Annotated in this window: 54 protein-coding genes and 2 tRNA genes (2 of these 56 running past the window's edge); 33 read left to right on the top strand and 23 right to left on the bottom strand. The window is 62.7% G+C overall.

Annotated features, from left to right (window positions below):
* Nucleotides 1–312 carry the end of a CheR family methyltransferase gene (locus tag ABWL39_RS04595; protein ID WP_367787533.1) on the top strand. Its footprint begins 525 nt before the window's first position, so 312 of the gene's 837 nt are visible here — the last part of the coding sequence; its start codon lies beyond the left edge, outside the window; the stop codon is at nucleotides 310–312.
* 1 nt (nucleotide 313) lies between these two features.
* Here ABWL39_RS04595 and ABWL39_RS04590 read toward each other — a convergent pair whose 3' ends face one another.
* Both ABWL39_RS04590 and aroA read right to left on the bottom strand, forming a co-directional pair.
* Nucleotides 314–1,198, bottom strand: a complete 885-nt coding sequence (locus tag ABWL39_RS04590; RefSeq protein ID WP_367787532.1) for a BadF/BadG/BcrA/BcrD ATPase family protein — start codon at nucleotides 1,196–1,198, stop codon at nucleotides 314–316.
* 41 nt (nucleotides 1,199–1,239) lie between these two features.
* A complete protein-coding gene (gene aroA / locus ABWL39_RS04585; protein WP_367787530.1) occupies nucleotides 1,240–2,526 on the bottom strand; it encodes a 3-phosphoshikimate 1-carboxyvinyltransferase in 1,287 nt (428 codons plus the stop codon).
* Nucleotides 2,527–2,639: 113 nt separating this feature from the next.
* Between aroA and cmk the strand changes: the two genes are divergently transcribed.
* The 15 genes from cmk (at nucleotide 2,640) to ABWL39_RS04510 (ending at nucleotide 15,348) form a co-directional block, all read left to right on the top strand.
* Complete coding sequence (cmk, locus tag ABWL39_RS04580) at nucleotides 2,640–3,314, top strand: (d)CMP kinase (protein WP_367787528.1); 675 nt, start codon at nucleotides 2,640–2,642, stop codon at nucleotides 3,312–3,314.
* 105 nt (nucleotides 3,315–3,419) lie between these two features.
* On the top strand, nucleotides 3,420–5,096 hold the full coding sequence (rpsA, locus tag ABWL39_RS04575; RefSeq protein ID WP_367787617.1) for a 30S ribosomal protein S1: 1,677 nt from the start codon (nucleotides 3,420–3,422) through the stop codon (nucleotides 5,094–5,096).
* 8 nt (nucleotides 5,097–5,104) lie between these two features.
* A complete protein-coding gene (locus ABWL39_RS04570) occupies nucleotides 5,105–5,392 on the top strand; it encodes an integration host factor subunit beta (RefSeq protein ID WP_367787525.1) in 288 nt (95 codons plus the stop codon).
* Nucleotides 5,393–5,541: 149 nt separating this feature from the next.
* The gene (locus ABWL39_RS04565) at nucleotides 5,542–5,829 is read left to right on the top strand and encodes a lipopolysaccharide assembly LapA domain-containing protein (protein ID WP_367787523.1); all 288 of its coding nucleotides are present in this window, start codon (nucleotides 5,542–5,544) and stop codon (nucleotides 5,827–5,829) included.
* Nucleotides 5,830–5,912: 83 nt separating this feature from the next.
* Nucleotides 5,913–7,079 carry a lipopolysaccharide assembly protein LapB gene (lapB, locus tag ABWL39_RS04560; protein ID WP_367787521.1) on the top strand — a complete coding sequence of 389 codons (1,167 nt, stop codon included), beginning with the start codon at nucleotides 5,913–5,915 and terminating at the stop codon, nucleotides 7,077–7,079.
* 19 nt (nucleotides 7,080–7,098) lie between these two features.
* Nucleotides 7,099–7,800: an orotidine-5'-phosphate decarboxylase gene (pyrF, locus tag ABWL39_RS04555; protein WP_367787519.1), complete on the top strand. Its 702-nt coding sequence runs from the start codon at nucleotides 7,099–7,101 to the stop codon at nucleotides 7,798–7,800.
* Between the two features lie 12 nt (nucleotides 7,801–7,812).
* Complete coding sequence (locus ABWL39_RS04550) at nucleotides 7,813–9,135, top strand: UDP-glucose/GDP-mannose dehydrogenase family protein (RefSeq protein ID WP_367787517.1); 1,323 nt, start codon at nucleotides 7,813–7,815, stop codon at nucleotides 9,133–9,135.
* A 45-nt stretch (nucleotides 9,136–9,180) separates the two neighbouring features.
* Nucleotides 9,181–10,125, top strand: coding sequence for a D-glycero-beta-D-manno-heptose-7-phosphate kinase (gene rfaE1 / locus ABWL39_RS04545; protein WP_367787515.1), 945 nt, complete (start codon nucleotides 9,181–9,183; stop codon nucleotides 10,123–10,125).
* Nucleotides 10,126–10,165: 40 nt separating this feature from the next.
* The gene (gene rfaD, locus ABWL39_RS04540; RefSeq protein ID WP_367787513.1) at nucleotides 10,166–11,161 is read left to right on the top strand and encodes an ADP-glyceromanno-heptose 6-epimerase; all 996 of its coding nucleotides are present in this window, start codon (nucleotides 10,166–10,168) and stop codon (nucleotides 11,159–11,161) included.
* A 10-nt stretch (nucleotides 11,162–11,171) separates the two neighbouring features.
* Nucleotides 11,172–11,633, top strand: coding sequence for a PaaI family thioesterase (locus tag ABWL39_RS04535; RefSeq protein ID WP_367787511.1), 462 nt, complete (start codon nucleotides 11,172–11,174; stop codon nucleotides 11,631–11,633).
* Between the two features lie 9 nt (nucleotides 11,634–11,642).
* Nucleotides 11,643–12,074 carry a PaaI family thioesterase gene (locus ABWL39_RS04530; RefSeq protein ID WP_367787509.1) on the top strand — a complete coding sequence of 144 codons (432 nt, stop codon included), beginning with the start codon at nucleotides 11,643–11,645 and terminating at the stop codon, nucleotides 12,072–12,074.
* A 26-nt stretch (nucleotides 12,075–12,100) separates the two neighbouring features.
* Entirely contained in the window at nucleotides 12,101–12,658 is a 558-nt protein-coding gene (locus ABWL39_RS04525) for a DUF2059 domain-containing protein (protein ID WP_367787507.1), read from the top strand.
* Between the two features lie 12 nt (nucleotides 12,659–12,670).
* Nucleotides 12,671–13,756 (top strand): 3-phosphoserine/phosphohydroxythreonine transaminase, encoded by a 1,086-nt coding sequence (gene serC, locus ABWL39_RS04520; RefSeq protein ID WP_367787505.1) that lies wholly within the window; start codon nucleotides 12,671–12,673, stop codon nucleotides 13,754–13,756.
* A gap of 262 nt (nucleotides 13,757–14,018) precedes the next feature.
* Entirely contained in the window at nucleotides 14,019–15,221 is a 1,203-nt protein-coding gene (locus ABWL39_RS04515) for an MFS transporter (RefSeq protein WP_367787503.1), read from the top strand.
* A gap of 1 nt (nucleotide 15,222) precedes the next feature.
* Nucleotides 15,223–15,348, top strand: coding sequence for a hypothetical protein (locus ABWL39_RS04510; protein WP_367787501.1), 126 nt, complete (start codon nucleotides 15,223–15,225; stop codon nucleotides 15,346–15,348).
* A gap of 55 nt (nucleotides 15,349–15,403) precedes the next feature.
* On the opposite strand, the gene cysG is transcribed toward ABWL39_RS04510, so the two are convergent.
* A complete protein-coding gene (gene cysG, locus ABWL39_RS04505; protein WP_367787499.1) occupies nucleotides 15,404–16,810 on the bottom strand; it encodes a siroheme synthase CysG in 1,407 nt (468 codons plus the stop codon).
* A gap of 277 nt (nucleotides 16,811–17,087) precedes the next feature.
* Here cysG and purL point away from each other — a divergent pair, with 277 nt between their 5' ends.
* Nucleotides 17,088–21,062, top strand: a complete 3,975-nt coding sequence (gene purL, locus ABWL39_RS04500) for a phosphoribosylformylglycinamidine synthase (protein ID WP_367787497.1) — start codon at nucleotides 17,088–17,090, stop codon at nucleotides 21,060–21,062.
* Nucleotides 21,063–21,125: 63 nt separating this feature from the next.
* On the opposite strand, the gene ABWL39_RS04495 is transcribed toward purL, so the two are convergent.
* Together ABWL39_RS04495 and ABWL39_RS04490 are read right to left on the bottom strand one after the other, a co-directional pair.
* Entirely contained in the window at nucleotides 21,126–21,329 is a 204-nt protein-coding gene (locus ABWL39_RS04495) for a 2-hydroxymuconate tautomerase family protein (RefSeq protein ID WP_367787495.1), read from the bottom strand.
* Nucleotides 21,330–21,381: 52 nt separating this feature from the next.
* A complete protein-coding gene (locus ABWL39_RS04490) occupies nucleotides 21,382–22,551 on the bottom strand; it encodes a YbfB/YjiJ family MFS transporter (RefSeq protein ID WP_367787494.1) in 1,170 nt (389 codons plus the stop codon).
* Between the two features lie 106 nt (nucleotides 22,552–22,657).
* Between ABWL39_RS04490 and ABWL39_RS04485 the strand changes: the two genes are divergently transcribed.
* The 4 genes from ABWL39_RS04485 (at nucleotide 22,658) to ABWL39_RS04470 (ending at nucleotide 28,391) form a co-directional block, all read left to right on the top strand.
* Entirely contained in the window at nucleotides 22,658–23,566 is a 909-nt protein-coding gene (locus tag ABWL39_RS04485) for a LysR substrate-binding domain-containing protein (protein WP_367787492.1), read from the top strand.
* Between the two features lie 163 nt (nucleotides 23,567–23,729).
* Nucleotides 23,730–24,239 (top strand): phasin family protein, encoded by a 510-nt coding sequence (locus ABWL39_RS04480; RefSeq protein WP_367787491.1) that lies wholly within the window; start codon nucleotides 23,730–23,732, stop codon nucleotides 24,237–24,239.
* 309 nt (nucleotides 24,240–24,548) lie between these two features.
* Nucleotides 24,549–26,186, top strand: a complete 1,638-nt coding sequence (locus ABWL39_RS04475; protein ID WP_367787489.1) for a methyl-accepting chemotaxis protein — start codon at nucleotides 24,549–24,551, stop codon at nucleotides 26,184–26,186.
* Nucleotides 26,187–26,549: 363 nt separating this feature from the next.
* Nucleotides 26,550–28,391, top strand: a complete 1,842-nt coding sequence (locus tag ABWL39_RS04470) for an alkaline phosphatase (RefSeq protein ID WP_367787488.1) — start codon at nucleotides 26,550–26,552, stop codon at nucleotides 28,389–28,391.
* 138 nt (nucleotides 28,392–28,529) lie between these two features.
* Here ABWL39_RS04470 and ABWL39_RS04465 read toward each other — a convergent pair.
* Together ABWL39_RS04465 and ABWL39_RS04460 are read right to left on the bottom strand one after the other, a co-directional pair.
* A tRNA-Asp gene (locus ABWL39_RS04465) sits at nucleotides 28,530–28,606 on the bottom strand.
* A 22-nt stretch (nucleotides 28,607–28,628) separates the two neighbouring features.
* Nucleotides 28,629–28,704: transfer RNA gene (locus ABWL39_RS04460), tRNA-Val, on the bottom strand.
* Nucleotides 28,705–28,977: 273 nt separating this feature from the next.
* Here ABWL39_RS04460 and ABWL39_RS04455 point away from each other — a divergent pair.
* From ABWL39_RS04455 to ABWL39_RS04435, 5 genes are all read left to right on the top strand, one after another.
* On the top strand, nucleotides 28,978–29,835 hold the full coding sequence (locus ABWL39_RS04455; protein ID WP_367787486.1) for a type II secretion system protein N: 858 nt from the start codon (nucleotides 28,978–28,980) through the stop codon (nucleotides 29,833–29,835).
* Nucleotides 29,836–29,850: 15 nt separating this feature from the next.
* Nucleotides 29,851–31,932, top strand: a complete 2,082-nt coding sequence (gene gspD, locus ABWL39_RS04450) for a type II secretion system secretin GspD (RefSeq protein ID WP_367787484.1) — start codon at nucleotides 29,851–29,853, stop codon at nucleotides 31,930–31,932.
* Between the two features lie 2 nt (nucleotides 31,933–31,934).
* A complete protein-coding gene (gene gspE / locus ABWL39_RS04445) occupies nucleotides 31,935–33,395 on the top strand; it encodes a type II secretion system ATPase GspE (RefSeq protein WP_367787482.1) in 1,461 nt (486 codons plus the stop codon).
* 189 nt (nucleotides 33,396–33,584) lie between these two features.
* Nucleotides 33,585–34,490, top strand: coding sequence for an acyltransferase (locus ABWL39_RS04440; RefSeq protein ID WP_367787480.1), 906 nt, complete (start codon nucleotides 33,585–33,587; stop codon nucleotides 34,488–34,490).
* A 347-nt stretch (nucleotides 34,491–34,837) separates the two neighbouring features.
* Nucleotides 34,838–35,584 (top strand): substrate-binding periplasmic protein, encoded by a 747-nt coding sequence (locus ABWL39_RS04435; protein WP_367787478.1) that lies wholly within the window; start codon nucleotides 34,838–34,840, stop codon nucleotides 35,582–35,584.
* Between the two features lie 6 nt (nucleotides 35,585–35,590).
* Here ABWL39_RS04435 and ABWL39_RS04430 read toward each other — a convergent pair whose 3' ends face one another.
* The gene (locus ABWL39_RS04430; protein ID WP_367787476.1) at nucleotides 35,591–35,857 is read right to left on the bottom strand and encodes a PhaM family polyhydroxyalkanoate granule multifunctional regulatory protein; all 267 of its coding nucleotides are present in this window, start codon (nucleotides 35,855–35,857) and stop codon (nucleotides 35,591–35,593) included.
* Nucleotides 35,858–35,931: 74 nt separating this feature from the next.
* Nucleotides 35,932–38,211, bottom strand: coding sequence for an NADP-dependent malic enzyme (locus ABWL39_RS04425; RefSeq protein WP_367787475.1), 2,280 nt, complete (start codon nucleotides 38,209–38,211; stop codon nucleotides 35,932–35,934).
* A gap of 184 nt (nucleotides 38,212–38,395) precedes the next feature.
* Between ABWL39_RS04425 and nudB the strand changes: the two genes are divergently transcribed.
* From nudB to ABWL39_RS04395, 6 genes are all read left to right on the top strand, one after another.
* Nucleotides 38,396–38,851 (top strand): dihydroneopterin triphosphate diphosphatase, encoded by a 456-nt coding sequence (gene nudB, locus ABWL39_RS04420; protein ID WP_367787614.1) that lies wholly within the window; start codon nucleotides 38,396–38,398, stop codon nucleotides 38,849–38,851.
* 56 nt (nucleotides 38,852–38,907) lie between these two features.
* Nucleotides 38,908–39,648 carry an endonuclease/exonuclease/phosphatase family protein gene (locus ABWL39_RS04415; protein WP_367787473.1) on the top strand — a complete coding sequence of 247 codons (741 nt, stop codon included), beginning with the start codon at nucleotides 38,908–38,910 and terminating at the stop codon, nucleotides 39,646–39,648.
* A gap of 9 nt (nucleotides 39,649–39,657) precedes the next feature.
* Nucleotides 39,658–40,833 carry a cardiolipin synthase ClsB gene (gene clsB / locus ABWL39_RS04410; RefSeq protein WP_367787471.1) on the top strand — a complete coding sequence of 392 codons (1,176 nt, stop codon included), beginning with the start codon at nucleotides 39,658–39,660 and terminating at the stop codon, nucleotides 40,831–40,833.
* Nucleotides 40,834–41,148: 315 nt separating this feature from the next.
* Nucleotides 41,149–43,218 carry an ATP-binding protein gene (locus tag ABWL39_RS04405; RefSeq protein ID WP_367787469.1) on the top strand — a complete coding sequence of 690 codons (2,070 nt, stop codon included), beginning with the start codon at nucleotides 41,149–41,151 and terminating at the stop codon, nucleotides 43,216–43,218.
* A gap of 216 nt (nucleotides 43,219–43,434) precedes the next feature.
* The gene (locus ABWL39_RS04400; protein ID WP_367787468.1) at nucleotides 43,435–44,808 is read left to right on the top strand and encodes a DEAD/DEAH box helicase; all 1,374 of its coding nucleotides are present in this window, start codon (nucleotides 43,435–43,437) and stop codon (nucleotides 44,806–44,808) included.
* On the top strand, nucleotides 44,801–45,232 hold the full coding sequence (locus tag ABWL39_RS04395; protein WP_367787466.1) for a YiiD C-terminal domain-containing protein: 432 nt from the start codon (nucleotides 44,801–44,803) through the stop codon (nucleotides 45,230–45,232). The genes ABWL39_RS04400 and ABWL39_RS04395 overlap by 8 nt, the downstream gene beginning before the upstream one ends.
* On the opposite strand, the gene ABWL39_RS04390 is transcribed toward ABWL39_RS04395, so the two are convergent.
* The 12 genes from ABWL39_RS04390 to iscR all read right to left on the bottom strand — a co-directional run bounded on the left by ABWL39_RS04390 (nucleotide 45,229) and on the right by iscR (nucleotide 53,463).
* Nucleotides 45,229–45,780, bottom strand: a complete 552-nt coding sequence (locus ABWL39_RS04390; RefSeq protein WP_367787464.1) for a hydrolase — start codon at nucleotides 45,778–45,780, stop codon at nucleotides 45,229–45,231. The two genes, ABWL39_RS04395 and ABWL39_RS04390, sit on opposite strands and share 4 nt — an antisense overlap.
* Nucleotides 45,781–45,827: 47 nt before the next feature.
* Complete coding sequence (locus tag ABWL39_RS04385; RefSeq protein ID WP_367787462.1) at nucleotides 45,828–46,967, bottom strand: HD-GYP domain-containing protein; 1,140 nt, start codon at nucleotides 46,965–46,967, stop codon at nucleotides 45,828–45,830.
* Nucleotides 46,968–47,100: 133 nt separating this feature from the next.
* The gene (gene iscX / locus ABWL39_RS04380; RefSeq protein WP_367787460.1) at nucleotides 47,101–47,295 is read right to left on the bottom strand and encodes a Fe-S cluster assembly protein IscX; all 195 of its coding nucleotides are present in this window, start codon (nucleotides 47,293–47,295) and stop codon (nucleotides 47,101–47,103) included.
* Between the two features lie 30 nt (nucleotides 47,296–47,325).
* A complete protein-coding gene (locus tag ABWL39_RS04375; RefSeq protein WP_367787458.1) occupies nucleotides 47,326–47,799 on the bottom strand; it encodes a YbaK/EbsC family protein in 474 nt (157 codons plus the stop codon).
* A gap of 7 nt (nucleotides 47,800–47,806) precedes the next feature.
* Nucleotides 47,807–48,145 (bottom strand): ISC system 2Fe-2S type ferredoxin, encoded by a 339-nt coding sequence (gene fdx, locus ABWL39_RS04370; RefSeq protein WP_367787455.1) that lies wholly within the window; start codon nucleotides 48,143–48,145, stop codon nucleotides 47,807–47,809.
* 24 nt (nucleotides 48,146–48,169) lie between these two features.
* Nucleotides 48,170–50,032 carry a Fe-S protein assembly chaperone HscA gene (gene hscA / locus ABWL39_RS04365; RefSeq protein WP_367787454.1) on the bottom strand — a complete coding sequence of 621 codons (1,863 nt, stop codon included), beginning with the start codon at nucleotides 50,030–50,032 and terminating at the stop codon, nucleotides 48,170–48,172.
* A gap of 16 nt (nucleotides 50,033–50,048) precedes the next feature.
* A complete protein-coding gene (locus tag ABWL39_RS04360) occupies nucleotides 50,049–50,303 on the bottom strand; it encodes a hypothetical protein (protein ID WP_367787452.1) in 255 nt (84 codons plus the stop codon).
* 8 nt (nucleotides 50,304–50,311) lie between these two features.
* The gene (hscB, locus tag ABWL39_RS04355) at nucleotides 50,312–50,842 is read right to left on the bottom strand and encodes a Fe-S protein assembly co-chaperone HscB (RefSeq protein WP_367787450.1); all 531 of its coding nucleotides are present in this window, start codon (nucleotides 50,840–50,842) and stop codon (nucleotides 50,312–50,314) included.
* Between the two features lie 94 nt (nucleotides 50,843–50,936).
* Entirely contained in the window at nucleotides 50,937–51,260 is a 324-nt protein-coding gene (gene iscA / locus ABWL39_RS04350; RefSeq protein WP_367787449.1) for an iron-sulfur cluster assembly protein IscA, read from the bottom strand.
* A gap of 19 nt (nucleotides 51,261–51,279) precedes the next feature.
* Entirely contained in the window at nucleotides 51,280–51,663 is a 384-nt protein-coding gene (gene iscU, locus ABWL39_RS04345; protein ID WP_367787448.1) for a Fe-S cluster assembly scaffold IscU, read from the bottom strand.
* A gap of 68 nt (nucleotides 51,664–51,731) precedes the next feature.
* Nucleotides 51,732–52,943 carry an IscS subfamily cysteine desulfurase gene (locus tag ABWL39_RS04340; protein WP_367787446.1) on the bottom strand — a complete coding sequence of 404 codons (1,212 nt, stop codon included), beginning with the start codon at nucleotides 52,941–52,943 and terminating at the stop codon, nucleotides 51,732–51,734.
* Nucleotides 52,944–52,977: 34 nt separating this feature from the next.
* Nucleotides 52,978–53,463: a Fe-S cluster assembly transcriptional regulator IscR gene (gene iscR / locus ABWL39_RS04335; RefSeq protein WP_367787445.1), complete on the bottom strand. Its 486-nt coding sequence runs from the start codon at nucleotides 53,461–53,463 to the stop codon at nucleotides 52,978–52,980.
* Between the two features lie 207 nt (nucleotides 53,464–53,670).
* On the opposite strand from iscR, the gene ABWL39_RS04330 reads away from it, so the two are divergent.
* Nucleotides 53,671–54,315 (top strand): HAD hydrolase-like protein, encoded by a 645-nt coding sequence (locus tag ABWL39_RS04330; protein ID WP_367787444.1) that lies wholly within the window; start codon nucleotides 53,671–53,673, stop codon nucleotides 54,313–54,315.
* Here ABWL39_RS04330 and ABWL39_RS04325 read toward each other — a convergent pair.
* Entirely contained in the window at nucleotides 54,293–55,432 is a 1,140-nt protein-coding gene (locus ABWL39_RS04325; RefSeq protein WP_367787442.1) for an acyltransferase family protein, read from the bottom strand. The genes ABWL39_RS04330 and ABWL39_RS04325 overlap by 23 nt on opposite strands.
* Nucleotides 55,425–56,090, bottom strand: partial view of a TIGR02466 family protein gene (locus ABWL39_RS04320; protein WP_367787440.1) — the 3' portion only. The gene runs 279 nt beyond the window's last position; the window shows 666 of its 945 coding nt (coding positions 280–945); its start codon lies off the right edge, out of view — the gene reads right to left on this strand; it ends in the stop codon at nucleotides 55,425–55,427. The genes ABWL39_RS04325 and ABWL39_RS04320 overlap by 8 nt, the downstream gene beginning before the upstream one ends.

Raw genomic sequence — 56,090 nt, 5'->3', positions numbered from 1 at the left:
CGCCAGCCCGACGGGCAGTTTGCGGTGAAGCAGGAGTTGAAGAACCTGATCACCTTCCGCCGGCTCAATCTGATCGACAACAACTGGGCGATTCGCGGCCCGTTCGACGCGATTTTCTGCCGCAACGTGATGATTTATTTCGACAAAGCCACGCAGTTGTCGATTCTCAAGAAGTTCGCACCGATGCTGAAGCAGGATGGCCTGCTGTTCGTCGGCCATTCGGAAAACTTCTATCACGCCGCCGACGTGTTCCGCCTGCGCGGCAAGACTGTCTACGAGCTGGCCAGTGCGGCCAGTGCCCGTATCGACTGAACTAGCTGGATTGGTTAGCGGCCTGCTTCGCCAGCAGCAGCGCGCCGTACACGGCGTCATGCCTGGGGGGCATGGTGCGCACCTTGAGCGCATCCGGCAGGTAGTCCGCCATGACTGTCGACAACCCGCCGCACAGGGCCAGCGGGAGCGCCTCGTCGGCATCCATGGCGCGCGCCATCGCGGCGATCTCCTGCCCGGCACGCTGCATCAGCGCCTGGGCCTGCACATCGTGCTGCGCATGGCGCACCACGACCGGGGCGAGCGTTGCGTATTCCGCTTGCCCGGCGCGCCCCAGCCAGTCGAGCAGGGCTGCGTCGCTGCCGCCACACTGCGCGATCAGTTCCCGGGTGAAGGCGGTCTGGCTGGCGCGCCCATCCAACGTCCGCTGCGCCAGCGCAATGGCATGCAGGCCAAGCCAGGCGCCGCTCGCCTCGTCGCCAGAGGGAAAGCCCCAGCCGCCGGTCTCGACGCGCCGGCCGTCGGTGAATTGTGCGAGCCCGATGCTGCCGGTGCCGACGATGACGATCGCGCCAGCCCCGCCGTCATGTGCGCCAAGCAGCGCGGTATAGGCGTCGGATGCCAGGCTCAGCGCCGCGAACGCCGGTGCGGCATCGTGAAAATGGCGTGCCCAGCTCGCGTTGTTGACGCCGGACAGCCCCGCGCCCACCGCGCAATGATGAAACGGAATGCCGCTGACCTTGAGCTGAGCGAATACCGCATCGAGCCCCGTGGCGATTTCCCGCCAGGCCTTGTCGACCCCCTGACCCAGGGCCGACGGGCCGCATTCGGCGTAGGCGAGCGGCCTGCCGCTAGGGTCGGCCAGCTGGATGCGCGTGCGCGTGCCGCCGCCGTCGATGCCGATCAGGTAGTGAATGGTGTTATGCATTTCGCGCGTCTGAACTGTCGGCTCGGCAAGGTATGCCGCCGTTATTTGCTGACCGCTTTCAACACGTCGAAATACTCCGGGAAGGTCTTGCCCACGCATTTCGGATCATTGATGCGCACCGGCACGCCGCCGAGCGCCACCAGCGAGAAGCACATCGCCATGCGGTGGTCGTCGTAGGTGTCGATTTCGGCGTTCGGCGTGAGATGAGCCGGCGGCGTGACGCGGATGTAGTCCTGGCCTTCCTCGACCGTCGCGCCGACCTTGCGCAGCTCGGTGGCCATGGCCGACAGGCGGTCGGTTTCCTTGACGCGCCAACTCGCGATATTGCGGATCGTGGTGGTGCCGTCGGCAAACAGCGCGGCGACGGCGATCGTCATCGCGGCATCGGGGATATGGTTCAGGTCGACATCAATGGCCTTGAGCTTGCCGCTGCCGCCCGCCTCGATCCAGTTGTCGCCCATGGTGATGCTGGCGCCCATCTGGCGCAGCGTGTCGGCAAACTTCACATCGCCCTGGATGCTGTCGGCGCCGACGCCTTCGACGCGCACCGGGCCGCGCCCGATGGCGCCGGCCGCCAGGAAATAGGATGCCGAGCTGGCATCGCCCTCGACATGGATCACGCCCGGCGACTGATAGCGCTGGCCGCCGGCGATGTGGAAGCGTTCCCAGCCCTCGCGCGTCACCGAGACACCAAAGCGTTGCATCAGGTTGAGCGTGATCTCGATATAGGGCTTGGAGATCAGCTCGCCCACGACACGCACGGTGGCCGCCTCGCCGGTCAGCGGCAGGGCCATCAGCAGGGCTGTCAGGAACTGGCTCGATACATTGCCCTTGACCGACACCTCGCTGCCCGACCACAAGGTGGCCGGGTGGATGGCCAGCGGCGGGAAGCCGTCGTTACCCAGATAGTCGACCGATGCGCCCAATTGGCGCAGCGCGTCGATCAGATCGCCGATCGGGCGCTCATGCATGCGCGGCACGCCCGACAGCGTGTAGTCGCCACCGGACAGCGCGAGCGCCGCCGTCAACGGGCGAAAGGCGGTGCCGGCGTTGCCGAGAAACAGTTCGGCCTGCTTGACCGGGAAGCGGCCGCCGACTCCCTCGACCACGAAATCACGCGTGCCGGGCTGCTGGCGCCAGTTGACGCCCAGCGCGGTGAGTGCTTCCAGCATGCGCTGCACGTCGTCCGAATCGAGCAGTCCCTTGACCTCGGTCGTACCCTCGGACAATGCGGCGAGCAGCAGCGTGCGGTTGGAAATGCTTTTCGAGCCGGGTAGGGCGACAGTGCCGCTGACAGCGGCGATGGGAGCGAGATCGAGGAATTCCATGCTGGATAGACGAGAAAGATTGGAACCAAACCCGGTATCATAATGGCTGGTGCTATCCGGCGATAGCAGGTTTAACTGCAATATCTGTGTTTTTGAGGTGAAGATTGCTCGATATGAGTCCCGTCATCGCGATCGACGGTCCTTCCGCTTCCGGTAAGGGAACGGTCGCACAACTGGTTGCCCAGGCCCTCGGCTGGCATTATCTCGACAGCGGCGCGATCTATCGCCTGGCCGCGCTGGCTGCCCAGAAGCTGGGTGTGGCGTTGGGCGACGAGCCACAGCTCGCCACGCTGGCGGCTGGGCTCGACATCCGCTTTGCCGGAGGTGACATTTTTCTCGATGGTGAATCGGTCGAGGCCCAGGTGCGCACCGAAGCCACGGGCAATGCCGCGTCCGCGATCGCCGCGCTGCCCGCGCTGCGCGCCGCGCTGCTGGAGCGGCAACGCGCCTTTCGCACGGCTCCGGGGCTGGTGGCCGATGGGCGCGACATGGCGTCGGTTGTCTTTCCCGATGCCGCAACAAAGATATTCCTGACCGCCAGCGCCGAAGAGCGCGCTTCCCGGCGCTATAAGCAGTTGATTGAAAAGGGCTTGCTGGCAAATCCGGATGATGCTATATTCCAAAGGATTTTGCAGGACATCCGTGGGCGTGACGCGCGAGATTCGGCGCGTTCGGTAGCACCCCTGCAACAGTGTGCGGACGCCGTATTGCTCGACACCACCTCCCTCAGCATCGAAGACGCTGTCGCTCGTGTTTTGGCAATTCATCGCAGTAAATCCGCCGTATAATCAAAATTTTAGGGTCGACCGGCCGGAGCGCCAATTCCGGCCGTTCGGTTTTTTAATCAACCGTGCCTCTGGCACACAAGGTCCCATTCAATGACTATTGCTTCCATGGAAAGTTTTGCCGCCCTCTTCGAAGAGAGCCTCCAGCGCCAGGAAATGCGCTCCGGTGAAGTCATCACCGCAGAGGTTGTCAACGTTGATCCGAACTTCGTTACCGTCAACGCCGGCCTCAAGTCCGAGTCGCTGATTTCGGTTGACGAGTTCCGCAACGACAACGGCGAAATCGAAGTGAAGATCGGTGACTTCGTCACCGTTGCCATCGATACGCTGGAAAACGGCTATGGCGAAACCAAGCTGTCCCGCGACAAGGCCAAGCGCCTGGCTGCCTGGATCGAGCTCGAAGATGCGCTGGAAAAGGGTACTGTCATCAGTGGCGTGATCAACGGCAAGGTCAAGGGTGGCCTCACCGTTATGGTCAACAGCATCCGCGCGTTCCTGCCGGGTTCGCTGGTCGATGTGCGTCCGGTCAAGGACACCACGCCGTACGAAGGCAAGCAAATCGAATTCAAGGTCATCAAGCTCGACCGCAAGCGCAACAACGTCGTTGTATCGCGCCGTGCCGTACTTGAAGCCAGCCTGGGCGAAGAGCGCCAGAAGCTGCTGGAAACCCTGCAGGAAGGCTCCGTCGTCAAGGGTATCGTCAAGAACATCACCGACTACGGTGCGTTCGTCGACCTCGGCGGCATCGACGGCCTGCTGCACATCACCGACCTCGCTTGGCGCCGTGTCAAGCACCCGTCCGAAGTGCTGGCAGTTGGCGACGAAGTCGAAGCCAAGGTGCTCAAGTTCGATCAAGAGAAGAACCGCGTATCGCTGGGTCTGAAGCAACTGGGCGAAGATCCTTGGGTCGGCCTGTCGCGTCGCTACCCGCAAAGCACCCGTCTGTTCGGCAAGGTCACCAACCTCACCGACTACGGCGCGTTCGTTGAAATCGAACAGGGTATCGAAGGCCTGGTTCACGTTTCCGAAATGGACTGGACCAACAAGAACGTTCACCCGTCGAAGGTTGTGTCGCTGGGCGACGAAGTCGAAGTCATGATCCTCGAGATCGACGAAGACCGCCGCCGTATCAGCCTCGGCATGAAGCAGTGCGCGGCCAATCCTTGGGACGAGTTCAGCCAGAACTTCAAGAAGGGCGACAAGATCCGCGGCACCATCAAGTCGATCACCGACTTCGGCGTGTTCATCGGTCTGCCTGGCGGCATCGACGGTCTGGTTCACCTGTCCGACCTGTCCTGGAACGTGGCTGGCGAAGAAGCCGTCCGCAACTACAAGAAGGGTGACGAAGTCGAGGCAGTGGTTCTGTCGATCGATACCGAGCGTGAGCGTATCTCCATGGGCATCAAGCAGCTCGAAGGTGATCCGTTCAACAACTTCGTATCGACCCATGACAAGGGCAGCATCGTCAAGGGCACGGTCAAGGCTATCGATCCGAAGGGCGCTGTGGTTCAGCTGGCCGACGACGTTGAAGGCTACCTGCGTGCGACCGAAGTTTCGCGCGACCGCGTTGAAAACATCGGTTCCGTGCTGAAGGAAGGCGACGAAGTCGAAGCGATGATCATCAACATCGACCGCAAGAACCGTGGCATCAACCTGTCCATCAAGGCCAAGGATCTGGGTGACGAGAAGGAAGCAATGCGCAGCATCCAGTCGGACGCCAGCGCTGGTACCACGAGCCTCGGCGCACTGTTGAAGGCCAAGCTGGAAAACAAGTCGGCTGAGTAAGAGGCGTTATGACGAAGTCGGAACTGATTGCCAGACTCGCTGCACGTTATCCGCAGCTCGTCGTCAAGGATGCGGAATTGGCCGTCAAGGCCATTCTGGATGCGATGGCGGATGGTCTGTCTCAGGGGCAGCGCATCGAAATTCGCGGTTTCGGTAGTTTCGATTTGAACTACCGTCCGCCGCGGACGGGGCGCAACCCCAAGTCCGGCGAAAAAGTGCAGGTCCCCGAGAAGTATGTTCCTCACTTCAAAGCCGGTAAGGAACTGCGCGAACGCGTCGACGACCTCGAAGCGTAAACGTCCACAAGACGTGAAGGCGGCATGGGAAACCATGCCGCTTTTTCTTTTTGTCTGGCGCCGCTGCGTGCTGGCGTCGCATTTTTTTCAGATATGACAGGCAATCGGTTAAAATCGGCTCCCTGTCGACTTTTCTAGCCGAGGCTGACATGCGTTATTTGTGGTGGCTGGCGCAGTTCCTGGTGTTTCTGATGTTGCTCGGCTTTGCCCTGCACAACAGCCAAATCGTGTCATTGCGTTATTTTCTCGGGTACGAATGGCAAGCACCGCTGATTCTCATGTTGCTGGTGTTCTTCAGTGTTGGTGCCGCACTGGGGGCATTGGCGGGGATTGCTCACATCTTCCGGCTGCGCCGTGAAATCCTGCTGCTCAAGAAAGAGCTGCGTAATCGTCCAACCCAGATCGTCGCACCGCAACAGCCTGACATGGTTGTATAGGGGGCGCTGTGCCGTGCCTTCCGCGCGGCGAGTATCGTGCATCATCCCCCGGTGCGTTCACTACTGACTACTGGAAACCATACGTGGATTTGGAGTTGTGGTGGCTGATATTGCCACCTTTATTCTTTGCCCTGGGCTGGCTTGCCGCCCGTATCGACATCAAGCAGCTGTTGCGCGAGACGCGCAAGTTGCCGCTTGCCTACTACAAGGGCTTGAATTTCCTGTTGAATGAAGAGCAGGACAAGGCGATCGCGGAGTTTGTCGAGATCGTGAAGTCCGATCCGCATTCGATCGACCTCAACTTTGCCCTGGGTAGCATGTTCCGCAAGAAGGGGGAGCATGAGCGGGCGATCCTGGTTCACCAGACCCTGCTCGGGCGCAACGATATCAGCCCCGAGCAACGAGGCAAGGGCGAGTTCGAACTGGCGCTCGATTACTTCAAGGCGGGCTTGTTCGATCGTGCCGAAGAGTTGCTGACGAAGCTGCTCGATTCGCCCCACGAGCGGACTGCGAGCCAATACCTGCTGGATATCTACCAGCAGGAGAAGAAGTGGGAAAAGGCAATCGCCACGGCAAGCCGCATTTCCAACGGCAGCTCGGCATTTCAGCACGAGGTGGCCGAGTTCCATTGCGAGCTGGCGCAGCGCGATATTGCCAACTCCAAGGCAGAGGAGGCAAAGGTCCACCTCGACCGGGCGTTGCAGGTGCATCGCAAGTGCGTGCGGGCCAACATCCTGCTCGGCGATATCGCCGTCGCCGAGAAGCGCTTCGCGCAAGCCGTCGAGTACTGGAAAAAGATCGAGACGCAGGACCCGCAATTCCTGTCGCTGGTCGGCCAGCGCCTGATCGATGCCTACAAGGAAGACGGCCGTTCTGCGGAAGGTCTGCAGTTGCTCAAGGCCTATCTGTCGAGCTACCCGTCGCTCGACATCCTCGAAATCGTGTTCCAGTCGATGAGCGAGCAAGAGGGGCTGGAGTCCGCCCGCGACTTCCTGTATGGCGAGTTACGGCGCAATGCGACCATGCTCGGGCTCAAGTCGCTGGTCGAGGCCGAAATCCATTTTGTGCCGGCGGAGCGCCGGCCGGACCTCGAAGCCATCCGCAACCTTCTGCATGACAACACCAAGAAGCTGGCCATGTACCAATGCCGCCAGTGCGGTTTCCGGGCGCGGCAATATTACTGGCACTGCCCCGGCTGTACCGGCTGGGAGACGTATTCCCCCAAGCTCGGCGGCGACAGTGCCGTTTAATGAAGATGAGAGTTTGACCATGAATCAGGATCCCAAGATTGTCGTTGCGCTCGATTTCAACGACGCCGACAGCGTGTTGCGCTTCATCGACCCCCTGCATCCGTCGCTGTGCCGCCTCAAGGTGGGCAAGGAGCTGTTCACGGCAGCCGGCCCGCAACTGGTGGAGAAGCTGATCGCGCGCGGCTTTGAAGTCTTTCTCGACCTCAAATTCCACGACATCCCCAACACCGTGGCCAGCGCCTGCAAGGTGGCGGCCGATATCGGTGTGTGGATGGTCAATGTGCATGCGCTCGGCGGTCGCAAGATGATGGAGTCGACGCGCGAGGCGCTGGCGAGCTATCGCCAGCGGCCGTTGTTGATCGCCGTGACGGTGCTGACCAGCATGGATGCCGGCCAACTGGCCGAGGTTGGCCTGCCCGGCGACCCGGGCGCGATAGTCGGCAAACTGGCCAAGCTGACGCAGGACTGCGGCCTCGACGGGGTGGTGTGTTCGGCGCAGGAAGCCGTGCAACTGAAGGCCCTGTGTGGCCAGGGATTCAAGCTGGTGACACCGGGCATCCGCCCGCTCGATGCCAGCCTCGACGACCAGTCGCGCGTGATGACCCCGTCGGCGGCGATCCAGGCTGGCGCCGATTACCTGGTGATCGGCCGCCCGATTACCCGTGCGGCCGATCCCGTGGCCGTACTGCAACGCATACGCGATGAAATCGCGAGCGCCTGAAAGGATTAGAGCGTGAAAATCAGCATTATCGGCACCGGCTATGTGGGCCTGGTCACCGGCACCTGTCTCGCGGAGATGGGGAACACCGTGCTTTGCCTCGATCTCGACCCGCGCAAGATCGAGATATTGAAGTCCGGCGGCATCCCGATCTACGAGCCGGGCCTCGAAGACATGGTCAAGCGCAATGTCGCCGCTGGCCGCCTGTCGTTCACCACCAGTATCGAAGAGAGTGTGGCGCACGGCACCTTGCAGTTCATCGCCGTGGGCACGCCGCCGGATGAAGACGGCTCGGCCGACCTGCAGTATGTGGTTGCCGCCGCACGTAATATCGGCCGCTACATGACGGATTACAAGGTCGTGGTGGACAAGTCCACGGTGCCGGTCGGTACCGCCGACAAGGTGCGCGAAGCGATTGCCGACGAGCTCGCCAAGCGTGACGCTGCACTCGAATACAGCGTGGTGTCGAACCCAGAGTTCCTCAAGGAAGGCGCTGCCGTCGATGATTTCATGCGCCCCGACCGGGTCGTCATCGGCGCCGACGACGAGCGCGCGCTGACGCTGATGCGCGCGCTGTACAAGCCATTCCAGCGTAATCACGAGCGCATCATCACCATGGATGTGCGTTCGGCCGAGCTGACCAAGTACGCTGCCAACGCCATGCTGGCGACGCGCATTTCGTTCATGAACGAGTTGGCCAACCTGGCCGAGCTGCTGGGGGCCGATATCGAGCAGGTGCGGCAGGGTATCGGTTCCGATCCGCGCATCGGTTATCACTTTCTTTATCCCGGCGTCGGCTACGGCGGCTCCTGCTTCCCCAAGGACGTGCAGGCCTTGCAGCGCACGGCCCATGCCCACGGCGGCGAGCTGCACGTGCTCAACGCGGTCGAACGCGTCAACGACGAACAGAAGCTGCGCCTGTTGCAGAAGGTCGGCGGCCACTTCGGCGGCGATCTCAAGGGGCGGCACTTCGCCCTGTGGGGATTGGCGTTCAAGCCCAATACCGACGACATGCGCGAGGCGCCAAGCCTGGTGATCATCCGCGGCCTGCTCGAACGCGGCGCCACGGTCACGGCCTACGATCCGATCGCAACCCACGAGACGCAGCGCATTCTCGGCGAGCTACCGGGGCTCGACTATGCCAAGTCGCCCATGGGCGCGCTGGATGAGGCCGACGCCTTGTTGATCGTGACCGAGTGGAAGGAATTCCGCAGCCCGGACTTCGGCGACATCAAGGCCAAGCTGAAGACACCGCTGATCGTCGATGGCCGCAATATGTACGATCCGCAGATCGTGCGCGGTTTCGGCCTCGAATACGACGCCATCGGGCGTCTCTGATTGACTGACCACGCCACGTGCAAGCGTGAACAGCAGGAGTAGCGAATGGATCGAGCCCACATCGATCAACTGAAATCGGCGGTTGGCGCAGCAAGAATCCTCGTCGTCGGCGACGTGATGCTGGACCGCTACTGGTTTGGCGACGTCAACCGCATTTCGCCGGAGGCCCCGGTGCCGGTGGCGTTGGTGAACCGTGCCGAGGAACGTGCCGGCGGCGCCGCCAACGTGGCGCGCAATGCGGCATCGCTGGGTGCTCAGGTGACGCTGCTGTCGGTCGTCGGCGATGACGAGGCCGGTGCGGCGCTCGACAGGCTGATGCAGTCGTCAGGCGTGAAATCGTCGCTGCTGCGCGACCCGAGCATCTCCACCATCATCAAGCTGCGCGTGATTGCGCGGCAGCAGCAGCTGATCCGCATCGACTTCGAATCCCAGCCGAGCCACGAGGTGCTGGCCGCCAAGCTGGAGGATTTCGAGGCGGCGTTGCCCGAGCACGATGTCGTGATCCTGTCGGATTACGGCAAGGGCGGGCTGACCCACGTCGAAACCATGATCCGCCTGGCCCGCGCGGCCGGCAAGCAGGTGCTGGTCGACCCCAAGGGGGACGACTATTCGCGCTATGTCGGCGCCACCTTGCTGACGCCGAATCGCAGCGAATTCAAGCAGGTCGCCGGCAGCTGGAAGAACGAGGAAGAGCTGGGGCAGAAGGCCCAGGCCTTGCGTCAGTCGCTGGGCCTGACCGCACTGCTGGTCACGCGCAGCGAGGAGGGCATGAGCCTCTACCGCGACGGTGCGATGCTGCATGAGCCGACCCAGGCGCGCGAGGTATTCGATGTCTCTGGGGCGGGCGACACCGTGATCGCGACGCTGGGCGTCATGCTCGGCGCGGGGCTCGACATGGCAGACGCGGTGCGTTGGTCGAACCGGGCGGCTGGCATCGTCGTCGGCAAGCTCGGCACGGCCATCGTGCAGCAGGAAGAATTGTTCGCTTGAATGCAAGGCTGGCCAGGTGCCGGCCGACAGGAGTAATGCTATGACTATCATCGTCACCGGCGCGGCCGGTTTCATCGGTTCCAATATCGTCAAGGCGCTCAACGAGCGCGGCCAGACCGACATCATCGCGGTCGACAACATGAAGAAGGCCGACAAGTTCAAGAACCTGGTCGACTACGAGATTGCCGACTATATGGACAAGGAAGACTTCATCGAGCTCTTCCTCGACGGCGCCTTCGACGGCGAGGTCGAGGCCATCCTGCATCAGGGTGCGTGCTCCGACACGATGGAGACCGACGGCCGCTACATGATGGAGAACAACTACCGCTACACGCTCGATCTGTTCGACTACTGCCAGGCCGAGGAGATTCCTTTCCTCTACGCATCGAGCGCGGCCGTCTATGGCGGTGGCAGGGTGTTCAAGGAGTCGCGCGAACACGAGGGGCCGCTCAATGTTTACGGCTACTCCAAGTTCCTGTTCGACCAGATCGTGCGCCGCCGCTGGGAAGGCCGCACCAGCCAGGTCGTCGGCTTCCGCTACTTCAACGTCTACGGCCCGCGTGAGAACCACAAGGGGCGCATGGCCTCGGTCGCCTTCCATCATTTCAACCAGTACCGCGAGACCGGCAAGGTCAAGCTGTTCGAAGGCTGCGATGGCTACGCCAACGGCGAGCAGCGCCGCGATTTCGTGTCGGTCGAGGACGTAGTCAAGGTCAACCTGTACTTCCTCGACAACCCGGACCAGAGCGGCATCTTCAACCTGGGCTCGGGCAACGCGCAGAGCTTCAACGACGTGGCCGTGGCCAGCGTCAATGCCTGCCGCGAGGCCGAGGGCAAGCCGGCGCTGACGCTGGCGCAGCTGGTGGAGCAGGGTATCCTCGAGTACATCGACTTCCCCGAGGCGCTCAAGGGCAAGTACCAGAGCTTCACCCAGGCCGACATCTCGGCGCTGCGCGGTGCGGGCTACGATGCGCCGTTCTACGACGTGGGGCAGGGTGTGTCGCGCTACGTGCAGTGGCTGCTCAACAAGGCCTGAGGAGGCGCATATGTCCACACTGCCCTTGCCTGTCGCCAACCAGGAGCTGTTCGACTCGGTGGCCAAGTGGTTCACCGAGATCCCGCACTCCACGACCATCGGCCTGCAATATGTTCAGGGCGAGCGAGGCCGCGCGACGATGAAGATCGACTACCGCGCCGAGCTGGTCGGCAACCCCAAGACCGGCGTGATCCATGGCGGGGTCATCACCTCGCTGATCGACACTACCAGCGGCCTGTCGGTGTTTTCCCGGCTGAGCGAGGCCGAGGCCATCGCCACCCTCGACCTGCGCATCGACTACCTGAAGAGCGCGATCCCTGGTGAGCCGATCTATTGCACCGCGGAGTGCTATCGCCTCGGCTCGAACATCGCGTTCACCCGCGCCACCGCATACCAGGAAAGCTCGGAGCAGCCGATTGCCTACAGCGTCGGCACGTTCATGCGCGATTCGAGCAAGGCCACCATCAGCTAGGAGACCCAGATGGATTTGATCGACAAGCTGATTGCCGCCAAGAGCAGCGGCGACTATAGCGGCATCATCGACGAATTGCCCTACGCCAAGCTGCTTGGCGTCGAGATGCGCGAAGAAAACGACGACATGCAGTTCGTGCTGCGCTTCCAGGACAAGAATATCGGCAATACCCTGCTGCCGGCGCTGCATGGCGGTGCCATCGGCGGTTTTCTGGAAACCGCCGCGCTGTTGCACCTGATGTGGGCGCGAGAGTCGCGCGAGGTGCCCAAGACCATCGACTTTTCGCTCGATTACCTGCGCTCGGGCAAGGCGCAGGACCTCTATGCGCGTTGCGACATCACCAAGCAGGGCAAGCGCGTCGCGAACGTGCTGATGACCGCCTGGCAGGACGACCGGAGCAAACCCGTGGCCGTCGCCCGCGCGCATTTCCTGCTGGTCTGACCGATATCCAAAAAAAGGGGAACACAATGACGTTTCGCAACATGTTGTCGGCCGTTCTGCTCGGTATTTGCCTGCTGCCTTCCGCGTGGGCCGACGAGGCCATGACGCCGGACAAGCGCAAGGCGGTGGACGAGGTGCTGGCGACGATGGACATCAAGCGCCTGTCCAGCCAGTTGAAGGAAGTGGTGTTGGGCCGCTGGGTGATGCAGGTGTCGCGCAATGCACCGCAGGCGATCAGCGCTGACAAGAGCCTGACCGATGCGCAGAAAAAGAAGCTGATGGACAACGGCGACAAGGTGATCAAGATCCTTGCCGATGACTTCAAGAAGAATCTCGACAAGATCGACACCGCCAAGATCATGCAGGAAGCGATGGCCAGCGCCTACGGCAAGAGCCTGAACGAGAAGGAGCTGCACGAGCTGGCCGCCTTCAACAGCACGCCTACCGGCAAGAAGGTGCTGCAGGCACAGGCCCAGATCGGGGCGGACACCATGCAGGCCGCCATGCAGTCTGTCAGCGAACAGCTCAAGGGCGGGCATTCGGTCCCGTTGACCGAAGTCGTGAAGCGAATTGATGCCAAGTAAGCGGAGATCGATGTGACGCAAGTATTCAACTTCTCGGCGGGCCCCGCCGTCTTGCCCAAGGAAGTATTGCAACAGGCCCAGGCCGAGCTGCTCGACTGGCATGGCTCCGGCATGTCGGTGATGGAGATGAGCCATCGTGGCCCGGAATTCAGCCAGATCATCGCCGAGTGCGAAGCGGACCTGCGCGAGCTGATGGCGATTCCGTCGAACTACAAGGTGCTGCTGCTGCAGGGCGGCGCCACCAGCCAGTTCGCCATGGTGCCGATGAACCTGATCGGCCGCACCGGTCGTGCCGACTACATCAACACCGGCCACTGGGCCAAGGGCGCGATCAAGGAAGCGAAACGCTACGGCGAGATCAACATCGCCGCGAGCGCGGAAGACCGCAATTTCACCTACATCCCGCCGGTGGCGGAATGGCAGCTGAGCCGCGACGCCTCCTACGTGCACTACACGCCCAACGAGACCATCGGTGGCGTCGAATACCAGTTCACTCCCGAGGTCGGCGATGTGCCGCTGGTGGCGGACATGTCGTCGAACATCCTGTCCCGCCCGGTCGATGTGTCGAAGTTCGGCCTGATTTACGGCGGCGCGCAGAAGAATATCGGCCCGTCCGGCCTGGTGGTGGTGATCGTGCGGGAAGACCTGATCGGCCATGCGCTGCCGTTCACGCCGACTATGTTCGACTACCGGACCCACGCCGATGCCGGCTCGATGTACAACACGCCGGCCACCTTTGCGGTCTACGTCGCCGGGCTGATCTTCAAGTGGCTCAAGGCCCGTGGCGGCGTTGCGGCAATGGAGCAGGTCAATATCGCCAAGGCCAAGCTGGTGTACGACGCCATCGAGCAGAGCGGCGGCTTCTACCACAGCCCGGTTGCCGCCGATTGCCGCTCGCGCATGAACATCCCGTTCACCTTGCGTGACGACACGCTCAACGGCAGCTTCCTCAAGGAGGCCGAAGCGCGCCACCTGCTGCAGCTCAAGGGGCACAAGTCGGTGGGCGGCATGCGCGCCTCGATCTACAACGCCATGCCGATCGAAGGCGTGCAGACGCTGGTGGATTTCATGGCAGATTTCGCCCGCCGCCACGGCTGAGCCGCCTCGCGCAGTACCTGAAAGGCCGTCCCTCGGGATGGCCTTTTTACTGCCCGGCTGAAAGCCATGCTGGATGGCGCTCGCAGCCTGCCTGCAGGCCGCGCCAGGATTGAGCTGCAGGCTTGTCGATACTACCGGCGCCAGCGCACGGCAAGGCGACCGCAATGTGGCCAGTTCGGTCCCGAAATTGACCCTGACTGTCACTACTCGGCTCAGGCCGCGCGGCGTAAGCTGCGAACATCTCCACGCCTTGCCTTGCCTGATGAATGCTCCGTCCTTAAGCCGTATCCTGCTGTGTGGTGGCCTGATCGTCTCCCTGTCGATGGGGGTGCGCCACGGCTTCGGATTCTTCCTGCCGCCGATGACTGCCGAGTTCGGCTGGACACGGGAAACCTTTGCCTTCGCGCTCGGCTTGCAAAACCTGGTGTGGGGTGCTGCCCAGCCGTTCACCGGCGCCCTTGCGGATCGTTTTGGCGCCGTCCGCGTGCTCATCGTCGGCGCGTTGCTGTACGCGGCCGGGCTCGTGCTGATGACCGTATCGTCGACTGGCCCGACGTTCAGCCTGTCGGCCGGCGTGCTGCTCGGGCTGGCATTGTCCTGCACCACCTATAGCGTCATCTACGGCGTGATCGGGCGCCAATGCCCGGCAGAGAAGCGCTCCCAGTCCATGGGGATTTCTGCCGCAGCGGGGTCGTTTGGCCAGTTCCTCATGGTGCCCACCGAGCGCTGGCTGATCGACAGCCAGGGCTGGATGTCCGCGCTGTTCATCCTGGCGGCGATGGCCGTGCTGATCGCGCCGCTCGCCATCGGCTTGCGCGAGCCGGCGCATGCCACGGCGCACGTTGGCCACAAGCAGTCGCTGAGCGAAGCGCTGCGCGAGGCGTTTTCCTACCCGAGTTTCCAGCTGCTGATGGCCGGCTATTTCGTCTGTGGCTTCCAGGTAGTGTTCATCGGCGTGCATCTGCCGGCCTTCCTCAAGGACAAGGGGCTGCCGGGCGAAGTCGCCAGCATCGCGCTGGCGCTGATCGGCCTGTTCAACGTGTTCGGCACCTATCTGGCCGGGCAGTGGGGGGCCAGGCTGCCGAAGCGCCGCCTGCTCTCGGCGATCTACCTGATACGCGCTGCGGCGATCGTGGTCTTCCTCAGCGTGCCGCTGACGCCGGCAAGTGTCTACGTGTTCGCGGCGGTGATGGGTTTCCTGTGGCTATCGACCGTGCCGCTGACCAACGGCCTGATTGCCCACATCTTCGGGCCGGCGTTTCTTGGCATGCTGTCCGGCTTCGTGTTCTTCTCGCATCAGGTCGGCAGCTTCCTGGGGGTCTGGCTCGGCGGCTTCATCTACGACCGTGCCGGCAACTATGACCTCGTCTGGTATCTCTCCATCGGGCTCGGGGTGATGGCGGCGATCGTCAACTGGCCGATCCGCGAACAGCCGATTGTGCGGGTAGCGCCCGCCGGGGCTTGAGATGAAGCGCTGGCGGCAACGATTGGCCATGCTGGTGGCTGTGCTGCTGGCACTGGCTGTCTTTGCCGCCTACCTGCGCCCGGCGATGGTGGTCGGTATGGCGAATTTCATCGCGACGTGCTTCTAGTGGCGGCCTGTCTTGTCCATGTAAAAACAAATCGCCCCGTGAAGGGGCGATTTGTTTAGTGTGCCTGTGAGCCAGGCCGGAACCAGTCGAGCTTGTCGTGAAGCTTGACCACCTCGCCGATCACGATCAGCGCCGGGGCCTTGATGCCTTGCTGCAGGGCGAGTTCGGGCAGGGTGGTCAGGTCGCCGACGACGACGCGCTGGCGCGCGGTCGTGGCGCGTTCGACCATGGCCGCGGGCGTGCTCGGGGCGCGGCCATGCGCGATCATTTGCTGGCAGATATCGGGTAGTTGCGCGACGCCCATGTAGACGACCACGGTCTGCTCCGGGCGCGCCAGTGCGGGCCAGTCCAGGTCGACCACGCCAGCCTCGTCGCGGCGGTGGCCGGTCACGAAGGTACAGCACTGTGCGTAGTCGCGGTGGGTGAGCGGGATGCCGGCGTAGCTCGATGCGCCCTGCGCCGAGGTGATGCCGGGCACGACTTCGAACGGGATGCCGTATTCGACCAGCGTTTCGATCTCCTCGCCGCCGCGGCCGAAGATGAACGGGTCGCCGCCCTTCAGGCGCAGCACGCGCTTGCCTTGCTGTGCGTAGTACACCAGCAGCCGGTTGATGTCGTCCTGCGGCAGCGCATGATTGTTGCTTTGCTTGCCGACGTAGACGCGCTCGGCATCGCGGCGGGTCAGGTCGACGATTTCCGGCGCCACCAGGGCGTCGTACAGCACGACGTCGGCCTGCTGCATCAGGCGCAAAGCGCGGAAGGTCAGCAGGTCGGGGTTGCCGGGGCCGCCACCGACGAGGTAGACCGCGCCCTGGTTGAGCTTGTCCTCTTCCGCATCCTGCAGCGCCTTTTCCATCAGCGCGCGGCCGGCAGCCAGGTTGCCGCTGAATACCTTCTCCGCCACATCGCCCTGCAGCACGTGCTCCCAGAATACCCGCCGCGCGGTGATGGTGGCGAAGCGCTGCTTGACCTTGTCGCGGAAGTCCGTTGCCAGGCGCGCGAGTTCGCCATAGGTGGCCGGGATCATGGTTTCGAGCCGCGCGCGGATCAGCCGCGCCAGCACCGGCACGCCACCGCCCGTCGAGACGGCGATCACCACGGGCGAGCGGTCGATGATGGCCGGCATGATGAAGCTGCACAGCGCGGGCTGGTCGACCACGTTGACCGGCAGGCGGCGCTCGCTGGCCGCGCGGGCCACGGCCTCGTTGACCTGACTGTCGTCGGTGGCGGCAATGACGAGCGTCATGTCATCGAGCTGCCGGGGTTGGAAGCGGCCGTCGAGGTGTTTCATTTCCCCGCTGGCGACGAGGCCGCATAGCTCGTCGCACAGCGCTGGTGCGACCACGGTGATGTCGGCGCCGGCTTTTTGCAGCAGCCCGGCCTTGCGCGCGGCAACTTCGCCGCCGCCGACGACCAGACAGGGCTGGCCTTTGATGTTCATGAATATCGGGAAGTAATCCATTTCTGCTTCCTCTAGCAAAGTCCTTGCCAGTGTAGCAGCGGCGGCCATGGCCGAATAGCCGCCAAATGGCCTAGGCGCGGCCTCGGCGGGGCAGCCCCCTGGTTGGCCGTGGGGACACGATAACCATGCCGCGCACATGGTGTCGCCTATATTGAGGTATGCAAACACCTGTGTGGAAACGCGAATCCGCGCGGCCTGCGGCGGGGCGGCCTCGAAAAAAAGTGCCGCTTCGTTTATCATGTCGAGTCATTTTTCGACCCTGTCTTTCGAGAATCGCATGTCTGACATCATCAAGCTGCGCGGCGGCTCCGCGCTGTCTTCTTTCCGGCTCAACAAATTGCGTCAAGGCCTGGCCGATGCCGGCGTCAATGTTGAACACCTGTATGCCGAATTCTGGCATTTCGCCGAGCTGGATGGCGCGCTCAGCGACGCCGATGTCGCCGTGCTGCAGCAACTGCTCGAATACGGCCACCCGGCCGACGACGCCGCCACCATCGGCGAGATGATGCTGGTGACCCCGCGCCTCGGCACGATTTCGCCGTGGGCCTCGAAAGCCACTGACATCGTGCACAACGCCGGCCTCGCCAAGGTACATCGCGTCGAACGCGGCGTGGCCATCTACGTGAAGAAAGCCGGCGGCAAGCTGACGGATGCCGACAAGCGCGCCCTGTTGCCGATGATTCACGACCGCATGACCGACATGGTGTTCGAGTCGATCGACGATGGCGACAAGCTGTTCCGTCATGTCGACAGCAAACCGCTGGAGAGCGTCGATGTCCTGAGCGGCGGCAAGGCTGCGCTCGAGGCCGCCAACAAGAACTGGGGCCTGGCGCTGAGCCCGGACGAGATCGACTATCTCGTCGAGAATTTCCAGAAGATCAAGCGCAATCCGAGCGATGTCGAGCTGATGATGTTCGCGCAGGCGAACTCCGAGCACTGCCGCCACAAGATTTTCAATGCCGACTTCATCATCGATGGCGAAAAGCAGCCGCTGTCGCTGTTCGGCATGATCCGTGAAACGCACAAGGCACACCCCGAAGGCACCCTGATCGCCTATTCGGACAATTCCTCGGTGATCGAGGGCGCCAGCATCAGACGCCTGGCGCCGGCTGCCGACTCCAAGCAATGGCAATGGCAGGAACAGCCGACCCATATCCTGATGAAGGTCGAGACGCACAACCACCCGACGGCGATTTCGCCGTTCCCCGGTGCTGCGACCGGCGCCGGCGGCGAGATTCGGGACGAAGGCGCGACTGGCCGCGGCTCCAAGCCCAAGGCGGGCCTGACCGGCTTCACGGTATCCAACCTCAACATCCCCGGCTTCGAACAGCCGTGGGAAGCCTATGAAGGCAAGGACGGCGCGGATGGCCAGTATGGCCGCCCAGAGCGCATCGCCAGCCCGCTGTCGATCATGATCGAAGGCCCGATCGGCGGTGCCGCGTTCAACAACGAATTCGGCCGTCCCAACCTGAACGGCTATTTCCGCACCTACGAAGAGCTGATCGCCGGCGAGATGCGTGGCTATCACAAGCCCATCATGATCGCGGGCGGCCTCGGCAACATCGATGGCCAACACCTTGGCAAGCATGAACTGCCCGACGGCGCGCTGATCATCCAGCTCGGCGGTCCCGGCCTGCTGATCGGCCTGGGCGGCGGTGCCGCCTCGTCGATGGATACCGGCGCCAATGCCGCCAACCTCGACTTCGACTCGGTACAGCGCGGCAATCCGGAAATCCAGCGCCGTGCGCAGGAAGTGATCGACCGCTGCTGGCAGCTGGGCGACAAGAATCCCATCCTGTCGATCCATGACGTCGGCGCGGGCGGCTTGTCGAATGCCCTGCCCGAGCTCGTCGATGGTTCCGACCGCGGCGCCAGGGTTGACCTGCGTGGCATCCCGGTGGAAGAGAAGGGCATGTCGCCGAAGGAAGTCTGGTGTAATGAATCGCAGGAACGCTACATGCTGGCGATCCGCGAGGCCGATCTCGAGCTGTTCCGCTCGCTGTGCGAACGCGAGCGTTGCCCGTTCGCGGTGGTTGGCCGCGCCACGGCAGAGCGCCGCCTGACGGTGTCGGACGCCAAGGATGGCTCGAACCCGGTCGACATGGACATGCAGGTGCTGCTCGGCAAGCCGCCGCGGATGACGCGCGACGTTGCACGCAAGGCACTCGATCTGCCGCGTTTCGATTCCTCGACCTTGAGCCTGCAGGAAGCCGCTTACCGCGTACTGCGCCTGCCGGCCGTGGCCGACAAGAGCTTCCTGATCACCATCGGCGACCGCTCGGTCGGCGGCATGACCGCGCGCGACCAGATGGTCGGCCCGTGGCAGACCCCGGTGGCCGATGTGGCCGTCACCACCATGGGTTTCGATACCTACCGTGGCGAAGCCATGGCGATGGGCGAGCGCACGCCGCTGGCGCTGATCTCGGGGCCGGCTGCCGGCCGCATGTCGATCGGCGAAGCCATTACCAACGTTGCTGCGGCCAATATCGGCAAGATCGGCGACATCAAGCTGTCCGCCAACTGGATGGCTGCTGCTGGCCACCCGGGCGAGGATGCGAACCTGTACGACACGGTGGAAGCCGTGATGGACATGGCCAAGGATCTGGGCGTCTCCATCCCGGTCGGCAAGGATTCGCTGTCGATGAAGACGGTGTGGGAAGAGGGCGGCAAGCAGAAGTCCGTCACCGCGCCGCTGAGCCTGATCGTGTCGGCTTTCGCGCCGGTACAGGATGTGCGCCGCACGCTGACGCCGGTGCTGCGTACCGACAAGGGCGACACCGACCTGATCCTGATCGACCTCGGCGCCGGCAAGTGCCGTCTCGGTGGCTCGGCGCTGGCGCAGGTATACAAGCAGATCGGCAACTTCAACCCGGATGTGGTCAACGCACAACGGCTGATCGCCTTCTTCGATACGATCCAGCAACTGAACCGCGACGGCAAGCTGCTTGCCTACCACGACCGCTCTGATGGCGGCCTGTTCGCCACGCTGGCGGAGATGATGTTCGCGAGCCATGTCGGCCTCAGCATCGAGGTTGACGAGCTGTGCTTCGAGCGCCGCCGCAGCGAGCGCGAATACCGCGAGCTGACGCCGGAAGACGTGCTGCGGGCCGAGAATGGCCGCATCATGGGCGTGCTGTTCAACGAAGAGCTCGGCGCGGTGATCCAGTGCCGCCGCAGCGACACCTCGGCGGTGATGGCCGCGTTCTTCAACACCGGCATCCGCAGCGAGCTGTATGTGATCGGCACGCTGTCGTCCGACGACAAGCTCAAGATCAAGCGCAACAACAAGACCGTGTTCCACGAGCCGCGCACCTCGTTGCAGCGCGCCTGGTCCGAGACCAGCTACCGCATGCAGTCGCTGCGCGACAACCCGGCCTGCGCGGATAGCGAATACGACCGCCTGCTGGAAAAGAACGACCGTGGCCTGTTTGCCGAGCTGAGCTACAACCCGGGTGAGGACATCGCCGCGCCGTTCATCGCCAAGGGCGCGAAGCCGCGCATCGCCGTGCTGCGCGAACAGGGCGTCAACAGCCAGGCCGAAATGGCGGCGGCCTTCACCAAGGCCGGTTTCGACGCGTTCGACGTGCATATGAGCGACATCATCGCCGGCCGCGTCTCACTCGACGATTTCAAAGGCTTCGCCGCCTGCGGCGGCTTCTCCTACGGCGACGTGCTCGGCGCGGGCGAGGGCTGGGCCAAGAGCATCCTCTTCAACAGCCGTGCGCGCGATCAGTTCGAGGCCTTCTTCAAGCGCGCCGACACCTTCGCGCTGGGGGTGTGCAATGGCTGCCAGATGATGAGCAACCTCAAGGACATCATCCCTGGCGCCGACTACTGGCCGCACTTCGGACGCAACCTGTCGGAGCAGTTCGAGGCGCGTTTCGTGATGGTCGAAGTACAGCAGAGCCCGTCCCTGTTCCTCGATGGCATGGCAGGCTCCAGGCTGCCTATCGTCGTCTCCCACGGCGAGGGTCTGGCCGAATTCGGCAGCCAGAGCGCCTTGAAGAATGTCAGCGTCGCGTTGCGCTTCATCGATCACAAGGGCAAGCCGACCGAAACTTACCCGCTGAACCCGAACGGCTCGCCCAAAGGCATTACCGGCGTGACGACGCCGGACGGCCGTTTCACGATCATGATGCCGCACCCCGAGCGCGCCCACCGCACGGTACAGTGCTCGTGGCACCCGGACGACTGGCAGGAAGATTCGGGCTGGATGCGCATGTTCCGCAACGCGCGCAAATGGCTGGGTTAAGCCAGGCCCATCAGCAAAACAGCCCGCGCAAGCGGGCTGTTTTGTTTTCTGCTGCGACAGGTGCTACTTGCCGGCCTTGCGTCGCACGGTGATGCTCTCGCCGCCGACTCCCCAGTTATCGGTATCGACTTCGTCAATGACCACCACGGTCGTCGCCGGGTTCTTGTTCAGCACATCCACCAGCAATTGGGTCACCCCCTGGATCAGCGCGGCTTTCTGCTCGCTCGTTGCGCCTTCCTTGGTGATCTTGATGTTGACGTAGGGCATGCGGATTCCTTTCGGTTGATGGTTGAGATGCCGGGCCCGACCTGGCAAGCCGTCACGGCTTGCCGGCCTGCGGCTGGGCCGCGAGTTGAGATTCCAGCGCGGAGACGATCAGCAAGGCGGCGCCCACGACGAGGCTGGCCGTCGCGATTTCCAGCGCGAGCGTCATGCCGTCGCTGTGCTTGGACAGCGCGGCGGTCAGCAGCGGGCCGATGATCTGTGCCACGCCGTAGGCCGAAGTCATCAGGCCGACGGTGCGGCTGCCGCCATGGGGATCGTGGCGACGGGCCAGCGCCATGGCCATGGTGACGATGCCGAGGAAGGTGCTGCCCAGCAGCAGCGCACCCGATGCCGCGCCCAGCATGCCCGGCAGCCAGATCGGCGCCATGACGCCAATCGCCTGTAGGCCGTAGGCCCAGAGCAACGCCGGCAATTCGCCTATGCGGTGGGCAAGCCAGCTCCAGAACAGGCTCGACGGCGTGGCCGCGAGCCCGACGATGATCCAGCTCATCGGCGCAAAGCTTGCGAGCCCCGGTGTGTCGCGGACAATGGCGGGCAGAAAGGTTGCGCTGACGATGTAGCCAAGGCCCGCGCAGCCGTAGCCGCCCACCACCCAGAACAGGCGGCCGCTTGGCTTGCCGGCGCCACCCGCCACGGCCGTGACGCTGCATTCGCGAATCCGCCATGCGGGCACGACAGCGGCGATGCAGATGGCGCCAGCCAGCAGCCAGCCCCATTGCCAGCGCCAGCCCAGCGCGTCGATACCCTGCACGAGCAGGCCCGACACGCTCATGCCGAGCCCCACGCCGGCATACAGCAAGCCGCCCAGGGCGCCGCGTTCTTCCTTGGCGAGGCGCGAGAACACCAGATTCGAGGCGTAGACGAAGACGATACCGTTGCTGACGCCGCTGACAAACCGTATCAGCGCCCATAGCGACGGCGCGTGTATCACGCCCATCGCCAGCGTGGTGGCAATGCTGACGACGATGCCGCCCTGCAGCCAGCGCACCCGGTTGCCGCGATGCCAGACGGTGAACAGCGCACCGAGCAGATAGCCTACGTAGTTGGCCGAGGCGAGCCAGCCGGCCTGGGCGATGCTCAGGCCATCTTCGCGCATTAGCGGCAACAGCGGCGTGTAGGCAAAGCGGCCGATGCCGTGCACGATCAGTACGGCGGCAATGCCGCCAAGCAGAGTGGCGACGAGGGAGGGCGCTGGCCTGTTCATGGGCAACTCCGGCATTGAATTCGATGGTGGTGAGCGTAGCTGGGTATAAATATCATGTAAAATGATTAATTGTGATTGGTTTGATCACTCATGGTGATAGTGAGATATGGACATCACAGCACTGAAGATCTTCAAGGCGGTCGCCGAGGCCGGCGGCGTGACGCGCGCGGCGGAACGGCTGCACTATGTGCAGTCGAACGTCACCGCGCGCCTCAAGCAGCTCGAGCAGGATGTCGGGACGCCGCTGTTCCATCGGCAGAACCGCAAGATGATCATCACCCCAGCGGGGGAGATCCTGCTCGGTTACGCCGAGCGTATCATCCGCCTGGCCGAGGAGGCGCGCCTGGCGGTCAGCGATACGGCCGCGCCACGCGGGGCGCTGACCATCGGCACCATGGAGACAACCGCCGCGAGCCGCCTGCCGTCCATCCTGCCGCGCTACCACGAGCGCTATCCCGAGGTGGAGCTGAACCTGCAGACGGGCACCACTCGCGAACTCGTCGAGGCCGTGCTCGAACTGAAGTTGCCGGCCGCGCTGGTGGCTGCGCCGCTGTCGCATCCCGATATCGAGCAGGACATCGTGTTCGAAGAAGAGCTGGTGCTGATCACCGAGCGCCGGCGTGCCACGCTCTGCATCCCGCGTGACCTGGCCAACCAGACGCTGCTGGTGTTCCGCCAGGGGTGCATGTACCGCAGCTATCTCGAGCGCTGGCTCGCCAGCATGGGAGTGGTGGTGCGGCGCATCATGGATTTTGGTGCGTTTGACGCCATTGTCGGGTGCGTGGCGGGCGGCATGGGGATGTCGCTGATGCCGCGTTCGATCGTCGAGCATCATCGGCAACGCGACATGATCGATATCGTCACGCTCCCGCCCGAGTATGCGCTGGCGCCAACCCTGCTGATCCGCCGCCGCGACGTGGTCCAGACGAGCGCGCTGCGTGCCTGGCGCCAAATGTTGCTGGATGGCGACGAGCCGGCACTCAGTGCCACCAGCGAGCTGTCGCGGGTGCCATAGCACGGCTATCGCGGGGGAAGCCGGCCCTGCTTGATTCCGATCAAGCGCGTGCTCTTTAGTGTGTACCCTCTAAAAATTTTCCCTAGACTTCGTAGCGAAATAAGGGCAATCGCTGAGGCCTGCGCTGCGGCGAATCTAGGGACAATCGTAAAGGAGTGACATCATGGCCGTAATCAAGCAACTGAAGAGCATCGCTACCAACGTTTCCGAAAAGTCGATCGTTCAATCGACCAAGGATTCCGCTCAGCAAATCTGGCTGGCTGGTCTGGGCGCATTCGCCAAGGCTCAAGCCGGCGGCAACAAGGTATTCGATGAGCTGGTCAAGGAAGGCGAAGCACTGCAAACCCGCACTCGCGCTACCGTTGAAGCTCGCGTTTCGCAAGGTGCTGCCAAGGCTGGCGAAACCTGGGACAAGCTGGAACAAGTCTTCGAAAACCGCGTTTCCGGCGTTCTGGGCCGTCTGGGCGTGCCGAGCCGCAACGAAGTGGGCGATCTGACCGCTCGCGTCGAAGAACTGACCAAGCTGGTTGAAAAGCTGCTTGAAGCCAACGGTGTGTCGACCAAGAAGCCGGCTGCCAAGAAGGCTGCCAAGGCTGTTGAAGAAGTTGTCGAAGCTGAAGAAGAGAAGTCGGCTTTCGTAACTGCAGCTGAGCTGGAAGCCGCTGCACAGTAAGTAATTTAGTCGTACCGCACACCCTTTCCTCTCGCCCGCGTTTTGACGCGGGCTTTTTTTCGCCCAGACCGCACGGCGTGCAGAGGTATTGGGGAAATTCCCGACAGCAAAATAAGTACATTCTAATTTATTGTTGACGCAAATCAGTGTTGCAGTGCGGCATGGCGTATATGCTGATACGCATTCTCAAGTAGAAATACGCCGACCCGTTTGTGACGGGCATGTCACGCCAGCTTGCTGTCTGTGCCGCGATGGTGATTCTGCCATCGGGCACAGGGTCTTATTGTCAATGTGTCGAATGTCGAGGAAATGGTAATGCGGAATGTGCCGGTAAGGATCAAGCTGATGCTTGGTTTTGGGATTGTGATCATGTTGTTGATGGCCATTTCGGTGATGAGCTGGAAGGTGACCGAAGACCTCAATGACTCGACCCAAGTGCTGGTCGAGCGCGACATGAAGAAGCTGCAGCTGATTTCCGATATACGGGATCTGACCAACGCCAATGCAAGGTTGACCAGTGAACTGCTGTTGAGCGGCTACCGGAGCCAGGGCACGCAGGCGAGGCTGGATGAGATCGCGGGCAATCGCACGGCCATCACCGCCAAGCTGAAGCAGCTCGATGCGCTTGTGGTCCGTCCGGAAGGGAGGCAGCTGCTGGCCGTACTCAAGCAGCAGCGTAGCGCCTATGTCGCCACCTTCACCCACACCATTCAGATGGCACAACAAAGTGCTGAGCCCGCGGCGGTGTCGTCGTTGTATCTGAACGAGGTATTGCCGGCGCTGGATACCCTGCACCGCACCGTCGACCAGTTGGTTGCGCTGCAGCAGCGTATCTTCGACCATAGCCGCACCACCGCCGAGCGCGCGGCCCGTGAAGCGGAGACCGCCATCGCCATCATGTCGCTGCTGGCCTTGTTGCTGGCCAGCGTGGTGACCGTGCTGATCACCCGCGCACTGGCTCGCCCCCTGCAGCAGATGTGTGACGTGATGTCGCAGGTGGAGACGACCGGCGACCTGACCCTGCGCGTGCCGGTGCACGGCCAGGATGAAGTAGGCCAGGCCGCGGCACGCTTCAACCGCCTGATGACTGCTTTGCAGGCTTCGCTGACCAACATCCTGCACAGTGCGGAAAATGTGGCCGCGATCTCGGCCAGCCTGTCCACAGCGGCACAGCAAGTGGCGCAAAGTTCCGAGGCGCAGAGCGAGTCGGCCGCATCGATGGCTGCTGCAGTTGAGCAGACCACGGTGAGCATCAATGTCGTGGCCGACAGCGCCCACGAGACCCGCGAAATCTCGATGCAGTCCGGAGATATTGCGCAAGGCGGTGCCGCGACGATTCAGCAGATTCTGGCGAATATCGAAAATATCTCTTCTGCCGTCAATCATGCGGCCGGCACGGTTACCGAGTTCGAGCAGCTTGGCAACGATGTCTCCAAGGTAGTTCAGGTCATCAAGGAAGTGGCCGATCAAACCAATCTGCTGGCGCTCAACGCCGCAATCGAAGCCGCCCGGGCCGGGGAGGCCGGCATGGGGTTCTCGGTGGTGGCAGATGAAGTCCGCAAGCTGGCCGAGCGTACCGCACAGTCCACCGCCACTATCGGCCAGATCGTCGACAGCCTGTTGAAAGGCGTATCGCTTGCTGCCAACGACATGGGGCGTGCGGTCGATCAGGTGGAGCAGGGCGTGGGCCTGGCCCGGCATGCAAGCTCGGCCATGAGCGAGATCGATGGTGGTGTGCACCGGATCATCACAGTGGTCAACACCATCTCGTCGTCGATACGCGAACAGGGCGCGGCCAGCAACGATATTGCCGTCAACGTCGAGCGTATCGCCCAGATGTCGGAGCAAAACAGTTCCGCGGCAGCGCAGACTGCCGACTCAGCCCTCGAGCTCGTCACCTTGGTGACCGGCATGCGTGATGCCGTGGCGCAATTCCGCATCGCCTGATCTTGGCAATCGCCGGGACTGAAGCAGAAGGGGCCGATCGGCCCCTTTTTGTTGGTGTGGCGATTGGCATGGAGCCTCGAACCGGGGGCCTGCCAGGGCTGCTGCGCCAGGCCCAGGAGTGGGGGATGTGGCAAGGGTTTTGCGGGATAGGTGGCGTTGGCATGGGAAGAAGTTTTTAAAAAGCCTGTAGAGCAAAGACTCTGTTTGTGTTATTAATGCGTTCGGATAATTTTATGAAATATGGGTACTGCAACCGCTGGCCGTAATGTGGCGCGCTGCGGTCGCAACAGCCCTGCCGACTTGGCCCGGCGGGGAGGGCACCCAGGCTAGTAGACCGGCAGGGCCGGCGTATCGGAGAAATACATGGATAGACGGCAATTTCTGAAAATGGCGGGAGGATTCACTGTCGTCACCGCGGGTGCGGCGCTGACCGGCTGCAATTCTGGGGTGAACGGTGGCGAGACGCCTGACGATTTCAAGCTGTCGACATGGATTCAGCAAAGTGTGACCCCCGGCACCCGGCAAACCCGGCCTGGCGAAGGACGCTTCAAGTACCCGCAGTCCGTGTCGGCGGGCGACCCGAAGTCGAATTCCCTGGTGTTCTGGACTCGCGTCACCAATGCCGATGGCAGTGACGGTGAAATCCCGTTGAAGCTGGCCATTTCGAGAACGCCCGACTTCCGTATCATCCAGGTTTATGACGTCGTGGCGAAGCCCGAGGCGGACAATACCGTACGCGTCAAGGTGGAGGGGCTCGACCCCGACATGCATTATTTCTACGTCTTCGTGGCCGATCGGGACGTGTCGCCCACTGGCCGTGGGCGCACGCTGCCGGAGGCTACCGCCGATGTGCCGAGGCTCAAGCTGGCGTTCATTTCGGGTATCGCGTGGGACTACAACCATTGGTCCGGCCTGTCGATGCTCACCAACGATGAATCCGAGTTCGACTATCTGGTGTTGCTCGGCGATGCCATCGACGAGATGGTGCCGCTACCCGACATCCCGACCAATGGCGAGACGGCGGCCCACCGGCCGTTGAGCCTGCCTGACGGCATGGCCGTGGCGGGCTTGGGCACCGCAGCCAAGACGCTGGCTGACTATCGCTACCTGTACAAGACCTACCGCACCGACGTCAGGTTGCAGAACCTGCTGGCGCGCTACACCTTGCTGCCGATGTGGGGCGACCGGGAGTTCTCGACCGATCACTGGCAGGATCACGAAACCTATACCGATGCGAATGCGGTGCAGACCGACCGACGCCGGGCGGCAACGCAGGCATGGCTTGAGCACATGCCGGTGGATTGGACCGACCTGCAATTCGACGCGACCGCCAGCGGCGCTCATAATGTTCGCCTGTACCGCGACTTCCGCTGGGGCAATCTGGTCCACATGATGCTGATGGAGCAGCGGCTGGAGCGCAGCGACCATGCCATCCGGGAAGACCTGCCGCATGCGCCGCTGAATTTGTCCGGCCCGATCGGCGCCCGCCACATGGTCGATCAGGACGCGCAGGCGGCCAATGGCGCGACGGCAACCCTGCTCGGCAGCGCACAGAAGAGCTGGCTGCTGGATACCTTGGGGGCGACCACTTCCCAGTGGAAAGTGCTGGGCGGGGAGTGCGGCATGATGCGGTTTGCCATTGATGCCAGCAGCAACAGCAACGTCTTCAATCCAAATTTCCGCCGCCGCTATCTGCTCAGCGCCGACCAATGGGATGGCTATGATGCCGAGCGCCGGGAGCTGACCAACTTCATCAGCGCTAAAGGCATCAAGCGCGTGCTGTCATTCTCGGGCCAGGGCGGCTTCTTCGCCGGTGAAGTCTGGCGCGACTACAGCGCGCTGCGTGATCCGGTCATGCTGGAGTTTTCCAGCGGAGCGATCTCCTCGCCCACCCTAGTCGAGCGGATCAAGACGCTGGTCACCCAGCAGAGCAATGGCGATTACTCGTCCATGCTCACCCTGCTGGGCGATGGCGGTGCGCTCGACCAGATTCTTGGCGAACAGAGCTCGTCCTGGATCAAATACACCCGCAGCGGGATCCGTGGCTATACGGTGGCAACCTTCACCAAGGATCAGATCGCGGTCGAATTCGTGCGTCTTGCCGAGGCCCTGAACGGCCAACCACCGACCACGCCATTCCTCGGGTCGACAGCCTTGGTGGTATCGGCGGATACCATGAATATTACCTTCTCGGGCGACAAGTAAACGAGGGCGTCGGGGCCGTTCAGGCGGCCCCCGGTTGCCCGGTTATCGGCAATACGAATGAGACGATAGAAAAATCGCGTGATTGCGCTTTTTGTGAATTTTTTTGAATGAGAAAACTAGAGATATTGCCGAAGTGGCTGGCGGAGCGGACGGGACTCGAACCCGCGACCCCCGGCGTGACAGGCCGGTATTCTAACCAACTGAACTACCGCTCCGCAGCGGTATCGACGCAAGGACTGGTGGGCGCTGACGGAGTCGAACCGCCGACATTCTGCTTGTAAGGCAGACGCTCTACCAACTGAGCTAAGCGCCCGGTGCGTCGAAGAGGTGCGCATTTAACCATGGGGCGATTGGGTGGTCAATAGGTTTTTCAGAAAATTTAAATAAAGATCGCAATCCTTGCCGACCCCGTGTTTTCGATGCATCGAATCGGGCTCAAAAACACTGTCATTGCCACTCGCCACGGCATGAATCGCGCTGTTAAGATTGTCATAATTTGCCCGATACAATGCCGGGTTTGACGACGCCCACTCTCCTGGGCACCTCGCGTACCGATAACAACCGACCGGCGAAGCCGGCGCAACGCATGCGACATACCCAACTCATCATTCGAATCGCCAATTTCGCATTGGTGCTGCTGATCGCCTGGATGGCTGCCGGGCTGACCTGGCGCGTTGTCGCCCCCAAGCCGCCGGCCACCGAGGCGCGTCCATCCGCCACCGTGGCCGTCGTGGCGGCGGGCACCTTGCCGGATCTGTCTGCCGTGGCGATGCTGTTTGGCGCGACAGGGCCCGTGGGCGACCCGAATCAGGTTGTCCCTTCCACGCTTGGCATCAAGCTGCGTGGCGTGATCGCCGCCCACGGCGACCGGCCGGCAGCGGCCACCTTCGTCGGGGCTGACCCGAAGGAGATCGCGGTGAAGGTCGGCGACGAGATTCAACCCGGTGTGAAGCTGCTGGAAGTCAATGCCGACTATGTGATCGTGCAACACAATGGCCGGCGCGAGCGGATTGACCTCGATGCCAAGCCCGCGCTGCAAATCGGTGGGGTGGCGATGCAACCGGCACCCGCCCCGGCTGGGCCGGCCGGCATGATGCCCGGCACGGCCATGCCCGCTGGCGCACCGCCGGGATTGATGCCATTGACCGTGCCGCGCGCGGCGCTGGTAGGGGCCATGCAGAATGGCAATATTGCCGAGTGGGCCGCGGGTCTGAGGCCCGATACCGCTGGCGGCATCCGTATCGAAGGTGGCGGCGCGCAAGCGCTGGTATCCGCCCTGCAGTTGCGTGACGGGGACGTGCTGCGTCGTATCAATGGCGCTCAGCTGGCTCGCCCCGGCGACATCACGCTGGTCTACAACGAATTTACCCAGAAAAACAAGGTGCAGCTCGATATCGTGCGCAACGGCCGCCCGGTGACACTCGACTACACGCTGCAACCGTAAAGAGCCCCGACAATAATGATGATCAGAAAAACACGCTCCGCCCTGCTGGCAAGCCTGCTGCTGGCTTCCTCCCTGTCGTTCGCCGCTGACGACAACCGGGTGATGCTCAACTTCGTCAACGCCGATATCGAGTCGACCATCAAGGCCGTCGGCCTGATCACCGGCAAGAATTTCGTGCTCGACCCGCGCGTGAAAGGCACGATCAACATCGTGTCGGCGACCCCGGTGTCGAAGGATCTGGTGTATCCGATCCTGTTGTCGTCGCTGCGTTTGCAGGGCTTTGCCGCGGTGGAGTCGCTCGGCACCGTGAAGATCGTGCCGGAAGCCGATGCCAAACAGCATTTCAGCGCGACCGAGGGGCCGGGGCTGCAGGCGACGGGCGACAAGATCATTACCCAGGTCTATCCGCTCAAATACGAGTCGGCGGCACAACTGGTGCCGATCCTGCGGCCGCTGATCACGCCGAACAACATGATCGCCGCCTACAACGCCGGCAATACGCTGGTGATCACCGATTACGCCGAGAACGTGAAGCGGATCAACCGCATCATTGCGTCGATTGATCAGCCCGCCGGCAGCGAATTCCTGACCATCACGCTCAAGCATAGCTCGGCGCTCGATGTGGCGAACACGCTGGCACGCCTGATGCCCGAGGTGGGGTCCAGCGGCGGCACGGGACAGCCGGTGGTGCCCGGTGTCGGTGCCGAAGGGGTGAAGCGCAGCGCTGTGGTCGCCGACCCGCGCTCCAATAGCCTGCTCGTGCGCAGTGAGTCGTCGGCGACGACGCAGAACATCAAGCGCCTGGTCGAGATGCTCGATCAGCCTGCTGCGAGTGGCAGCAACATCAATGTGGTGTATCTCAAGAATGCCGACGCGGTGAAGCTGGCGCAGACGCTGCGCGGCATCGTCAGCGGTGACACCTCCACGCCTAGCACGCCGACCTCCACCACCACACCTGTCACAGCAGCCATCGCACAGGGCAACCAGGCTGGCTCCAGCGTGTTTGGCTCGTCGTCCACGTCGAGCAGTGGCAGCGGCAGCACGGGGGGGATGATCCAGGCCGATGGCGCCACCAATTCGCTCATCATCACCGCGCCCGATTATGTCTACCGCAATCTGCGCGCCGTGATCGACAAGCTCGACGTGCGCCGCGCGCAGGTGTACGTCGAGGCGTTGATCGCCGAGGTCAATGCCGACGACAGCTCGGAGTTCGGCTTTCAGTGGCAGTCGGCAGACGGCCTGAACAGCAACAGCTATCGCGGGATTGGTGGCACCAACTTCGGCGGCAGCACCCAGAATATCCTGTCCATCATGCAGAACCCGCTGGCGATGGGGCAGGGGCTCAGCGTCGGGGTCGCCAAGGGGACGTTCACCTTCGGTGGCAAGGAAATCCTCAATCTCGGCCTGCTCGCGCGGGCGCTGGAGTCGAACAACGCCGGCAACATCCTGTCCACGCCGAACCTGATCACGCTGGACAATGAAGAGGCCAAGATACTGGTGGGGCAGAACGTGCCGTTCATCACCGGCTCGCAGGCGAGCTCTAACGGCAACAGCAACCCGTTCCAGACCATCGAGCGCAAGGATATCGGCATCACGCTGCGCATCAAGCCGCAGGTATCCGAAGGCGGCGGCATCACCATGGCGGTGTACCAGGAGGTGTCGTCCGTCGACGAGAACAAGATCTCGGGTCAGGCCGACTTGATCACCAAGAAGCGCTCGATCGAGTCGAAGGTGCTGGTCGATGACGGCTCGATCATCGTCCTCGGCGGCCTGATCGAGAATCAGGTGTCGCAGAACGTCGGCAAGGTACCGCTGCTCGGCGACATTCCGCTGTTCGGCAACCTGTTCAAGTATGAGAGCCGTTCGGCCAAGAAGACCAACCTGATGGTTTTCCTGCGGCCCGTGGTGCTGAAGGACGGCACGGCCGCCGCCGGCCTGTCGAGCGAACGCTATGAATACATCCGCCAGCAGCAGGCGCGCTTCACCCTGCCTGACTCGCTGGTGCTCAAGGCCGTGCCGCAGATCGTGGCGCCGCCGCTGTCCGAGAATCCGCTCAAGGTCCCGGCAGGCAAGGCCGCACCGGCAGAGAAGCAATAAGCATGGATCGCCGCATCCCTTACCATTTCGCCAAGAACAAGGGTGTCATCGACGTTGGCGAAAAAGATGGCGTGATCGAAATCTGGGCGCGCGACGATGTCGATCTGGTGGCGCTCTCCGAGGTACGCCGGGTGATGTCCAGGCCGCTTGCCGTCAGCCTGTTCCCCGCATCCGAGTTCGAGCAGCGGCTGGCATCCGTCTATTCGCGTGGCGACAGCCAGGCGGCGAGCGTGGTCGAGGATGTCGAGCAGGACTACGACCTCTCGCGGCTTGCACAGGAGCTGCCCGAGGTGGAGGACCTGCTCGAGGCCGAGGACGATGCACCCATCATTCGCCTGATCAACGCGGTGCTCACGCAGGCCTTGCGCGAACACGCATCGGACGTGCATATCGAGCCCTTCGAAACGCGCTCGGTGGTGCGCTTCCGCATCGACGGCAAGCTCATCGATGTGGTCGAGCCCAAGCGGGCGCTGCATGCGGCGCTGGTCTCGCGCATCAAGGTGATGGCGAATCTCGATATTTCCGAGAAGCGGCTGCCGCAGGACGGGCGGATCACGCTGCGCATCGCCGGCCGCCCGGTTGACGTGCGCGTGTCGACCTTGCCCACCGGCCACGGCGAGCGCGTGGTACTGCGTCTGCTCGACAAGTCTGCCGGCAAAATGGACCTGACCCGCCTCGGCATGAGTGGATTGACGCTGAACGGGCTCAAGGAACTGATTGCTCAGCCCCACGGCATCCTGCTGGTGACGGGGCCGACCGGCTCGGGCAAGACCACCACGCTGTACGCCGCCTTATCGCAGATGGATGCCAAGACCACCAATATCATGACGGTGGAAGACCCGATCGAATACGATCTCGACGGGGTGGGGCAGACCCAGGTCAACGCACGCATCGAGATGAGTTTCTCGCGCGCGCTGCGCTCCATCCTGCGGCAGGACCCCGACGTGATCATGATCGGTGAAATCCGCGACCTGGAGACCGCGCAGATCGCGGTGCAGGCCTCGCTCACCGGCCACCTGGTGCTGGCGACGCTACATACCAACGATGCCGCGAGTGCAGTGACGCGGCTGATGGACATGGGGATCGAGCCCTTCCTGCTGGCATCGAGCCTGATCGGCGTGCTGGCGCAGCGCCTGGCGCGCAATCTGTGCCCGGAGTGCCGGCAGCCGCGCACGCCGGACGACGCGGAAGCCGAGGTGCTGGGCGCACGGACCACGATCTACACCGCCCATTCCTGCCCGGCCTGCAACTACAACGGCTATCGCGGCCGCAGCGGCATCTACGAGTTGCTGACGATCGACGACACGATCCGTCATATGATTCACGATGGCAAGGCGGAGAGCGACATTCGCGACTATGCGGTGAGCAAGGGCATGCATTCCTTGCGTCAGGACGGGATGCGCAAGGTGCTGGCGGGCGACACCACGCTCGAAGAAATCGTCCGCGTCACCCGTGAATCCTGATGCTCCTCGCCCCGGCGGGGTGATGGGCCAGGGTGTTTGATCCTGCTCCGCAATCGGCGAAATCGGCCTGGCATGGTTGTCCGGTGCTTAGGGCCGCGCGCGGACATGCGGTACAATCGGCGACTGTCTGACAATTCCATGAGTGCCGCCTGTCCGGTGCTGGCGTAAAAGGCGGCCAAACAAAAGACCATGCTCAATTTCCTGCCTCGGCTACTTGTTGGTGTGATCGCTTCGCTGTTGCTGGCGGTCAACACGATCTATACCTTCGTTATCCTGTTCAGTTTCGCGCTACTGAAGTTCCTGTTGCCGTTCCGGCCGGTGCGCGTGGTGATCGACAGCGTACTCAATTTCCTCGCGGAAAACTGGATATCCGGCAACAGCGCGTGGATGTGGCTCACCCAGAAGACGCGCTGGGACGTGGCTGGCGTGGACGGCCTCAAGTATCGTGGCTGGTATCTGGTGCAGAGCAACCACCAGAGCTGGGTGGACATCTTCGTGCTGCAGCACCTGCTGAATCGCCGCATCCCACTGCTCAAGTTCTTCCTCAAACGCGAGTTGATCTGGGTTCCGGTCATGGGGCTCGCCTGGTGGGCGCTTGATTTTCCGTTCATGCGTCGTCACAGCGAGGCGTTTCTGAAGAAGCACCCGGAAATGCGCGGCAAGGACCTGGAAACCACGCGCAAGGCATGTGAAAAGTTCGCGGTGATCCCCACCAGCGTGATGAATTTTGTCGAAGGCACGCGCTATACCGCCGCCAAGCACGCCAGGCAGCAGTCGCCTTACCGCTACCTGCTCAAGCCCAAGGCTGGCGGCATTGCGCTCGCGCTGAATGCGATGGGCGACAAGTTCCAGTCGTTCCTCAATATCACGATCGTCTATCCGGACGGCGCGCCCACCTTCTGGGATTTTCTCTCTGGCCGCGTGAAGCGGGTGGTGGTCCGCATGAACCAGTTGCCCATTCCTAAGCAGTTCCTGAATGGCGACTATGCCGGCGACGCCAATTACCGCCAGGCGTTCCAGGCCTGGCTGCACGAGCTGTGGCTGGAAAAGGATGCGCAGATCGACCGCCTGCGACAGGAGGCGAGCAAAGCCTGAGCACCGGCCTGCATGCAAGCTACAGGGGAATGCGCTGGACGCGTTCCCCTGTTTTTTTGTAGCCAGGTGCCGGCTGTGCCGCCCCGGTTCGGTGGCTGGCGCGCGGTCGGTGGCCTTCTGGGCAGTTCGCCAGCCCATGTGGCAAGCGGCTCGACGGCTCGTTTGTCGAAGGGGTAATGGGTGGCTTCGGCTGGTATCTCAGGACTCGACAGGCAGGATGTATGGGATCTGGCCCATCGCCACAAGGCCTTAAGATTTTTGCGCTATCCTGATAAGTAACGAGAAAAATATATTGATATATATGAACATTCATCCATCCAACCTGGTGCAAGATTGCCGAGGTCGGTATGCGTAGCATCTGGCGATGCCTGCTCTTGCTGCTGCTGGTGGCTACCTGTCAGGCGGCGGAAGAAGAAAAGGTCGTGCGTCTGTCTTCGTTAGTGTGGCCGCCATATTCCGGGGCAGCACTGAAGGAGGGCGGCGTGCTGACGCAGGTGTTGCGCGAAGCATTCAAGAGCGTGGGATACCGGCTGGAAGTCTCGTATTACCCATGGTCGAGAGCCGTTGCCGTGGCAAAGCGCGACCCGTCATTTTCCGGCTATTTTCCCGAATACTACGCCAAGCACATCGAGTCCCATTTCATCTTTTCGCCGCCGATCGGCTCCGGGCCGCTTGGCTTTGCCGAGCGGCGCAGCCGGCCCGTGTCCTGGCGCAAGCTCGATGACCTGACGCCGTACCGGATCGGCGTGGTGCACGATTACGTGAATACCGAGGCCTTCGACAAGCTGGTGGCCGAGCAAACCTTGCGCGCCGATCCGGCGACTTCCGATGTGCAGAACCTGCTGAAGCTCGCCGCGGGGCGGCTCGATCTGGCCGTTGTCGACCGCCATGTGATGAACTACTGGCTCAAGCATGCGCCCGAGCTAGAGCCCTATCAGGATGCGTTGCAGTTCAACGCGCGCCTGCTGGAAAACAAGCAATTGTTTGTCTGTTTCCGGAAGGATGAACAGGGACAGCGCATGGCCAAACTGCTGGCCCAGGGGCTCGCGCGCATCGACGCGCCGCGGCTCGTGGCCAGCCAACTGGACGACTGAGCGGCCTCAAGGCTGCGCGGGCGGCGGCTTGGGCTTGTCGGCCGGTTTCATCGCCGCGAAGGCGGCTTTCTGCATTTCGAGCGTCTTGATCGTCATTTGCAGCATGTTGACGTTGGCGACGAGCCAGTTCTCGACCACGCGCAGTTCCTGGATCTTGCGTTCCACCTCTTCTTCACTGACTGGCGGAAACATGGCCTGCATTGGTGCTTCGAGCGGCTTCCATAGATTGCGAAAGAAGTTGAAGGCATCGTTGGGGTTGAATTGTTCTGACATCTCGCGGCTCCCTCCATGGATAAAAAGAAGGGTGGCCTGTGGCCACCCTTCTGTCAACCCGACTTAGACCAGGGTCAAGCTGGCACCGTCGCATCCACCACGGCGAGCGCGGTCATGTTGACCACGCGGCGCGGGCTCGCGGTCGGGGTCAGGATGTGGATCGGTTTGGCTGCGCCGAGCAGGATCGGGCCGATGGTCACGCCGTCGGCAGCCGATACCTTGAGCAGGTTGAAGCTGATGTTGGCAGCATCGAGCGTCGGCATGATCAGCAGGTTGGCATCTTCCTTGAAGCGTGCGTTCGGGAACACCACGCTGCGGACGGCACCCGAGAGTGCCGCGTCGCCATGCATTTCGCCTTCGACTTCAAGCTCGGGCGCCACGCGGTTGAGGATGGCCAGCGTCTCGCGCATCTTGCTGGCGGACGGCGTGTTGACCGAGCCGAAGCTCGAGTGCGACAGCAAGGCGATCTTCGGCGCGATGCCAAAGCGGCGTACCGCTTCGGCCGCCATCTGCGTGATCTCGGCAAGCTGCGCTGCCGTCGGGTCCGGGTTCACGTAGGTATCGGCGATGAAGATGTTGCCGTGCGGCAGGATCAGCGCATTCATCGCGGCGTAGGTTTTCACGCCTTCCTTCAGGCCGATGACCTGATCGATGAATTCGAGGTGGCTCTGATACTGGCCATAGGTGCCGCAGATCATCGCGTCGGCTTCACCACGCTTGAGCATCAGCGCGCCGATCAGCGTCGTCTTGCGACGCACCTCGCGGCGGGCGTACTGGATGCTGACACCCTTGCGCTGCATGATCTCGAAATAGAGCTGCGAGTAATCGCCATAGCGCGGGTCATTCTCGTTGTTGACCAGCTCGAAATCGACGCCAGGCTTGATGCGCAGGCCAGAACGCTGGATGCGCTGCTCGATCACGTGCGGGCGGCCGATCAGGATGGGGTAGGCCAGGCCCTGGTCCACCACTTCCTGCACCGCGTGCAGCACGCGCTGGTCTTCGCCTTCGGCATACACCACGCGTTTCTTGGCGGCCTTGGCGGTGCTGAATACCGGCTTCATGAACAGGTTGGACTTGTAGACGAACTGGGTCAGCTCTTCCACATAGGCCGGCATGTCCTGGATTGGGCGCGTCGCCACGCCGGAATCCATCGCTGCCTGCGCCACGGCCGGCGCGATCTTGAGGATCAGGCGTGGGTCGAACGGCTTGGGAATGATGTAATCCGGGCCGAAGCTCAGGTTCTGGCCGACATACGCATCGGCCACCACGTCGCTCTGTTCGGCCATTGCCAGGTCGGCAATCGCGCGTACGCAGGCGAGCTTCATCTCTTCATTGATCGTCGTGGCACCGACATCGAGTGCGCCGCGGAAGATGAAGGGGAAGCACAGCACGTTGTTGACCTGGTTCGGGAAGTCCGAGCGCCCGGTGCAGATGATCGCGTCGGGGCGGGCTTCGCGTGCCAGCGGCGGCAGGATTTCCGGTTCCGGGTTGGCCAGCGCCAGGATCAGCGGGTGAGCGGCCATGGTCTTGACCATTTCCTGCGTCACGAGCTTGGGGCCGGACAGGCCGAGGAAGATGTCGGCATCGACCAGCGCATCCTTCAGCACGCGGGCCGGGGTCTCCTTGGCGTAGCGGCGCTTCGATGCATCGAGCTTTTCCCAGTCCTCGCGGGCGGTATGCACCACGCCCTTCGAGTCGCACATCACGATATTCTCGATCGTCACGCCGAGCGCTACCAGCAGGTCGAGGCAGGCAACGGCAGCGGCGCCAGCGCCGGAGGTGACGACCTTGACTTTGGCGATGTCCTTGCCGACGATGCGCAGGCCGTTCAGTACGGCGGCGGCCGTGATGATGGCGGTGCCGTGCTGGTCATCGTGGAAGACGGGGATCTTCATCTTCTCGCGCAGCTTCTTCTCGACGTAGAAGCATTCGGGCGCCTTGATGTCTTCAAGGTTGATGCCGCCGAAGGTCGGTTCGAGCGAGGCGATGATGTCGACGAGCTTGTCGGGATCGTTTTCATCGACTTCGATATCGAATACGTCGATACCGGCGAATTTCTTGAACAGGACGCCCTTGCCCTCCATCACCGGCTTACCGGCCAGCGGGCCGATGTTGCCCAGGCCCAGTACGGCCGTGCCGTTGGAAATCACGGCGACGAGGTTGCCGCGGGCGGTGTAGGCAAAGGCATTGGTCGGGTCTTCGACGATCGCGTCACACGCAGCCGCTACGCCCGGCGAGTAGGCGAGGGCGAGATCCCGTTGGCTGGCCAGCGGCTTGGTCGGCGCAACCTGAATCTTGCCCGGTTTGGGCAGCCGGTGATATTCGAGCGCACTGCGGCGCAATTCGTCATCCATTTAAAGCTCCTGCTTAGCGTATTGTTGCGGGGTGGGCGCTATTATAGCCGTCTGGCCCGCGATTGGAGTTGGTACTTCAACTAATACCGTGATTTTTCCGTACCGGACGGCACCGTTGCGGCGGCAAACGGCGCATTCGGTTTGCTACAATTCCCTTACAACCTTTCGTTTTCCTGTCATACATATGCCGTATAAACAGCCTGTCTCCGCCCTTGTGGTGATACATACCGCCGACCTGCAGGTGTTGCTGATCGAGCGCGCCGATTACCCCGGGTCGTGGCAATCAGTGACGGGCAGCTGGGAGCCCGGTGAAACCATGCTGCAAACAGCCGCGCGCGAGGCGGAGGAGGAGACGGGCTTCGTCGCGGCGGATTTCGTGCTGAGCGACTGGCAGCTGCAAAACCAGTTCGAAATATTCGAGAAATGGCGGCATCGCTACCCACCGGGCACGACGCACAACACAGAGCACGTATTCGGCTTGCTGCTGCCCATACCGCTGGCCCCCAGGCTCGCGCCGAGGGAGCATCTGAGCTATGTCTGGCTGCCCTGGCAGCAGGCGGCCGACAAGGTTTTTTCGTGGACCAACGCCGCCGCCATCCGACAGTTGCCGCAGCGGGTCGGGGCGATGGCTGCAACATGAGATAAGGGCTTCCGCCGAGTGGCGGGATGCCATGGGAGGTAAGGAATTTGGCCGTATTGCGGATTGCCACCTACAACATCCACAAGGGGATGTCGCAGTTCAACCGGCGCATGACGGTGCACGAGCTGTCGGGCCAGCTCAAGCAGTTGCATTCCGACATCATCTTCCTGCAGGAAGTGCAGGGCGAAAACGCGCTGCGGGCCAAGCGTTACGAGACCTGGCCGCGCGTGCCGCAACACGAGTTCCTCGCCGGCTCGCTGTCGCACAGGGTGGCCTACGGCCAGAATGCCAGCTACGACGGCGGCCACCATGGAAATGCCATCCTCAGCCGTTTTCCCATCCTCAACTGGGAAAATCAGGATGTCTCGGTCAACACCCTCGAAAAGCGCGGCCTGCTTCACTGCGAGATCGAAATCCCGTGCTGGCCGCAGACCGTGCACTGCATCTGCGTCCATCTCAATCTGCTGGGACATGACCGTACCAAGCAGTTGCGCGTGCTGCGCCAGCGCATCGAATCCATGGTGCCCGATGGCGCGCCGCTGATCATCGCCGGGGACTTCAACGACTGGCGCCAGCAGGCCGCCAAGGTGCTGACTCACGACCTGCAGCTCAGGGAAGCCTTCGAGACGCTGCACGGCATGCCGGCGCGCAGCTTTCCTAGCCGGCTGCCGGTGCTCACGCTGGACCGCATCTATTTTCGCGGCTTCAAGATCGAGCATGCGCAGGTGCACGCAGGCCAGCCATGGTCGCGCATTTCGGACCACGCGCCGCTGTCGGCGACGATGCGGCGGGTTTGATCGCGACTGATGGAGCATTTCTACCACGGCAACCGTGTCCAGCTGCTGCTCAATGGCGACGGCTATTTCCCCGCGTTGATCGGCGCCATCGAGCAGGCGGTCCATTCGATCTACCTCGAAACCTATATCTTCGAACTGGACGATAGCGGCACGCAGGTTGCCGATGTACTCGAGCAGGCCGCCCTGCGCGGCGTGCAGACCCATGTGCTGATCGACGGCTTCGGCGCGCGCAGCTTCCCCGCCGATCGGCTGCGGCGCATGATCGAATCGGGCATGCGCGTGCTGTTCTTCCGGCCCGAGCTGTCCCTATTCTCGCTGAAACGGCAACGGCTGCGCCGCCTGCACCGCAAGATCGCCGTGATCGACGGCCGGCAGGCCTTTGTCGGCGGCATCAACATCGTCGACGACCGCAACACGCCACATCAGGTGGCGCCACGCTACGACTACGCGGTGCGCGTGGAGGGGCCGCTGCTCGGGGCGATTCACCATGCCGTGCGACAGATGTGGTGGCACGCCTGCTGGGCGCAATTCAAGCAGCACTGGCTGCCGGTGCCGGCCTTGCCGCCGGACGTGTCCGACCATGGCGACATGGAAGCTGCTTTCGTGGTGCGCGACAACCTGCGCCACCGCAAGGCGATCGAGACGGCCTATCTGCGCGCCATCGGCCATGCGCGTCGCGAAATCTTCATCGCCAACGCCTATTTCCTGCCGGGACGGACATTCCGCCGCGCCTTGCTCGACGCCTCCCACCGCGGCGTCCGTGTCGTGGTGCTGCTGCAGGGGCGTGTCGAGTATCTGCTGATGCATTTCGCTACTCGCACCTTGTACCGGCGCCTGCTGGCCGGTGGCGTGGAAATCTGGGAATACCGCAAGAGTTTCATGCACGCCAAGGTGGCCGTGGTCGACGGCGTGTGGGCGACGGTCGGCTCCAGTAATATCGATCCGTTCAGCCTGCTGCTGGCACGCGAGGCCAATGTGCTGGTACGCGATTCGCGCTTCGCCGGCGAGCTGCGCGCCGACCTGCTCAAATCGATGCAGGAGGCCTCGGTCAGGATCGAGTTCGACCACATCCGCCGGCACGGCCCCTTGCGTCGCTTCCTGCCATGGCTGGCCTACGGCATGGTGCGCCTGATGATGGGCATTACCGGCTACGGGCGGCGTGAATACGCCGAGTCGGAGGAGTGAGCTGCGGCCCAGCTCCTGCTGGGCGTGGCCCGCTGTCTACCAGTGATTTCCAGATGTACTATCGGAAAGCGCCGCCAAATATGCCAATATTATGGGTTTTGGCATTCACCACTATCGAGATTAGGTATGGGTTGCCGCCTTTCTCCTGTCCGCAGGGGAAAGCAAGGCACAAGGATGGCGATCAGCGCTTGTGATCCGCTGTTGCCAAGTCCTGGCTGTTGCCAGCCAATGCGCGTATGCGCCCCGGCCCCCGTTGGTGTTGGCTGGCTGCTGCCCTGGTCTCGATAGCGTTAGGATCAACTTTCCGGGGATTTCATGTTCCGCTTGCCCAAGGCCGACACTATTTCCGCGCGTGCAATGCGTCAGATGGCGCTGCGCATCGCCATCGTCACCGTCGTCATCACCGCCATCAGCTACGTTTACACCTACCTGAGCTACCAGCGCGAGGCGCTGGCCTATCTCGAGAAATATGTCGCGGCGCGCAGCGAGCTGGAGAGCCAGCCCTTCGTGCTGGCGCAGACCAATACCCGCATGGTGCGGGACGAGTTCGTCCGCCGCTTGGCGATGGAGCCGGCTGAGGATGTGGCGAAACGCTTCCATGGCCTGATGCGGCAGGATGCGGACGGCATGTGGCGCGTCAAGGTCGAGCTCGATGATTTCGAGCACAAGGCCACCATTGCCCTCCTGCCCAGGGTCGAGCTCACGCGCGAGTTCATGCACCGCACGCTGGTGGCCTATGACTTGGCCACCGAGTACGGCAAGGCATTCCGCAACCAGTTCTACGATACCTTCATCGATCTCAACGTGTCGGACGGCAGCATCATGTTCCTGCCCGACACCAACTATGCGCGCGGCGGCTCGGTCGATGCATTTGCTGAGGACCTGGAAACCGAGGTGGGCGCCACGCCCAAGGCCAACCCCGAGCGCAAGACGTTCTGGACCGGCGTGTACTTCGATGCGCCGGCCAAGCAATGGATGGTGTCGGTGGTCACGCCCATCGATTTCCAGGGGCAATATGTGGGCGGCTCCGGGCAGGATGTGCTGATCGATCAGTTGATCGAGCGCACCAACCGCATCAACATCCCCGGCACCTACAACATGATCGTCAGCCGCAATGGCAAGCTGATCGCGCATCCCGACAAGATGCGGGACATCGAAAAGCAGAATGGCGACTACAACATCGCCGCGAGCAAGGATAACCAGCTCGTCGATTTTTACCGTGCGGCCATCGGTGCCTCGGTGCGCAATCCCTTCGTGGAAAGCGCGAACGGCGACTACTGGTTGTCGGTGGCGCCGATCAAGGGGGCGGACTGGCTGTTTGTCACGGTCTACCCCAAGTCGCTGATCCAGCAGAAGGCCATGGCCTCGGCCAGCATCGTCGTCGTGTTCGGCCTGCTGGCCCTGCTGATGGAGGTGATCATCGTTGGCTGGGTGCTCAAGGAGCAGGTGAGCGGCCCGCTGCAGGGCTTGCTGGTGGCGATACGGGCATTGGCTCGTGGCGACGCCGGGGTGAAGACCCAGGTCGAGCGCAATGACGAGGTCGGGCAGCTCGCCAAGGCATTCGACGAGATGGCCGATGCGGTTGCGCTGCACCGCAGCAAGCTCGAAGACCAGGTCAGGGAGCGCACGCGCGCGCTCGAAGACGCCAACCAGGAGCTGGTGCAGAAGAATCATCAGCTCGAATACCTGAACCGCGAAAAGAACGAGTTCATGGGGGTGGCCGCGCATGACCTGCAAAGCCCGATCCATGCGATCAAGGGGCTGGCCAACGCGGTGGTCGAGAATGTCGAACGCTATCCGCAGGACAAGATGGTGGCGAAGCTGCAGGGCATACAGAGCATTGCGGGCAAGATGTCGCACCTGATCACCAACCTGCTCGACATTAACGCGATCGAATCCGACAACTATCATCTGAAGCTGGAGGCCGTGTCGGTCGCCGAGTTGGTGACCGATGCAGTGGAGAGCTATCGGGATGCCGCCGCGGAGAAGTCGATCAAGCTGCTGACGGCGACGGACAACGACACTGTGGCGCTGGTCGACCAGATGGCGGTCACCCAGGTGCTCGACAACCTGATCTCGAACGCGGTCAAGTATTCGCCGCCGCAAACCACCGTGTGGATCCGCACGCGCCGCGATGTGCGCTGGATTACCATCGAGGTGCAGGACCAGGGGCCGGGCATTGCGCCCCACGAGATGCCGCGTTTGTTCCAGAAGTTCTCCCGCCTGTCTGCGCGGCCGACAGGGGACGAGCATTCGGTCGGCCTGGGGCTGTCCATCGTCAAGCGGCTGACCGAGATGATGCATGGCGAAGTGTCGTGTGAATCGAAGCTCGGGCATGGTGCCAGCTTCGTGGTCAGGCTGCCGGTGGCGGAAAGCCGCCACTGAGGCCCTGTCGTGGCGGTGTTGCCCAGCGGCGTGTGGCTCCGGCTGCATCTGGCCGCCCGCCGGCTGTGCAAGGGAAGAGAAACAGAACCCATTGATTTAGCTATTTCTTATATAATTCCGCTTTTAGTCGCCGGCTGCCTCATATCGGGCCGGCTCTTTGTCTTTATTTGTGTTGATTGAAAGGCCGCCCCTGGGGCTGCCCGAATGGGAGTGTCGATGTCGTTTGCCGAGTTGGGCCTGTCTGAAGAAATCCTGCGTGCGGTGACGGACGAGGGCTATACCGAGCCAACCCCGATCCAGAAGGAAGCCATCCCCGTGGTGCTGTCGGGGCGCGATATTCTCGCGGCTGCTCAGACCGGCACGGGCAAGACCGCCGGCTTCACCCTGCCCATCCTGCGCCGCCTGCAGGCCGGTGCCAACACCAGCCCATCGCCCGCCCGCCACCCGTTGCGGGCGCTGATTCTCACGCCGACGCGCGAGCTGGCCGACCAAGTCGCCGATTCCGTGCGCACCTATGGCAAGCATCTGCCGCTGCGCTCGACGGTGGCCTTCGGCGGCGTCAGCATCGATACCCAGATCCCGGCGCTGCGTGCTGGCGTGGAAATCCTGGTTGCCACACCGGGCCGCCTGCTCGACCACGTGCAACAAAAGACGGTCAATCTCTCTAAGGTCGAGATTCTCGTGCTCGACGAGGCCGACCGCATGCTCGACATGGGCTTCATGCCCGACATCCGCCGCATCATCGGCATGCTGCCGCCCGAGCGTCAGACGCTGATGTTCTCGGCCACCTTCTCGCCCGAGATCAAGAAGCTCGCTGACCAGTTCCAGCGCAACCCGCAGGTGGTCGAGGTGGCCCGCCGCAATTCGACCAACGAGCAGGTGACGCAGGTGGTGCATCAGGTCGATGGCTTCCGCAAGCGCTCGACCCTGGCCCAGCTGATCCGCCACCACGACATGCAGCAGGTCATCGTGTTCTGCAACACGCGGCAGGGTGCCGAGCGCCTGTCGCGCGACCTGGTGCGCGACGGCTTTGCCGCCGACGCGATCCACGGCGACAAGACGCAACAGCAGCGGCTCGACACGCTGGCGCAGTTCAAGGAAAGCAAGGTCAAGGTGCTGGTGGCGACCGACGTTGCGGCGCGTGGTCTCGATATCGATGCCTTGCCCTATGTGGTGAACTACGAGCTGCCACACACGCCGGAGGACTATGTACACCGCATCGGCCGCACCGGACGTGCGGGCGCGACTGGTACTGCGCTGTCGCTGGTGTCGGGCGATGAAGCCAAATACCTGGCGGCAATTGAAAAGCTGGTGAAGAAGAATATCGACGTGGTGCCCGTGCCGCGTCGGGAGTCATCGTATTCGCCCCGCAATGGCTCTGATCGCGAGCCATCCTATTCGTCCCGCGGTGGCTCTGACCGTGGACCATCCTATTCGTCCCGCAGCAGTTCTGATCGTGGGCCGGCGATGGCCGGGGCCTCGGTGATGGGGGCATCGCAACCGGCACCCACTCGGCCGTTGCCGCCGTTGCCGCGCCGACCGGAGCAGGTCGCCGCCTTGTTCCTGCCCCCGCGCTACCAGCGTGGCTGACAGCGCATTACAGGCCGAGCTCTACCGGGCCATTCCCCTGCTTGCCGCGATGCAGGTCAAGGTGGTGCAGGCCAGTGAGCAAGGTGTGACACTGGCGGCGCCGCTCGAGGCCAATCGCAACGACAAGGGAACGGCCTTCGCGGGCAGCATCGGCTCATTGGCCACGGTCACCGGCTGGTGCCTGGCCAGCCAGCTCCTGCCCGAGGCCGCGAGCATCGTCGCGCAGGAAACCGCCATCCGTTATCTGAAGCCGATCGACGACAAGTTTGTGGCGGTGTGCCAGACGCCCGACACCGATGCGGTGGCGCGTTTTCGCCAGCATTTCTCCCGCCGAGGCCTGGCTCGTATCGAGCTCACCGTGCAGGTGCTGTCTGGCGGTGAGCTAGGCGCCGAGCTCTCCGGCCGTTACGTCGCCTCGCGTTAAGCCTGGCGCTGCAGAAAGCGCTTGCTGATCGTCTTGAACAGTGGCGAGCCAGCCTGCCGCAACCATTCGAACAACACCATTTCCCGGCTGACCACGGTGGCGCCCGCAGCACGCATACGCTCGATGGCGAGCTCGATGTCGCGCGGGTTGCGCGACGTAATGACGTCGGCCACCACAAATACCTGGCGCCCTTGCTCCAGCAGGCCCAATACCGTCTGCAGCACGCACACGTGTGCCTCCATGCCGGTCACCACGATCTGATCGCGCTCGGCGAGCAACTCCGGCGGCAGGCAAGCTGCTGCCGTGCACGAGAAATGGACCTTGTCCACGACACGCGCGGCCGGGGCTAGTTCGCGCAGGGCCGGCAAGGTATGGCCCAGTCCTTGCGGATACTGTTCGGAGAAAACGACAGGGACGGCCAGCGTCTGCGCCAGCGCGATCAGCCATGAGCAATCGCCGACAAAGCGCTCATGCTGAAACACCGCTGGCACCAGCTTCTCCTGGACATCGACAACCAGTAGCCAGGAACGGCTCACATCGATCAACATGCGTGCTCCTTTCAGCCTAGGCTGGGCAATCGAGGGTAATTGCGGGCTCAGCCGCCAGCCGCTTCCTTGCCCCAGATCGGGTACATGCGGAAGGGCATCCGGTATTTTCGCGTATCGACGCCTTCCTTGATGGCGTGCAGTTCGTCGCTGGTCTTGCGGCGAATCGGAAACTCGAGGTCGGCACCAAACGGGCCGATCACCGCGTGTACCCAGGGCGTGGCGCCTTGCTGCGCGCGCTTGGTCACGACGCCTATCTCGCCATTCATCAGGCGCACCATGGTGCCCGGTGGATAGACGCCGAGCACCTTGATGAAATGGGCCGCCACCTCGGGTGAGACGAGACGCCCGCGTTCCAGCAGCAGATCGCGCAATGCCACGCTGGGCAAGGCCAGCGGCCTGTCTCCGCGTGGCGTGATGCGTGCGCAGTAGCGATCGGCGACATTGAGTATCTTGGCGCCGAGCGAGATGTGTTCGCCAGTCAGGCCGGCCGGGTAACCGCTGCCATCCTCGCTCTCGTGATGTTGCAATACCAGCTCGAGCCAGTCACTGTCGCTGATGCCGAGCTGCCTGAGCTTGTCGACGCTCTTTTGCGGATGGGCGCGGATCGCCTGTTTGACGGCAGGCGCCAGCTCGCCGGTGATCGTGTTGAGCTTATCCTGAACCTCGAGCATGCCGAGGTTCATGGTGAGTGCCGCCGAGAGCAGGGTGTCGAGATCGCGTTCGGCCAGTTTCATGCTGGCACCGACCAGGCAGCACAGCAGGGCCGTGTCGACCTGGTGGCGCGTGGCATAGGCGCCGCGCTGGCGCAGCTGGATGAAGGCCAGCGCGATGTCGGCGTTGATCTCGCAGGCCTTGCGCAGGCGCACAATGATGGAGGCCACGCTGGCGGCGATATCGATGTCGCCCTGCTTGAGTGCCGCTGCGGCCTGGTCCTCGATCTCGCGGGCTTCCAGCAAGGGGATCACGGCCGAGGTGGCTGCACCTTCGGAGGCCGCTTTTTCCGTCGCGGCAAGCTCGTCGCGTTTGACGTACAGGCCCGAGTCGACGAGCCGCTCGATCTGCGTCTCGTTTTCGAGCACATACCCCTTGCGCAGCAACAGGTGGCCTTGTGCATCGTGGACATCCCACTGCAGCGGTTCGCCCACCGCGAGATGGGCTTCGGCAATACGCTGATGATCGACTGGCACGACGACTGCTCCCCGGAATCGCCTGATCCAAACACCGTGCCAACCGGCCGGCCATCAAGGGCGATTCTTTAAATATATTTTCTAAGGTCAGTATAGTGGTGCAGTGGGATTCGGGCCAGTCAGCGGGCTGAGCTTATTCGGCTTCGTCGATCCAGGCCATCTGGATGGCTTCGAGAATCTTTTCGCCGCTGTGCGTGGGGTCGTCGTTGAAATCGGGCAGGGCCACCACCCAGTTGTAGAGGTCGGTAAAACGGATGGACTTGGGGTCGATCTCGGGGTGGGCTTCGGACAATTCGATCGCGATCAGGCGTGAGTCGGTCCATTTCATCTGGGCTGCTCCTCGTGGGGGTGGTTGAGATCAGTCCTGGCGGACGTCGGCTGGGGTGCCGCCACTGACGTTGATCAGGCTGTGCGGATCGATGCGGAACACGCTATTGGGCGTGCCGGCGGCGGCCCACATCTCGGTATATTGCAGGATGTCCGCGTCGACCACGACACGCAGGGTATTCACATGGCCGACCGGCGCGACGCCACCGATCGCGAAGCCGGTCTGCTCGCGGACAAAATCCGCGTCGGCCTTGCCGATCTTCTCGCCCAGCAGCCGCTCCAGCTTCTTTTCGCAGACGCGGTTGCTGCCGCTGGCGACCACCAGCACGGGCTGGCCGGTCTGTCGGCCCTTGAATACCAGCGATTTGGCGATCTGCGCGACGGCGCAGCCGATGGCTTCGGCTGCCTGCTGCGAGGTGCGGGTCTCGCTGCCGAATTCGACGATGTCGGCCACGATGCCGGCGGCACTCAGCGCGTCGCGCACGCGGTCCTGGCTGCTGGCCATGGTGCCCTCAGTGATCTTCTTTGGCGTGGTTGATGGTGTAGCGCGGTATCTCGACGACCAGCGGCTGCTCGGTCACCACCGCCTGGCACGACAGCCGCGACTGGGCTTCCAGCCCCCAGGCCTTATCAAGCAGGTCTTCCTCGTCGTCTTCGGCCGGGCTCAGGGAATTGAAGCCTTCGCGCACGATGACGTGGCAGGTGGTACAGGCGCAGGATTTTTCGCAGGCGTGCTCGATCTCGATATCGTGGGCGAGCAGCGCATCGCAGATCGTGATGCCGGGCTCGGCCTCGATGACCGCCCCTTCAGGGCAGAGGTCGTGATGGGGGAGAACGGTGATTTGAGTCATCTGTTGTCTTACCTGATTCGGGTGTTACTCGAGTGCGCTCAATTTCTTGCCAGCGAGCGCCTTGTGGATGCGGGCATCCATGCGGCGTGCCGCGAATGGCTCGGTTTCGCGATTGAGCGCGTCAGTCAGCTGGCGTACCGTGGCTGCGTCGCCGCCGTTCAGTGCGGCGGTGAGTGTATCGAGCACGCCGCGAATTGCCTGGATTTCGTCTGTCGATAGCAGGCCTGCATCGCTCGTCAGTGCGGCCTCGGTGGCGTCGACCAGTGCCTGCGCCTCGACCTGCGCCTCGCGCAGATTGCGTGCCGTCAGGTCTTCGCCGGCGTACTGCATCGAATCTTGCAGCATGCGTGCAACGTCGTCATCGCTGAGGCCGTAGGATGGCTTGACCGTGATGCTGGCCTCGACGCCGGTACTTTGCTCCTGCGCCGACACCGAGAGCAGGCCGTCGGCATCGACCTGGAAGGTCACGCGGATGCGGGCCGCGCCGGCAACCATCGGCGGGATGCCGCGCAGCTCGAAGCGTGCCAGCGAGCGGCAATCGCTGACGAGTTCACGCTCGCCCTGCAGCACATGGATCGCCATCGCGGTCTGGCCATCCTTGAAGGTGGTAAATTCCTGGGCGCGTGCGATCGGGATGGTCGAATTGCGCGGTACGATCTTTTCGACCAGACCGCCCATGGTTTCGAGCCCCAGCGACAGCGGGATCACATCGAGCAGCAGCCAGTCGTCGTCGGTCTTGTTGCCGGCCAGCACATTGGCCTGCACCGCTGCACCCAGCGCCACGACCTTGTCAGGATCGAGGTTGGTGAGCGGCTGGCGGCCGAAGAACTCGGCCGCGGCACGGCGGATCTGCGGCATGCGCGTGGCGCCGCCCACCATCACCACGCCCTGGATGTCGTCCACCGTCAGCTTGGCGTCGCGCAATGCCTTGCGGATCGGCACCAGCGTCTTGTTGACGAGGGTCTTGCTGATGTCAGTGAAGATTTCGCTGGTCAGCGTCAAGTTGATGACTCGGCCGTCGGACAGGACGGCCGTGATGTCGGCAACGCCGTGATCGGTCAGCGCTTCCTTGGCGGCTCGTGCGCGGCTCAGCAGCAGGCGGGTGTCGCGCGGCGAGGGCAGGGTGACGCCGGTCTGTTCGAGAATCCAGCAGTACACGCGGTGGTCGAAATCGTCGCCGCCCAGCGCCGAATCGCCACTGGTGGCGAGCACTTCGAAGACGCCACGGGTCAGCTTCAGGATGGAGACATCGAAGGTGCCGCCGCCCAGGTCGTAGACGACATAGATGCCTTCCGCACCGTTGTCGAGGCCGTAGGCCACGGCGGCGGCAGTGGGTTCGTTCAGCAGGCGCAGCACGTTCAGGCCGGCCAGCGTGGCGGCATCCTTGGTGGCCTGGCGCTGCGCATCATCGAAATACGCGGGGACCGTGATGACGGCACCGGCCAGCTCGCCGCCGAGAGAGATTTCCGCACGCTCCTTGAGCCGTTTCAGGATCTCGGCCGACACTTCGACCGGGCTCTTGACCCCGGACACGGTCTTGAGCTGCACCATGCCTGGCGCGTCGACGAAGTGGTAGGGCAGGTTCTCGTTGCCGTTGATGTCCTTGAGGCCACGGCCCATGAAGCGTTTGACCGACACGATGGTGTTGTGCGGATCTTCCGTCTGGCGCAGTTGCGCGGGGTACCCGACATCGACGGCGCCGTCGCGGCGATAGTGCACGACCGAGGGCAGCAGTGGGCGCCCCTGTTCATCGTTGAGCACGGCAGCCGAGCCCGAGCGCACCGTCGCGACGAGCGAGTTGGTGGTGCCGAGGTCGATACCGATGGCCAGCCTGTGCTGGTGCGGGGCGGTGGAGAGCCCGGGTTCGGAGATTTGTAGTAGCGCCATGTTGGGTCCGGCTGTGTTATTCGATCAACAGGCCCGCCTGGGCCAGTTTGCGCTTGACCTGCTCAAAGCCGTCGCTGTATTCCCAATACAGCTGGCGGCCTTGCGGGCCGTTGACGAGCACATATTTCTCGGTGACCGACTGGATGCGATCGATGGCGACGAGCTTGGGTGTCGGAGTCTGGCCTGTCACCGGTTCGACGATTTCGCGGTTGTCGGCGTCGTAGCCGTGGAAGATCAGCATATTGCCGACGTTCAGGGTGATGAATTTCATCGCGTCGTTCACAGCAGTATTTCCAGTGCGTCGCCGATTTCCTCGTCGAGCTTTTCCAGAAATTTCAATTTTCTCACGCCGAGCGCGGCGCCGGCAAAGTCGCCATCCTGGTCGAGCTGCTTGCCCAGCGTGGCCTGCAGCGTGTGCGTCTCGTCCCGCAGGCGGCCGGACAATTGCTCCAGCGCGTCGACATCCTTGCCATGGCGCGCATCGGCAATGGCTTCGCGCCACTCCATCTGTGCCATCAGGAAGTCGGCCGGCATGGCAGTATTGGTTTCTTCCTGCGTATCGACGCCATTCAGCAGCAGCAGATAGCGGGCACGCGCCAGTGGCTTCTTCAGCGTCTGGTAGGCGGCGTTGGCCTGGGTGGCCCATTGCAGCGACAGGCGCTTTTCCGCGTCGCCCAGATGGGCAAAGCGATCGGGGTGGACCTCCGACTGGATGCGTCGATAGGCGCGCTCGAGCTGATCGACATCGAGCGCATAGCTTTGCGGCAGGTCGAACAGCTGGAAATGGGTCTTGCTGAAGTCGATGCTCATGGAATGATCCGCTGCGCTGGCACAAAAAAGCCGCAAGCAGGAGCCTGCGGCCATCTCGCTAGCATGGGGTGGCCGGATTGCGGCACGCGCCCACTCAGACGTTGAAGCTCTCGCCGCAACCGCACTCGTTCTTCACGTTCGGGTTATTGAACTTGAAGCCTTCGTTCAGGCCTTCACGCACGAAGTCGAGCTCGGTGCCGTCGAGATAGGCCAGGCTCTTGGCATCGGTGATGACCTTGAGGCCATGGCTGTCGAACTGCAGATCGCCATCCAGCACTTCATCGACGAATTCGAGCTTGTACGCCATGCCCGAGCAGCCCGAGGTGCGCACACCCAGACGGATGCCGATGCCTTTGCCACGTTTCTGCAGGAAATTGGTAACGTGTTTCGCCGCGCGTTCAGATAGAGAGATCGCCATGCTGCGCTTCCTTTTCCGGTCAGGCGTTGTGCTTGGACTTGTAATCGGCCACAGCGGCCTTGATCGCGTCCTCGGCAAGGATCGAGCAGTGGATCTTCACCGGCGGCAGCGCGAGTTCTTCCGCGATCTGCGTGTTCTTGATCGACAGCGCTTCGTCGAGCGTCTTGCCCTTGACCCACTCGGTCACCAGCGAGCTCGATGCAATCGCCGAACCACAGCCGTAGGTCTTGAACTTGGCATCTTCAATGGTGCCGTCCGTGCCGACCTTGATCTGCAGTTTCATCACATCACCACAGGCCGGTGCGCCGACCATGCCGGTGCCGATCGATTCGTCACCCTTTTCGAAGGTGCCGACGTTGCGCGGGTTTTCGTAGTGGTCGATGACCTTATCGCTGTAAGACATTTTGCTACTCCTAACCATATCGCCGGGAACCGCCCCGGCGCAACCGGACAGCCGTCCGGCCTACAAAATCAGTGTGCGGCCCACTGCACGGTGCTCAGATCGACGCCATCCTTGAACATTTCCCACAAGGGTGACATTTCGCGCAGCTTGCCGATCTTCTGGTGCAGCAGCTTGACTGCGAAATCGACGTCTTCTTCGGTGCTGAAGCGGCCGATCGTGAAACGGATGGAGCTGTGCGCCAGCTCGTCGTTGCGGCCCAGCGCGCGCAGCACGTAGGAGGGCTCGAGCGAAGCCGAGGTACAGGCCGAGCCGCTCGATACCGCGAGATCCTTGATCGCCATGATCAACGATTCGCCTTCGACGAAGTTGAAGCTGACATTGAGGTTGTGCGGTACGCGCTGCTCCATGTCGCCATTCAGGTAGACTTCTTCGATGTCCTGCAGGCCGCGCCACAGGCGGTCGCGCAGCATACGCACGCGCTCGTTCTCGGTGGCCATTTCTTCACGCGCGATGCGGAAGGCCTCGCCCATGCCGACGATCTGGTGCGTGGCCAGCGTGCCGGAGCGCATACCGCGCTCGTGGCCGCCGCCATGCATCTGCGCCTCGATGCGCACGCGCGGCTTGCGGCGGACATACAGTGCGCCGATACCCTTGGGGCCGTAAGTCTTGTGTGCGGAGAAGCTCATCAGGTCGACCTTGAGCTTGGTGAGGTCGATCTCGATCTTGCCGGTGGCCTGTGCCGAATCGACGTGGAAGATGATGCCTTTTTCGCGGCAGATTTCGCCGATCTCGGCGATAGGCTGAATCACGCCGATCTCGTTGTTGACCGACATCACGGAGATCAGGATGGTATCGGGGCGGATCGCCGCCTTCAGTACGTCGAGATCCAGCAGGCCGTTGTCCTTCGGCGACAGGTAGGTGACTTCGAAGCCTTCGCGTTCGAGCTCACGCATGGTGTCGAGCACGGCCTTGTGCTCGGTCTTCATGGTGATCAGGTGCTTGCCCTTGGTCTGGTAGAAGTGGGCTGCGCCCTTGATCGCGAGGTTGTTCGATTCGGTGGCGCCCGAGGTCCAGACAATTTCCTTCGGGTCGCAATTGACCAGCGCTGCTACCTGCTCGCGCGCCTCTTCGACGGCCTTTTCCGCATCCCAGCCGTATGCATGAGAGCGCGATGCCGGGTTGCCGAAGGCTTCTGTCAGATAGGGGATCATTTTCTGCGCGACCCGCGGATCGACCGGTGTGGTGGCCGAGTAATCGAGGTAGATCGGTAGTTTGGTCATTCGATGCTCTCCAATGGCTTGCTCGTCACGGCTATTACAAGGTTGCGCTGGTCGCTGCCTTGGCATGCGCCACACGCTTGTCCTGCAGGACGCTCACTTCGTGTCCCTGTTCCTTGGGTCGCTGGCCTTCCACCAATTGCGCCAGCGAAACGGAGGCGAGGTACTCAAAGATGGTCTGATTCAAATTGGCCCAGAGGTCGTGCGTCATGCAGCGATGCTCCTCCAGGCAGTTTTCCTTGCCGCCGCATTGCGTGGCGTCGATCGGTTCATCCACTGCCTGAATGATAGACGCTACCGAAATTTCGGCTGCATCCTTGGCCAGGCAGTAGCCGCCGCCAGGGCCGCGCACGCTGTCGACGAGGCTGCGGCGGCGCAGCTTGCCAAACAGCTGTTCGAGGTAGGACAAGGATATCTTCTGGCGTTCGGCGATACCGGCCAGAGTCACCGGTCCATTGCCTTGTCTCAGCGCCAGGTCGAGCATGGCGGTCACTGCAAAGCGGCCTTTGGTGGTGAGACGCATGGACTATCCTCGCGGCACGATATGGTGATAATTGCAGTGGAGTATATAATTCTTGAGTGATTTGGTCAAGAATTATTGGCGGGAGATGATGCTGTACCGATGTAATAGCCGAGCATTTTACTTGGGATTGTGACCGCTGGCAAAAACTATGTGCGCCGCACCAATAGGGGTTTGCCCATGGTCGGCGCCACCAACCGGAGGGTGAAATTGAACCTGTTGTTTGATCTGGACGGCACGCTGACCGACCCGTTCGACGGGATTACGCGCAGCCTGCAGCACGCCGTCGCGCATTTCGACGTGGCGGTGCCGCCACAGGAGGCGCTCATGTCGTATATCGGCCCGCCATTGCGCAAGACCTTGCCGGCGCTGATCGGCAGCGAGGACCCTGCCATGGTCGAGCATGCGCTGCGGCTGTACCGGGAACGTTTCAGCGCGGTGGGCTGGTGCGAGAACCGCGTCTACGATGGCATCCCGGCGCTGCTCGATGGGCTTGTCGATGCCGGGCACCGGCTGTTCGTGTGTACCGCGAAGCCGGTCGGCTTCGCGCGGCGCATTGTCGAGTACTTCGAGCTGGCGCGGCATTTCGAGGCGGTATACGGCAGCGAGCTCGACGGCTGCTATGAGGACAAGGGCGAGCTGATCGGGCTGATCTTGCAGCAGCATGGCCTGTTGCCGGCGGCATCGCTGATGATCGGCGACCGCGACAACGACATCATGGCGGCCCGCAAGGCCTGCGTGGGGTGCATCGGCGTAACCTGGGGCTATGGCGATGCGACGGAACTCGCCCCTGCCGATGCCCTGTGCCACGCACCCGCCGAGCTGCCGGCCGTCATTGCGCGCCTGACTGCTTGACCAGGCGCTCGTGCCTGGCGAATGGCCCGAGCGCCGGCAACCTGCGTGTGAGCCAGCGCTTGAGCCTGTCCTTCTGCTGCTCGGTGACGGCGCCCAGCGGCAGGACGACCAGCAGTGTGCAGGCCACGGTGGCCAGGAAGTAGACCGGCCCGGGGGGTAGCCTGTCGAGCACGATCACGCATAGGAAAACGATGGGCAGGTGAAACAGGTAGATCGAGAAGGTGTAGCTCGACGCGGTGCGGAGCGGCGCGGCAATGCGTTCGAACACGCCCGAGAAGCGCTCCGCGATGCGGCGAAAGCCGACGAAGTTCGCGGCAATCAGGGCGCCCAGCAGATAGTCCGCGAGGAAATGCTTGGAGAAGTGCAGCAGCGTGTAGAGCGGCGCGCCGAGCAGCCGGCTGGTCCAGTCCGACAGGCTGGCGGAGACGTCGTAGTACTGGAAGGCCGCGATGCCGGCCAGCGACGCGCTCCACACCCACCAGCCGGTGTGCTCGGAGATCGCGTACCAGCGGCGCCGGCGGTAGACCAGCACGCCGAGCGCCCAGATCGGCGCGAGCAGCAGGATCTTGGGGCCGATCACCAGTGCCGCGAGGCCAAGCCAGAGCCAGCGCCGGCTGCCTGCCGCGAAGGTGTAGATCGCGAACAGCAGGTAGTAGCTCATCTCGTAGCAGAGCGACCAATAGGGAGAGTTGGAGAACGGCATGATGGACACCAGCCATAGCTCGTTGGCGAACACCATGCTGGCCGCCACGCGCACCAGCGGGTAGTCGTGCGTGGTCAGCCCGCCGGCGTAGAACTCGGGCTTGAGCCAGAGGCCCACGCTGTCCGCCAGCGGTGTGAGCAGGATGGCGGGCAGTGCGACCGAGTAGATGCGCGCCAGGCGGCTGATCCAAAACTCGCGCGGGTGGTTCTCCTTGTGATCGGCGACATAGGCGATCACATAACCCGACAGCAGGAAGAACACCACGACGGCATTGTGGCCGACCGAGATGGGGAGCACCTGCCGGCCGCCGAAGGTATAGCCGATCGAGTGCGACACCATCACCGCCAGTGCGGCCAGCAACCGCAGCAAATCGAGATAGAGCGAGAAGCTGCGCGTCATGCCGCGGTCAGGCATTGCGCCTGGCCTCGAAGTGCTCGGAGGCCAGCGCTGTGGCGTGGCTCAGCGCCGTCGACAGATGGGCACGCCAGGCCTTGAGCGACAGCGGGTTGCTGACGCGGCGGGCGAGCACCTGCTTGGGCAGCAGCGACAGGGCGTAGAGTTTCTCCGGCACCTTGCGCTTGAGCACCATCAGGCCGCGGAAATTGGTCCACCACCAGTCAGCCTGCTGTAGATGCGCCTCCAGCCGCGGCACCGAAAAGCCCGGGTGATACAGGTTGAAGGCAATGGTGATGCGTTGGGTGTTGCCGTCATAGGTTTCGACCGAGTGCATGAGGCTCGCCGGGAACATCAGCATGCGGCCGTTCTTCGGTGTCATCAGGTAGTCGCGACGCAGGGTGTCGTCGTTCTGGTTGACGTCGATCGCCACGCGGGTCCAGTCCTCGAAGCGCGTGCGCCCGCCGCCGGCCAGGCCCGACTCGATGTCGCCGACGTTGACGTAGTAAACGCCGGAAAAGAACGAGTAGCGGCCGAGGTGGTCGTGCGTGCGGTTGAAATGGCCGCGCTCGTTGACGTTGGCCCAGGCGCGGATCTTCCAGCCCGTCTCGAAGGCCGGGTCGTGGCGGCCGATCTGGCGTGCCACATACTCCCTGGCCAGCGTGAGCATGCGCGCTAC

Source organism: Chitinivorax sp. PXF-14 (genome assembly GCF_040812015.1).
Classification (GTDB): Bacteria; Pseudomonadota; Gammaproteobacteria; order Burkholderiales; family SCOH01; genus JBFNXJ01.
Note: the sequence above shows the minus strand (reverse complement) of the source record. Positions and strands in the feature narration are given on the sequence as shown.

What these genes read in the sequence shown, in the direction of transcription:
- iscX (WP_367787460.1), bottom strand. Translation starts at nt 47,295, where the DNA reads ATGAAATGGACCGACTCACGCCTGATCGCGATCGAATTGTCCGAAGCC.
- ABWL39_RS04515 (WP_367787503.1), top strand. Translation starts at nt 14,019, where the DNA reads ATGAATGCTCCGTCCTTAAGCCGTATCCTGCTGTGTGGTGGCCTGATC.
- pyrF (WP_367787519.1), top strand. Translation starts at nt 7,099, where the DNA reads ATGAATCAGGATCCCAAGATTGTCGTTGCGCTCGATTTCAACGACGCC.
- ABWL39_RS04525 (WP_367787507.1), top strand. Translation starts at nt 12,101, where the DNA reads ATGACGTTTCGCAACATGTTGTCGGCCGTTCTGCTCGGTATTTGCCTG.
- ABWL39_RS04455 (WP_367787486.1), top strand. Translation starts at nt 28,978, where the DNA reads ATGCGACATACCCAACTCATCATTCGAATCGCCAATTTCGCATTGGTG.
- clsB (WP_367787471.1), top strand. Translation starts at nt 39,658, where the DNA reads ATGGAGCATTTCTACCACGGCAACCGTGTCCAGCTGCTGCTCAATGGC.
- iscR (WP_367787445.1), bottom strand. Translation starts at nt 53,463, where the DNA reads ATGCGTCTCACCACCAAAGGCCGCTTTGCAGTGACCGCCATGCTCGAC.
- ABWL39_RS04495 (WP_367787495.1), bottom strand. Translation starts at nt 21,329, where the DNA reads ATGCCCTACGTCAACATCAAGATCACCAAGGAAGGCGCAACGAGCGAG.
- aroA (WP_367787530.1), bottom strand. Translation starts at nt 2,526, where the DNA reads ATGGAATTCCTCGATCTCGCTCCCATCGCCGCTGTCAGCGGCACTGTC.
- iscU (WP_367787448.1), bottom strand. Translation starts at nt 51,663, where the DNA reads ATGTCTTACAGCGATAAGGTCATCGACCACTACGAAAACCCGCGCAAC.
- nudB (WP_367787614.1), top strand. Translation starts at nt 38,396, where the DNA reads ATGCCGTATAAACAGCCTGTCTCCGCCCTTGTGGTGATACATACCGCC.
- ABWL39_RS04475 (WP_367787489.1), top strand. Translation starts at nt 24,549, where the DNA reads ATGGTAATGCGGAATGTGCCGGTAAGGATCAAGCTGATGCTTGGTTTT.
- cmk (WP_367787528.1), top strand. Translation starts at nt 2,640, where the DNA reads ATGAGTCCCGTCATCGCGATCGACGGTCCTTCCGCTTCCGGTAAGGGA.
- ABWL39_RS04425 (WP_367787475.1), bottom strand. Translation starts at nt 38,211, where the DNA reads ATGGATGACGAATTGCGCCGCAGTGCGCTCGAATATCACCGGCTGCCC.
- ABWL39_RS04490 (WP_367787494.1), bottom strand. Translation starts at nt 22,551, where the DNA reads ATGAACAGGCCAGCGCCCTCCCTCGTCGCCACTCTGCTTGGCGGCATT.
- ABWL39_RS04590 (WP_367787532.1), bottom strand. Translation starts at nt 1,198, where the DNA reads ATGCATAACACCATTCACTACCTGATCGGCATCGACGGCGGCGGCACG.
- ABWL39_RS04440 (WP_367787480.1), top strand. Translation starts at nt 33,585, where the DNA reads ATGCTCAATTTCCTGCCTCGGCTACTTGTTGGTGTGATCGCTTCGCTG.
- ABWL39_RS04340 (WP_367787446.1), bottom strand. Translation starts at nt 52,943, where the DNA reads ATGACCAAACTACCGATCTACCTCGATTACTCGGCCACCACACCGGTC.
- gspE (WP_367787482.1), top strand. Translation starts at nt 31,935, where the DNA reads ATGGATCGCCGCATCCCTTACCATTTCGCCAAGAACAAGGGTGTCATC.
- ABWL39_RS04390 (WP_367787464.1), bottom strand. Translation starts at nt 45,780, where the DNA reads ATGTTGATCGATGTGAGCCGTTCCTGGCTACTGGTTGTCGATGTCCAG.
- ABWL39_RS04430 (WP_367787476.1), bottom strand. Translation starts at nt 35,857, where the DNA reads ATGTCAGAACAATTCAACCCCAACGATGCCTTCAACTTCTTTCGCAAT.
- rpsA (WP_367787617.1), top strand. Translation starts at nt 3,420, where the DNA reads ATGGAAAGTTTTGCCGCCCTCTTCGAAGAGAGCCTCCAGCGCCAGGAA.
- ABWL39_RS04570 (WP_367787525.1), top strand. Translation starts at nt 5,105, where the DNA reads ATGACGAAGTCGGAACTGATTGCCAGACTCGCTGCACGTTATCCGCAG.
- hscA (WP_367787454.1), bottom strand. Translation starts at nt 50,032, where the DNA reads ATGGCGCTACTACAAATCTCCGAACCCGGGCTCTCCACCGCCCCGCAC.
- ABWL39_RS04530 (WP_367787509.1), top strand. Translation starts at nt 11,643, where the DNA reads ATGGATTTGATCGACAAGCTGATTGCCGCCAAGAGCAGCGGCGACTAT.
- gspD (WP_367787484.1), top strand. Translation starts at nt 29,851, where the DNA reads ATGATGATCAGAAAAACACGCTCCGCCCTGCTGGCAAGCCTGCTGCTG.
- ABWL39_RS04360 (WP_367787452.1), bottom strand. Translation starts at nt 50,303, where the DNA reads ATGAAATTCATCACCCTGAACGTCGGCAATATGCTGATCTTCCACGGC.
- ABWL39_RS04375 (WP_367787458.1), bottom strand. Translation starts at nt 47,799, where the DNA reads ATGGCCAGCAGCCAGGACCGCGTGCGCGACGCGCTGAGTGCCGCCGGC.
- ABWL39_RS04510 (WP_367787501.1), top strand. Translation starts at nt 15,223, where the DNA reads ATGAAGCGCTGGCGGCAACGATTGGCCATGCTGGTGGCTGTGCTGCTG.
- ABWL39_RS04470 (WP_367787488.1), top strand. Translation starts at nt 26,550, where the DNA reads ATGGATAGACGGCAATTTCTGAAAATGGCGGGAGGATTCACTGTCGTC.
- ABWL39_RS04405 (WP_367787469.1), top strand. Translation starts at nt 41,149, where the DNA reads ATGTTCCGCTTGCCCAAGGCCGACACTATTTCCGCGCGTGCAATGCGT.
- ABWL39_RS04325 (WP_367787442.1), bottom strand. Translation starts at nt 55,432, where the DNA reads ATGCCTGACCGCGGCATGACGCGCAGCTTCTCGCTCTATCTCGATTTG.
- hscB (WP_367787450.1), bottom strand. Translation starts at nt 50,842, where the DNA reads ATGAGCATCGACTTCAGCAAGACCCATTTCCAGCTGTTCGACCTGCCG.
- iscA (WP_367787449.1), bottom strand. Translation starts at nt 51,260, where the DNA reads ATGGCGATCTCTCTATCTGAACGCGCGGCGAAACACGTTACCAATTTC.
- ABWL39_RS04565 (WP_367787523.1), top strand. Translation starts at nt 5,542, where the DNA reads ATGCGTTATTTGTGGTGGCTGGCGCAGTTCCTGGTGTTTCTGATGTTG.
- ABWL39_RS04535 (WP_367787511.1), top strand. Translation starts at nt 11,172, where the DNA reads ATGTCCACACTGCCCTTGCCTGTCGCCAACCAGGAGCTGTTCGACTCG.
- rfaE1 (WP_367787515.1), top strand. Translation starts at nt 9,181, where the DNA reads ATGGATCGAGCCCACATCGATCAACTGAAATCGGCGGTTGGCGCAGCA.
- ABWL39_RS04400 (WP_367787468.1), top strand. Translation starts at nt 43,435, where the DNA reads ATGTCGTTTGCCGAGTTGGGCCTGTCTGAAGAAATCCTGCGTGCGGTG.
- ABWL39_RS04435 (WP_367787478.1), top strand. Translation starts at nt 34,838, where the DNA reads ATGCGTAGCATCTGGCGATGCCTGCTCTTGCTGCTGCTGGTGGCTACC.
- ABWL39_RS04485 (WP_367787492.1), top strand. Translation starts at nt 22,658, where the DNA reads ATGGACATCACAGCACTGAAGATCTTCAAGGCGGTCGCCGAGGCCGGC.
- rfaD (WP_367787513.1), top strand. Translation starts at nt 10,166, where the DNA reads ATGACTATCATCGTCACCGGCGCGGCCGGTTTCATCGGTTCCAATATC.
- purL (WP_367787497.1), top strand. Translation starts at nt 17,088, where the DNA reads ATGTCTGACATCATCAAGCTGCGCGGCGGCTCCGCGCTGTCTTCTTTC.
- cysG (WP_367787499.1), bottom strand. Translation starts at nt 16,810, where the DNA reads ATGGATTACTTCCCGATATTCATGAACATCAAAGGCCAGCCCTGTCTG.
- fdx (WP_367787455.1), bottom strand. Translation starts at nt 48,145, where the DNA reads ATGACTCAAATCACCGTTCTCCCCCATCACGACCTCTGCCCTGAAGGG.
- ABWL39_RS04480 (WP_367787491.1), top strand. Translation starts at nt 23,730, where the DNA reads ATGGCCGTAATCAAGCAACTGAAGAGCATCGCTACCAACGTTTCCGAA.